The organism is Actinoplanes sp. TFC3 (assembly GCF_001553785.1).
In the GTDB taxonomy this organism is placed as follows: Bacteria; Actinomycetota; Actinomycetes; order Mycobacteriales; family Micromonosporaceae; genus Actinoplanes.
Genome location: NZ_LOJP01000001.1, coordinates 4,181,737 through 4,232,201, shown reverse-complemented (window position 1 = coordinate 4,232,201; position 50,465 = coordinate 4,181,737). Strand labels below are relative to the sequence as shown.

Sequence of the window (50,465 nt, the reverse complement as noted above, 5' to 3'; positions counted from 1 at the left end):
CCCCCGCCCTGCCGAGGCTGTCCCTCGCGCTGCCGAGGCTGCTTATCGCGCTGCCCATCGCGCCCGCCCTGGGAACCGCCGCCGCCGGAAGAGCCGCCGCCCCGCTGGGAACCGCCGCCACGCTGCGACCCCCCACCGCGGGAATCGTCACGAGCACCCCCACCCCGAGGCTCATCCGTCAGCCGCATGGTCAACGAGATCCGCTTGCGCGCCTCGTCCACCTCGACAACCCGGACCTTCACCACGTCCCCCGACTTGACCACTTCCCGGGGGTCGCTCACGTACTTGTTGGACAGCGCCGACACGTGCACCAGCCCGTCCTGGTGCACGCCAACGTCCACGAACGCCCCGAAGGCGGCCACGTTCGTGACCACGCCTTCGAGGACCATGCCCGGCTGGAGGTCGGCGATCTTTTCAACGCCCTCGGCGAAGGTGGCTGTGGTGAATGCCGGGCGCGGGTCGCGGCCTGGCTTCTCGAGCTCTTTGAGGATGTCAGTGATGGTGGGCAGGCCGACGGCGTCGGTGACGAACTGTTCGGGGCGCAGGGCGCGCAGGATCGGGCCGTTGCCCATTGCGGTTTTGAGGTCGGTTCCGGCTGTGGACAGGATGGTCCTGACCACCGGGTACGACTCGGGGTGCACGCTGGAGGCATCCAAGGGGTCATCGCCGTCGGGGATGCGCAGGAAGCCGGCACACTGCTCGAACGCCTTGGGGCCGAGGCGGGCCACCTTCTTGATCGCCGAGCGGCTCTTGAACGGGCCGTTGGCGTCGCGGTGCAGGACGATATTCTCCGCCAGGCCCGCGCCGATGCCGGACACCCGGGTCAGCAGGGGAGCGGACGCGGTGTTGACGTCGACGCCAACCGCGTTCACACAGTCCTCGACCACGGCGTCCAGCGACTTGGAGAGTTTGATCTCGGACAGGTCGTGCTGGTACTGCCCCACGCCGATCGAGCGAGGGTCGATCTTCACCAGCTCGGCCAGGGGGTCCTGCAGGCGCCGGGCGATGGACACCGCGCCGCGCAGGGACACGTCCATGCCGGGCAGCTCCTGCGAGGCGTACGCGGAGGCCGAGTAAACCGACGCGCCGGCTTCGGAGACCATGACCTTGGTGAGGTTGAGTTCGGGGTGCCGCTTGATCAGGTCGGCGGCGAGCTTGTCGGTCTCGCGCGAGGCGGTGCCGTTGCCGATCGCGATGAGGTCCACGTTGTGCTGCTGGGCCAGCTGCGCCAGCGTGTGGATCGAGGCGTCCCACTTGTTCTGCGGCACGTGCGGGTAGATGGTCGAGGTGGCCACGCATTTGCCGGTCGAGTCGACGACGGCAACCTTGACCCCCGTACGGAATCCGGGGTCCAGACCCATGGTGGTGCGCGTGCCGGCGGGCGCGGCAAGCAGCAGGTCGCGCAGGTTGGCCGCGAACACCCGCACGGCTTCCTCCTCGGCGGCCTGCCACAGCCGGACCCGCAGGTCGGCGCCCAGATGGATCAGAATGCGGGTGCGCCACGCCCAGCGTACGGTGTCGGCCAGCCAGCGGTCACCCGCGCGGCCCTGGTCGGTGATGCCGTTGCGACCGGCGATCGCGGCTTCGAACGACGGGGCGTCCGCTTCGTCGGCGGTCGGCTCCATCGTGAGGTCGAGGACCTCTTCCTTCTCGCCGCGGAACATGGCGAGGATGCGGTGCGAGGGCAACTTCGTGTACGGCTCGGCGAAGTCGAAGTAGTCGGCGAACTTGGCGCCGTCGGATTCCTTGCCCTCGCGGACCTTGGCGACCAGCCGGCCCCTGGTCCACATGCGTTCCCGCAAGGTCCCGATCAGGTCGGCGTCCTCAGCGAAGCGTTCGATGAGGATCGCGCGAGCACCGTCGAGGGCCGCTGCCGCATCGGCGACACCCTTCTCGGCGTCGGCAAAAGCGGCTGCTTCGGTACGGGGGTCGCGCGCCGGGTCACCGAGCAACAGATCGGCCAGCGGCTCAAGGCCGGCCTCGCGGGCGATCTGCGCGCGGGTGCGGCGCTTGGGCTTGAACGGCAGGTAGATGTCCTCGAGGCGGGCCTTGGACTCCGCGGCCATGATCTGTGCTTCGAGCGCCTCGTCGAGTTTGCCCTGGGTGCGGATGCTCTCGAGCACCGCCGTGCGGCGCTCCTCCAGCTCCCGCAGGTAGCCGAGCCGCTCCTCCAGGACGCGTAGCTGCTGGTCGTCGAGGGTGCCGGTGACCTCCTTGCGGTAGCGGGCGATGAACGGCACGGTCGCCCCGCCGTCGAGCAACTCGACCGCAGCGCTCACCTGGCCTTCACGGACCCCGAGTTCCTGGGCAATGCGCTGATGGATGGCTGTCGTCACGGCCCCGATTCTGCCCGTGGCCTCCGCCCCTTGTCTCGCCGCCCCGCGCCCGAGGCGAAGATGATCACCCGCCAGGGCGGGCCAGGGAGGTCGTTTGCACGGCTTGAAGAGCTGCTTCGGTACGAGAAGAAGCCCCCGTTTTACGCAGCAGATTGGACACGTGCACCGTCACCGTTCGCACCGAAATGCCCAGTACTTTGGCGATCTGCTTGTTGGGCATGCCCTCGGCGAGGCAGCCGAGCACCTCGCGTTCCCGGGCGGTCAACTCGGCCGGGGCGCGCACCGCCTGCGCCAGGCCGTCGAGCCCACCGGCGACCGCGAGTACCTCGGTCAGCCGATACGGATTGCCACCCGTGTGACGCCAGGTCGCATCGGCGAGAGCGCTTTGTCCGTACACGTGAAGCAGTATTTGTCCTGTCTGTGCGGCGGTGAGGGCGTTGAGGTGGCAGCGCGCGGCTCCCGCGACCCCCGCGAGACGTTCGAGGGTGCGCACGGTGAGCTGGGGATTGACCGCTTCGTCGGGTGGGCGCGAGGTCACCAGCAGCAGCGCGGGCATCTCGGCCCCGGCGAGTTCGGCGATCAGGTTCAGGCTGGCGGGGTCGAGAGCATGGAGATCCTCCACCATGAGTACGCTCGGACGGCCGCCTGCGAGGGCGCGAACCGTGGTCACGGCCAGGCGCAGCAGTGCGTCCGGCGTGTAACGCTCCCGGGGGACATCGGGATCCTGGGCGAGCCACGCGAGCGCCTGGGGCGGCACCGGGAGCTGCGGACGCGGACCGCACCCGGCCAGCACCGCGGCAAGCCAGTCATAAGGAGCCGGAGAATGCAGCCTCGCCGAGCCGGACAGCGTCACCTCGGGGGCCGTGGCCTGCACTGCGGCCGCGGCGAGCCGGCTCTTCCCGGTCCCCGGCAGCCCGGTGATCACCGCTGGCACACACCGGCCGAGGGCCTGCGCCCGCTCCCAGGCGTGGCGCAACTCCTGCAGGGCGTCCTCACGACCGACCATCGGCACCGGCATCACGCCCCCAGACTACGTAGTAGGTACTACAGACACGGCTCGCGGCCTTTGGCAGGCTGGTGACATGAGCTTGGTGCTACGTGCGGTTGCCGCCTCCGACCAGGGACTGGTCCGCTCCAACAACGAGGACGCGGTCTTCGTGGGCAGCAGGCTGCTGGTCGTTGCCGACGGCATGGGCGGGCTGCCCGCCGGCGAGCTGGCCAGCGAGATCCTGGTGACCGCGGTGGCCGTGGTCGATGACATGCCGGACACCGGCGAGCCGCTGCAGGACCTGATCGCGGCGCTGGGCACTGCCAACGAGCGCATCGAGGCCGCGGTCAAGGACGACGACGCGCGCGACGGCATGGGCACGACCGTGACGTCGCTGATGCTGGCCGGGGACCGCGCTGCCGCCCTGAACGTGGGGGACTCGCGCTGCTATCTGGTGCGTGACGGCGTGCTGACCCAGATCACCCGCGACGACACGTACGTCCAGGCGCTCGTCGATCAGGGCGTGCTGAGCCCGGACGACGCGCGCCGGCATCCCCAGCGGGCGTTGGTGACCCAGGCCGTGCAGGGCGGACCCTTCCGGCCCGCGGGGCGGATGGTGCCGGTCAAGGCGGGGGACCGTTTCCTGCTGTGCAGCGACGGGTTGAGCGACTACGTGGAGGACGAGGTGATCGCGGCGACGCTGCGGTCGTACCCGGATCGCCAGGTTTGTGCCGCTGAACTGATCGCCCGCACGCTGGAAGCCGGAGCGCCGGACAATGTCACGGTGATCGTGGCGGACGTCGAGGACGAGTAGTGGTCCTGCAGACCGACCGCCTGGTGCTGCGCCGCTTCCGCACCGAGGATGTGGCGGCGCTGGCGGCGTACCGGTCGGATCCCGGCGTGGCCCGCTACCAGTCGTGGTCGTCGCCCTACTCGCTGGACAAGGCCCGGTATTCGGTGCAGACCATGATCGCCGCGGACCCCGGCATGCCCGGCTGGTTCCAGTGGGCGGTCGAGCACGCGGCCTCGCGCACGCTGATCGGCGACGTCGGCGTGAACCTGGCCGACAACCTCAAACAGGCCGAGATCGGGTACACGCTGGCGCCCGGGCAGCAGGGGCACGGCTACGCCACCGAGGCGGTGCGGGCGGTACTCAACCACCTGTTCACGATCCAGGGCCTGCACAAGGTGTCGGCCGAATGCGACGCCCGCAACGTACGGTCGGCGCGACTGCTCGAACGCGTCGGCTTCACCCGTGAAGGGTTGCGGCGCGAGCACACCTGGATCAAACACGAATGGACGGACGACCTGCTGTACGGACTGCTCGCCGCGGAGTGGCTGAGCCGCTCATAGCGTCGGCTCATTCTCCCGTCAAGCTTGCGGCGCCCCGATGTTGACCATCCATTCCACGGTGCCGGAAGGCGAGGACCATCCGTCCTCCGTGATAGAGCGAAGAGAGGCCGGAGCGTGTACCACCCCGGCCCCTCCCGCGAGCTGAATCAGCTCTCGTAGCGCAACCAAACAGCGCCCAGCGGCGGCACCCGCAACGACGCCGAGGCGTTCAACCCGTGCCACGGCAGGTCCTCGGCGTGCACCTCACCAAGGTTGCCCACGCCCGAGCCGCCATAGATGGTGCTGTCGGTGTTGACGACCTCCCGCCAGACCCCGGCCCGGGGCAGCCCGATGCGGTAGTTCTCGTGGGGGACCGCCGCGAAGTTGACGATGCAGGCGAAGGCGTCGCCGTTGGGGGCGAAGCGCAGGAACGAGAACGCGTTGTGCTGGGAGTCCTCCGAGGTGATCCAGCGGAAGCCGCTGGCCTCGGTGTCCTGGGTCCAGATGGCCGGCGTTTCGCGGTAGACGCGGTTCAGGTCCTTGACCAGGGTGTGCAGGCCGCCGCCTTCCTGCTCGTTGGCCAGCAGGTCCCAGTTGAGCCCGCGGGACTCGCTCCACTCCTGCTCGTCGCCCATTTCGGCGCCCATGAACAGCAGTTGCTTGCCGGTGAAGGCCCACATGAAGCCGAGCAGGGCCCGGGTGCTGGCCAGCTTCTGCCAGCGGTCGCCGGGCATCTTGCCGGTCAGCGAGCCCTTGCCGTGCACCACTTCGTCGTGACTGATCGGCAGGATGTAGTTCTCGCTCCAGGCGTACACCGTGGCGAAGGTCATCTGGTGGTGATGCCACTGGCGGTAGATGGACTCCTTCTCCATGTAGGAGAGGGTGTCGTTCATCCAGCCCATGTTCCACTTGAAGCCGAAGCCGAGCCCGCCGAGGTGGGTGGGCCGGGTGACGCCGGGCCACGCGGTGGATTCCTCGGCGATGGTCACCACGCCCGGGTTGGTGCGGTAGACGGTGGCGTTCATCTCCTGCAGGAAGCTGATCGCCTCGAGGTTCTCGCGGCCGCCGTACTGGTTGGGTGCCCACTCGCCTTCCTTGCGCGAGTAGTCCAGGTAGAGCATCGAGGCCACGGCGTCCACCCGCAGGCCGTCGGCGTGGAACTCCTCGCACCAGTACAGCGCGTTGGCGACCAGGAAGTTGCGAACCTCTTTACGACCGAAATCGAAGACGTACGTACCCCAGTCGGGCTGCTCGCCGCGGCGCCAGTCGCCGTGCTCGTACAGCGGGGTGCCGTCGAAGCGGGCGAGGGCCCATTCGTCCTTGGGGAAGTGGGCGGGCACCCAGTCCAGGATCACGCCGATCCCGGCCTGGTGCAGCTTGTCGACCAGGTAGCGGAACTCGTCGGGCGAGCCGAAGCGCGAGGTGGGGGCGAAGTAGCCGGTGACCTGATAGCCCCAGGAGCCGCCGAACGGGTGCTCCATCACCGGCATCAGCTCGACGTGGGTGAAGCCGGTTTCGAGGACGTACCCGACCAGTTGTTCGGCAAGCTCGGTGTAGGACAGCCCGGGACGCCACGAGCCGAGGTGCACCTCGTACGCGCTCATCAGCTCCTGGTGCCAGGCCTTGGTGGCGCGCTGGGCGAGCCAGTCGCCGTCCTGCCACTCGTACGACGACTCGTACACCACCGACGCGGTGGCCGGCGGCACCTCGGTGTGCTGGGCCAGCGGGTCGGCCTTCTCCCGCCACACGCCGTCGCGGCCGAGGATCTTGAACTTGTACTTGGCGCCGGCCGCCGCGCCGGGTACGTACAGCTCCCAGACGCCGCTGCTGCCCAGCGAGCGCATGGGCCAGCCGTCGAATGGCCCCCAGCCGGTGAAGTCGCCGAGGATCTGCACGCCGCGGGCACCGGGCGCCCACACCGCGAACGCCACGCCGTTGCCGCGCGGGTGCGCCCCGAGCACCGTCCACAGCTTCTCGTGCCGGCCCTCACCGATCAGGTGCAGGTCCAGCTCGCCCAGCGTGGGCAGGTGCCGGTACGGGTCGTCGCACACGGTGCCGTCGACGTCCACGCGGTAGTCGAGCACGGTGCCGGGCAGCTCCACGGCGAAGATGCCGTCGGGGTGGACCTGCTCCATCTCGGTGCGCTCGTCGCCCACGACGACCGCCGCCGTCTTGGCACCCTTGCGCATGGTGCGGATGACGGTGCGGTCCTTGCCGGTCGGGTGCGCGCCCAGCAGCCCGTGCGGGTCGTGGGTGTCACCGGAGATGACGGCGGTGAGTGCGCGCTGGTCCCCGGCCGCGGATGGCGTGGACTCGGTCTGTCCGATCATCGGTTGTTCCTCCGGGGTTGCGTCTGTTGACTAGCCGACCAGCCGCGCGATGGAGCGCAGCGGGATGCGCAGCCAGCCGGGGCGGTGCCGGGCTTCGTACGCGGCCTCGTAAACCGCCTTGTCCAGTTCGTACGCGGCCAGCAACGCACCCTGCTCGCGCGGGTCGACGCCGGACGCGGCCGCATAGCCGTCGCAGAACGCGGCACGGTTGCGGTCCACCCATTCGCGGGCGCGGGCCGACAGGTGCTCGTCGTCGTCCTGGTCGACCACCAGCTGGTAGGCCGCGTACTCGTAGCTGCGCAGCACACCGGCCACGTCGCGCAGCGGGGAGTCCGGCAGCCGGCGCTCCTCCAGGGGCTGGCCGGGCTCGCCTTCGAAGTCGATGAGCAGCCACGCCTCGGGGGTGCGCAGCACCTGACCCAGGTGCAGGTCACCGTGCACCCGCTGGACGGTCACCTGCTCGCCGGTCAGCTTGCGGAAGCGCTGCTCGATGGTGGGCACCGCGTCGTGCAACTCCGGCACGGTCGCCGCCGCCGAGGTCAGCCGGGCCACCACCGCGTCGACCGGGAACGGCGACGGGCCGCTGCCCAGTTCCTCGGCCAGGCTCTTGTGCACCGAGGCCACGGCCTCGCCGAGCCGGTAGGACTCGCCGGCGAAGTCCCCGCCCACCTCGTCGGCGCGCAGTTCGGCGTCGGCGAACAGGTCGCGGGCGCTGGCGGTGGCCATCGCCCAGCCCTCGGCGGAGTTGGCCGCGTACGCGGTGACCATGCCCAGCGGGCACGGGCCGGTCTCGGTGGAGATCTCGAACGAGCCGAGCAGCCGGGCCACGTGCGGGTTGCCGGCGCGCCCGAGCGCCCGGTTGAGCTCGATGTCGGGGTTGATCCCGCAGTCGACGCGGCGGAAGACCTTGAGGATGGCCTCCTGCTCGAAGATCACGCTGGTGTTGCTCTGCTCGGAGTCGAACACCCGTGGCGCGGTGTTGATCGGCAGCTCGACGTCCGGTTCCTTGGTGAACACCACGTCACCCGCGGTGGCCGAGGTGTCGAGCAGGCGCAGCAGGTCCCGGGCCTTCTCGACGTCGTACAGCGCGTCGTAGCCGGTGCGGTCGTTGTCCGTGCCGATGGTGGCCACGGTGCTGTACTCCGAGATCGGCCCATCGTTCCAGGCGACCAGGATCTGGTAGCGCTCGGAGCTGCCATCGGTGTAGACCGCGTCGACCAGCACCAGGTCGAGGTCGTCGCGCAGCTGCGTGCACGTGGCGGGCGTGGCCGACTCCAGGGTGCGGCTCTTGCCCGCGTACCAGCGTTGCTGGGGGAGCCATTCAGCGTACGGCAGCGTCATTGCTTCTCCTCGGACCCGCAGAGCTGGAACCAGTAGAACCCATGGCCGGGCAGGGTCAGCAGGTACGGCAGCTGGCCGATGCGCGGGAAGTTCACGTGGCCGGTCAGTTCGACCGGGGTGTAGCCGTTCCAGTGCTGCAGGTTCAGCTCGATGGGCTGGGGGAAGCGCGAGAGGTTGTTGACGCAGAGCACCACGTCGTCCCCGTCCTCGCGCAGGTACGCGAGCACCGACGGGTTGGACCCGCCCAGCTCGCGGAACGTGCCGGTGGCGAACGCGTCGTGGCGGCGCCGGACGGCCAGCATCGTGCGGGTCCAGTTGAGCAGCGAGGTGGAGCTGTCGCGCTGGGCCTCGACGTTCACGGACTGGTAGCCGTAGATCGGGTCCTGGTTGGCCGGAAGGTAGAGCCGTCCGGGATGGGCGGTGGAGAAGCCCGCGTTGCGGTCGGGCGTCCACTGCATCGGGGTGCGTACCCCGTCGCGGTCACCGAGCCAGATGTTGTCGCCCATGCCGATCTCGTCGCCGTAGTAGAGCACCGGCGAACCGGGCAGCGACAGCAGCAGCGCGGTGAACAGCTCGATCTGGTTGCGGTCGTTCTCCAGCAGCGGGGCCAGCCGGCGGCGGATGCCGACGTTGGCCTTCATCCGCGGGTCCTTGGCGTACTCGGAGTACATGTAGTCGCGCTCTTCGTCGGTCACCATCTCAAGCGTGAGCTCGTCGTGGTTGCGCAGGAAGATGCCCCACTGCGCCATGTCCGGGATCGCCGGGGTCTGGGCCAGGATCTCGGAGATGGGGAAGCGCGACTCGCGCCGCACCGCCATGAAGATGCGCGGCATGAGCGGGAAGTGGAACGCCATGTGACACTCGTCGCCGCCGGAGTCGGCGTCACCGAAGTACTCGACCACGTCGGCGGGCCACTGGTTGGCCTCGGCGAGCAGCACCCGGCCGGGGAACTCGTCGTCGATGACCTTGCGGCAGTGCTTGAGGAACTCGTGCGTCTCGGGCAGGTTCTCGCAGTTGGTGCCCTCGCGCTCGAACAGGTACGGCACCGCGTCGAGCCGGAAGCCGTCGATGCCCAGGCCCAGCCAGAAGCGCAGGACGTCGATCATCGCCTCTTGCACGGCCGGGTTGTCGTAGTTCAGGTCCGGCTGGTGGCTGAAGAACCGGTGCCAGTAGAACTGCCGGCGCACCGGGTCGAACGTCCAGTTCGACTCCTCGGTGTCGACGAAGATGACCCGCGCGTCGGAATACAGCTCCGAGGAGTCGCTCCACACGTAGTAGTCGCCGTACGGGCCATCGGGATCGCGCCGCGACTCCTGGAACCACGAGTGCGAGTCCGACGTGTGGTTCATGACCAGGTCGGTAATGACCCGGATACCGCGCTTGTGGGCCGCGTCGAGCAGCGCCACGAAGTCGTCCACCGTGCCGAACTCCGGCAGCACCCGGTAGAAGTCGCGGATGTCGTACCCACCGTCGCGCAGCGGCGAATCGTAGAACGGCGGCAGCCAGAGGCAGTCCACGCCGAGCCACTGCAGGTAGTCGAGCCGCTCGATCAGCCCGCGCAGATCGCCGGAGCCATCGGAACTCGAGTCGTAGAACGCGCGCACCAGCACTTCGTAGAAGACGGCGCGCTTGAACCACGTACGGTCGGCCGGCAGCGTGCGAGCGTGCCCGAAGTCATCGACATTCGGGTGCTCGACCACGCCGTCCTCGACGTGGCTGCCCTCCGCGGGATCGTGCTCGACACTTGCGTCGAGTTCGCTGTTCAGGTCCATCAGACGTTCACCTACCCCACCCCGCAGGAACTGAATCGCGTACACGCCCAGGGGCATCCCCTAGTTGCGCGGACGCACCACGAAGATGTGCGCCGGCTCGACATACGGGTCGATCCGGACGGCGTTGTGCTGACCCCACTCGTACGTCGCCCCGGTGATCTGGTCGACCACCTCGAAGCGCTCGTGCCAGTCCATCCCCAGGAGCGGCATGTCGAGGGTGGTGTTGCCCCATTGCACATTCTGCGAGTCGAACGAGCAGATCACGATGACGGTGTTGCCCGTCTCCGGATCGCGCTTCGACCAGCACAGCAGCTCGCCGTTGTCGATCTCGTGGAACTCGGTGTTGCGCAGCCAGTGCAGCGCAGGATTCTCCCGCCGGGTCCGGTTGAGGCGGGAGATGTACGGCGCCAGCGACCGGCCGGTCCGCTCCGCTGCGGCCCAGTCGCGCGGCTTGAGCTCGAACTTCTCGTTGTCGATGTATTCTTCCGCACCGGGACGGGCCACGTGTTCAAAAAGCTCGAGTCCCGCATACATGCCCCAGGACGGCGAAAGCATGCTTGCCAGCACGGTGCGGATCTTGAACATCGGCGGGCCGCCGTGCTGCAGCGACTCGTGCAGGATGTCGGGGGTGTTGGGCCAGAAGTTCGGGCGCATCCAGTCGATCGAGGCCTTGAGCTGCTCGACGTACTCGCGCATCTCCCACGCCGTGGTACGCCAGGTGAAGTACGTGTAGGACTGCGTGAACCCGACGCGACCCAGGCCGTTCATCATCGCCGGGCGGGTGAACGCCTCGGCCAGGAACAGCACCTCGGGGTCGACCGCCTTGACCTTGGCGATGCACCACTGCCAGAAGTGCAGCGCCTTGGTGTGCGGGTTGTCCACCCGGAAGATCTTCACGCCCTGCTCGACCCAGTGCAGCACGATGCGCAGCACTTCCTCGCGCAGACCGTGGTAGTCGTTGTCCCAGTTGATCGGGTAGATGTCCTGGTACTTCTTGGGCGGGTTCTCCGCGTAGGCGATGGTGCCGTCGGCGCGGGTGGTGAACCACTCGGGGTGCTGCCTGACCCACGGGTGATCCGGCGCGGCCTGCAGCGCGAGGTCCATCGCGATCTCGAGGCCGTGCTCGTTCGCGGTCCGGATGAACGACCGGAAGTCCTCAAGGGTGCCCAGCTCGGGGTGGACGGCGTCGTGGCCGCCTTCCTCGGCGCCGATGGCCCATGGCGAGCCGACGTCGCAGGGGCGGGGGGTGAGGGTGTTGTTGCGGCCCTTGCGGTTGATCCGGCCGATGGGGTGGATCGGCGGCAGGTAGAGCACGTCGAAGCCCATCGCGGCCACGGCCGGGATGCGCTGCGCGGCGGTGGCGAAGGTGCCGTGCTTGATCGGCGTGGCTTCGGGGCCGATCTCGGCGCCCTCGGAGCGCGGGAAGAACTCGTACCAGGACGAGTAGAGCGCACGCTGCCGGTCGACCCAGATCGCGTACGAGCGGGTGGTGGTCTCCAGTTGGCGCACCGGGTGCTGCCAGAGCAGCTCCTGCAAGTCGAGTGCGGCGGCGACGCGGGTGAACAGCGAACGGTTCTCATCGCGCAGCGACGCGGCGGCCTCGCGCACGTGCTCCTCGTGCTCGCTGGGCACGACCTTGGCGGCCAGGTCCAGCACGTCGGCGCCCTCGGCCAGGTCGTTGGCCAGGTCCTCGACGCCCTGACCGGCGGCGATCTTCTTCGTGACCGCGTTGCGCCAGGTCTGGTACGGGTCGTCGAACGCCTCGATGGTGAACGTCCAGCGGCCCACCCGGTCCGGCTTGATCACGCCGTGCCACTGGTCCAGGCCGGGTTCGCCCGGTTCGAGGCGGGTGAACGGCTCGGCCTCACCCCCGGGTCCCTGCCATACCACGTTCACGCCGAGCGCGTGGTGACCTTCGCGGTAGGACACCGCTGAGATCGGCACGAGCTCGCCGACGACCGCTTTCGCGGGGTAACGGCCGCAAGAAACGGACGGCGTCACGTCTTCGATGGGGAAGCGACCGGTCATGATCTCCACCGTAGTGAGGAGGCGGGGGTAAGACGGGCAGAAAGCAGCAGCCGTCCACAGTCATTTTTCTCCGCATTGGAGCGACTGAAACGGCCCAGCACCCGGTGCCTGACAACCTACCGGAGAGCGTTGGCGCTCACCCGTCCAGGCGCGCCCTCGCGCCACCGAGAAAACCGGTCAGGTCCGCGCCGTGCCACACCTTGGCCGGATCGGGGTCACGCGCCAGCGCCGCGGCAATCTTCGCAACGGGTAGCTCACCTACTTGCGCGGCGGCCGCGAGAACCACATTGCCGGCCTTGCGCCCGCGCAGCAGTGCAGGTGCCGCGAGCAGGGCAACGTCGCCGAAAGCGGAGCGCAGCGTGGCCGCCTGGATGCGCGAGTAGGAAAGCGGTGGGACATCGGTCAGATTCATCGCCAGCATCCCGCCGGGACGCAGCAGCCGAGCCGCCGCTGACGCGAATGTCGTTCCCGCCACACTTGCCGGCATGGCCGCGCCTTGAAACACGTCAGCAACGATTGCGTCATAACTGCACGGCTCGGCATTGTCCGTGAATTCGCGCGCATCGCCGACTCGCGCAGCAATGTCATCGGGCCACGGCAAATGCTTCGCCACCACCGCCAGCAACAGCGGGTCCAGCTCGATCACCGTCTGTGACGACCCGGGTCGCGTCGCGGCGACCCACCGGGGAAGCGTCAGGCCACCGCCACCCAGATGCAAGACCTTCAGCGGTACGTCCGCAGCTCGCGAGAACCGCAGCACAGCGGCGATCCGGCGCACGTACTCGAAGCCCAGATACCCGGGATCGCCCAGATCGACGTACGACTGAGGCACCCCGTCGACATACACCGTCCAGCCCTGAGCGCGCCCGGGGTCCGGTTCCAGCGAGACCGTTCCCGAGGCGATGCGGGCGAACACCGTTGCCCGTCGGTTGCCCTGCGTTGCCATCCGGGGCAGGCTACTCAACCCCGCACCGCGCCCGCCGAGAGGTAGCGTGACGCCGCCCCAGCAGGGAACGCGCACGTCTGCTCGGGGGAGCCTCATGGCCGGTCCGTCCACCGCTCTGTCACCGGTCATCGCGGCCAGCACCCACTGGCTGGTGCGCGCCTACCCGTCCACCGGCACCGACCCGGCCGCCGCCACCCTCAACGAGTTGCAGGCCCGCCAGGCGATCAGCGTGGCCGCCTGGTTGCGCTATCCCACCCCCGTCGACGCCGAGCTGGTCGCGATGGCCGGCCCCGGCGGTTCGGCCCAGCTCGACTGGCGCATGGGCAGCGAACCGGACGACGACCTGGCCGACGGCGAGGGCTGGCGGACCTGGGTCGACGAGGTTGTGGTCAGCTGGGCCGCCTGCCTGCTGGCCGACCCGCTGCTCGCCGCGCGCGCGGTCGACGCGGTGGCCGCGGTGGCCCCGGTCAAGCCGGCGCAGGGCACCCGCCCCCGCCGCGTCACCGACCTGCCGGGCGAGTTCCGCCGGCTGACCACCCCGGAACCGCGCGACAGTGCCGCCGCGGTGCTGCTGCGCCACCCCGACCTGCTCGAACCGGTGGCCGGCCTGCACCGCGACGACCTGCTCTACCTGCTGCCCTGAGCTCTTGCCTGCTGCCCTGAGCCGTTACTCGTCGTCGGCCAGGCGGGCGGGGAAGCCGCCGGTGGCGATCGGCCCCCAGGATTCGATCGTCACGCGGATCAGCGACTTGCCCTGCTCGCGCATCGCCTGACGGTATTCGTCCCAGTTCGGATGCTCGCCGGAGATGACCCGGAAGTACTCGACCAGCGGCTCGAGGGCCTCGGGCAGGTCCAGCACCTCGGCCACGCCGTCGACCTGCACCCATGCGCCGCCGAACTCCTGCGACAACACGCAGACGCTGACCCGCGGGTCGCGCCGGATGTTGGCCACCTTGGCCCGCTCGGGGTAGGTCGAGATGACGATGCGGCCCTGCCCGTCGACTCCACAGGTGTTCGGTGACGACTGGGGACGCCCGTCGCGGCGGCTGGTCATCAGGATCGCGTGGTGCCGTGGACGTACAAAATCCAGCAGTTCCTCGCGGTCGACCTTTTTGTTCGTGGCAATGGACCGGGGCACGGGTCAGCTCCCTTGCGCGGCGGCGTCGACCTGGATCGCGCCCGGGTGACCGTGGGCCTGCTCGGCGGTGACCGCGGCGCCGATGATGCCCGCGTTGTTGAGCAGCGTGGCCACCGTGATCGGCGTCTTCACGTCGAGCAGCGGCACCCACTTCTCGGCCTTCTTGCTCACCCCGCCGCCGATGATGAACAGCCGCGGCGACAGCAGCATCTCCACGTGGCGCAGGTAGTCCTGCACCCGCCCGGCCCATTTCTCCCAGCTCAGGTCGTGTTCCTCGCGAGCCCGGTCGGAGGCGCGCAGCTCGGCGTCCTTGCCGTCCAGCTCGACGTGGCCGAACTCGGTGTTCGGGATCAAGGTGCCGTCGAGGAACAGCGCGCTGCCGATGCCGGTGCCGAAGGTCAGCATCATGACGAGGCCACGCTGATCGTGGTTGCCGAACGCGATCTCCGCCACACCCGCCGCGACGGCGTCGTTGAGCACCGACACCGGCTTGCCCAGGCGCTCGGTGAACAGTTGGGCCGCGGGCGCGTCGAGCCACGACTTGTCCACGTTCGCAGCGGTCTTGGTGACCCCGTCGATCACCACGCCGGGGAACGTCACGCCGACCCGGTCGTAGCCGTCGAAGGTGGCGGCCACCTGGGCGACCGCCTTCACCACGCTGCTCACGTCGGACGGCTGGGGCGTCGGCACGCGGAAGCGCTCGGCGAGCAACTCGCCGTTCGCCGTGTCCACCGGTGCTCCCTTGACCCCGGAACCACCGATGTCAATGCCGAGGATGGCCATGCTCCGTCTCCTTTCGCATGCCCTCCTGGCCCTCGCCTGCGAGGTCCTGCCCCATGGCGGCGTCGTGCCGCCCGGTGCGGTCGGTCATGCAGTTACTCCGTCTCGAACCGTGTTGCGAACTTGTTTACCCCAGCACATGCACCATCGAATCGCGTCAGCCGGGTCCCACCTGACAGCAGGGTTGCCCCGTGGGGGAGAGCATTGCATACTTGCGTTAGAGCATCTAACACAAAGGAGCGGTGCTATGGAGACGCTGATCGAGATTGTTCTGCCCGGGATTGCCGAGCCTGAGGAGCTGCAGGTACGTCGCCGCGCCATCCCCGCGCCGGGGGCCGGACAAGCGCTGGTGCGGGTGGAGGCAACCGGGGTGTCATTCGCTGAGCAGCAGATGCGTCGCGGTCGCTACTACGACCAGCCGCCGTACCCGTTCGTGCCCGGCTACGACCTGGTTGGCACGGTCACCGCCACCGGAGCGGGCACCGACGCCGCGCTGGCCGGCCGCCGGGTCGCCGCGCTGACCAAGGTCGGCGGGTGGCGCACGCACACCGTGCTGGACGCCGCCGACTTGGTGCCGGTCCCCGACGGGGTGTCCGCGGTGCAGGCCGAGACCGTGGTGGTCAACGGCATCACCGCCTGGCAGATGCTGCACCGCCTGGCCCGGGTGCGTGCCGGGCAAACCGTGCTGGTGCTGGGCGCCAACGGCGGTGTCGGCTCGATCCTGGTGCAGCTGGCCCAGCTGGCCGGGGCGAAGGTCATCGGCACCGCCTCGCAGCGCCATCACGACACCCTGCGCGCGGCCGGCGTCACCCCTGTCGACTATCGCGCGGACGTTCCGGCGCAGGTGCGGGCCCTCGCCCCGGACGGGGTGGACGCGGTGTTCGACCACGTCGGCGGCCCGGCGATCGTGGACTCGTGGAAACTGGTGCGCCGCGGCGGGACACTGGTGTCGTACGGCTCGGCCTCCACCCGCGACGCCACCGGCAACAGCCAGCTACCGATCCTCAAGATGCTCGCTCGCGTGTACGCGTGGAACTTGCTGCCCAACGGGCGGCACGCGTACTTCTTCAACCTGTGGGGCGGGCTGCGGCGCAAGGATCGCTTCCGCGCCCGGATCAGCACCGACCTGAGTACGGTGCTTGAGAAGATGGCGGCGGGGCAGGTGAGCGCCACGGTGGCCGCCGAACTGCCGCTGACCAGTGCCGCCGAGGCGATGCGGCTGGCCGAGTCGCGGACCGTGGCCGGCAAGGTGGTGCTCACGCCATAGCGGGTCTGGCTCCGGGCGCCGTAGTGGATTTCGCTTCAGGTTCGCCGGATCCGGCCGATGGGGGCGGTCTCCAGACCGAGAAGGAGGGCCCGATGCTCCCGGTAGGCCTCGCCGCTGCGCTGACCGCTGCCGGTCCGGGGCGTCATGGCGGGTGGCCGGATCAGGGGGGCACGAACAAGCTGCCGGGCATCCTCAAGGGCATCGGCGGCACCAAGCTCGACAAGGACGAGGCCTGGCCGGCGGGCGGCTGGACCGGAGAGCCATGGCAGTAACCAAGGTGGCCCTGCTGACCGGCGGGATGGTGGCAACCTCCGCGGTCGTGGCCTTGTCCTTCGCCGCCGACGGTGTCACCGCGCCCGCATTACCCGGCGGGGTGTGGTGGCTTGCCGGTCTCGCGATGCTGTTCTACTTCACCGAGGGCTTCGTCGTGCACCTGCGGGTACGCCGCGGCGCGCACGGCGTCAACGTCTCCGAGCTGCCGATGGTGTTCGGGTTGCTCGCCTTCCACCCGGTACTGGTCATCGTGGTCCGCACGATCAGCGGCGCGGCCGGCATGTTCGTGCAACGCGGCCAGCGGGGCATGAAGCTGGCGTTCAACGTCGGGTTGCTGGCCGTGCAGGCCGCCATCGGCGTGCTCGTCTTCCACCTCATCGCCCCGGGCGCGCTCGGCACCTCCGACAGCTTCGTCGGCCTGCGCGCCTGGATCGCCGCGTACCTCGCCATGGGCGCGGCCGACGTGACGGCGGCCGTGCTGGTCACCGCGGTCATCGCGATGCATGACGACCCGGGGGAGTGGCGGCGGCTGCCGTCGGCGCTGCGCAGCTCGTGGATGGTGGTGGCCACCACAACGGTCGCGCTCGTCGGTTTTCAGGCCGCCATGCAGGCGCGCTGGGCGCTGGCGCTGGTCGTCATCGTCGCGGCCGTCCTGGTGCTCTGCTATCGCGCGTACGCTGCCCTGAACAACGGCACGTCCGAGGTCGAGCAACTGTACGGATTCACCCGTGCGCTCGACGGTGCCCGGGGCATCGACGACCTGGTGGCCGTGGTACTGGACCGCACCCGCGACGCGCTGCGCGCCGGGGTGGCCGAGCTGGTCGTCCCCGCCGGCGACGGTGACGTCCGCTTCCGCCACACCCGGCTGGCCGGTCCCGGTGGTGTCGAGGTGGTGCTCGGCGATGCGGTGGAGGACGTGTGGCTGCATCCGGCGCTGATGGGCGAGCCGGTGCTGCGCCCACCCGGTCCGTACGGCGATGCCATGGCCGTACCGGTGCAGTTCGGTGAGGTGCCCGGCGCGCTCGTGGTCACCGACAGCCTGGCCGACGCCGGCCGGTTCACCCCCGCCGGCCTGCGGCTGTTCGAAGCTCTGGCCAACCACGCCGGCGCCGCGCTGGGCCGGGCCATGCTGGTCGACCGGCTGCGCCGCGAGGCCGCCGAGAAGCAGCACCTGGCTTCGCACGACACGCTGTCCGGGCTGCCCAACCGCCGGCACTTCCACGAGTTGGTCGACGCCGCGCTGACCGGCTCGCCGCAGCTGAGCGTGCTGGTGCTCGACCTGGTCCGGTTCAAGGAGATCAACGACGCGCTCGGCCATGAGACCGGCGACGGGCTGCTGCGCCAGGTCGGCGAGCTGCTGCACGAGCACGTCGGCGACCGCGGCCGGGTGGCCCGGCTGGGCGGCGACGAGTTCGCGGTGCTGCTGCCCGGTGCGGGCACTCTGGATGCGGCGCTGTCCGCGGCCGCCGAGATCGCCGCGGTGGTCGAGCGTTCCACACACATCGGCGCCCCGCGGGCCAGCATCGGCTTGGCCGTCTCACCGCGCCACGGCACCGACGCCCAGACCCTGGTCCGCCACGCCGACGTGGCCATGTACGCCGCCAAGCAGCACGGCGGCCCCCGGCTGTACGACACCGGCCTGGACGCGCACACCCCGCAACGCCTCGCCCTGGTAGCCGACCTGCGCGAAGCCCTCGAACAACGGGCGCTCGTGGTGGCTTACCAGCCCAAAGCCGACCCCCGCACCGGCCGGGTCGTCGGCGTCGAGGCGCTCGCCCGCTGGCCGCACCCGCTGCGTGGCCCGGTTCCGCCCGACGAGTTCATCCCGCTCGCCGAGCACAGCGGCCTGATCCGCCCGTTGACCCTGCACATCCTCGAGACCGCGCTGCGCCAACGGGCCGACTGGGCCGCCGCCGGGCACGACCTGCACGTCGCGGTGAACCTGTCACCCAACAGCCTGCTCGACGCGGACCTGCCCGAGGTGGTGGCGCGTCTGCTGCAGGAAACCGGCAATCCCGCGTACGCCCTCACGCTCGAAATCACCGAAAGCACGATCCTGGCCGACCCCGCGGGCAGCATGGCCACCCTGGAACGGCTGCACGCGCTGGGCGTGCAACTATCGATCGACGACTTCGGCACCGGATACTCGTCGCTCGGGCGCCTGCGCGAACTCCCGATCCACGAGGTGAAGATCGACAAGTCGTTCGTGCGCCGGCTGGCCGTCGACCAGCGTGACCAGGCCGTGGTCCGCTCCGCCGTGCAACTCGGTCACGCCCTGGACCTGCGGGTGGTCGCCGAGGGTGTCGAGGACGCGGATTCGTACGCGTATCTTGCCGCCGAAGGCTGTGATCTTGTCCAGGGATTCCTGTTGTCCCGGCCGCTGGCGTCCAAGGAGTTGACGGAGTGGCTGGCGTTGCGTCTGGATCCCTCTTTTGGCTAGTCAGGGCCGTCTTCCGGCTAGTCAGGGGTGCTGCTGGGCGGTTAGCGTGGAGGTACGTGAACGGTCGCCGCTTGTGGGCACGGCTCTCTGCCCGCTGATGGAGGACCACCTCTCATGACCCTGAGCACCTCTGACAAGGCCACCGCGGCGCTGGCCGACTTGGCCGCCGTACCCGCGGGAGATCGCCGCAAGGCCAGACTGCGCGACCGGGCTATCGAGGCCTGGCTGCCGCTGGCCCGCCATCTCGCTCACCGCTACTCCGGCCGCGGCGAACCCACCGACGACCTGGTGCAGACCGCCACCGTCGGCCTGATCAAAGCCGTCGACAAGTTCGACCCCGAACGCGGCGTCGACTTCGCCGGCTACGCCATCCCCACCATCATCGGTGAGATCAAGCGCCACTTCCGCGACCGCACCTGGTCGGTCCGCGTGCCGCGCCGGCTGCAGGAGCTGCGCCTGGCCATCACCGAGGCCAACGCCACCCTCACCCACAGCCTCGGCCGCTCCCCGCAGGTGGCCGACATCGCCGTCCACCTCGGCGTCACCGAGGAAGACGTCCTGGAAGGCCTCGAAGGCGCCCGCGCCTACAACGCCACCAGCCTGTCCACGGCGGTCAGCGCCGACGGCAGCACCGAACTCGGCGACACCCTCGGCGGCGAGGACTACGAATTCGAACTCGCCGAAACCCGCGTGGCTCTGGTCCCGGCCCTGGCGTTGCTGGACGAGCGTGAGCAGAAGATCCTGACGCTGCGCTTCTACGGCAACCTGACCCAGTCGCAGATCGCCGAGCAGGTGGGGATCTCGCAGATGCACGTCAGCCGGCTGCTGAGCCGGGCGCTGGAGAAGATGCGCGGGGTGCTCGCTGATTTCTGAGGTTTGCGGCTGGCGGTTGTGGGAGGCTTCGTGGCTCGGTCTTCGTGGCTCACCACGACTGTGCGTGACACGCCGACCGGTCAGGCGGGCGCCCCCGCCGCAGCCGACGAGCGTGTGGGAGGCGTGGTTGGCGCAGGGGGAGATCCCTCGTCCTGTGCGGTGACCACAACGCCGAGCGGCGACGCCTCTGCGAGGGCCCGGAGACGTGCCTCGCTCTGCCGCAACTCCGCCCTCACCCGCGCCTGCTCGACCTCGGCCCAGGTGCGCCCTGCGACCTCCTCGGCCAGGGCGACCTCCTCCGCGGTCCACGCCCGCGGCGCCTGCTGCTGGACGGAAAGCGCGACCACGCCACGGCCGTCGCGTTGAAGCGGAAAGAAGAGCTGCGCTCCGATCCCGAGGCCGGCGAGCGCCTCCCGCACTGCGGCGAGACCCGGGTGGGTCTGGGTGTCGGCGGCCACGAGCCGCTCGCCGTCGCGAATGGACCGTACGAACGGCCCCCAGTCGTCGATTTTCCCCCGCCCGGGCAGGTGTGCCAGGGCGCGTCCGGCGTGGACCGCAGTCTGGAGCATCTCGGCGTTCGCCGGGTCGGCCTCCACGAACCCGACACGATCCGCCCCCAGCTGTTTGACGAGCATCCGGCACGCGGTGCGCTGGATCTCGAGCGGATCGTCGAGCGCGCGCAACGCGTCCGAGAGGCCAATCCGGAACGCGTTCAGCTCTGCTGCGTGCCGACGGGCGCGTGCCACCTCGAGCTGGCCGGCCACGCGTGCCACGAGCGCGCGGGCCGAGAACGGCTTGACGATGTAGTCGTCCGCGCCGGCCAGCAGGCCCTCAATCGCCGACTCCTCGCCGGCCCGCGCGGTTACCAGCACGACGGGGACCGCGCTCAGCTTCGGGTCGCCGCGCAGCTCGCGCAACAGCGCGAAGCCGTCCAGGCCCGGCATCATCACGTCGGCGAGGACGAGATCCGGCGGGTCGCAGCGCGCGAGCGCGAGGGCTTGTGCTCCGTCCGCTGCCGTCTCCACGTCCCAGTGCGGCGCCAGCACACGCGCCAGGTATTCCCGCATGTCCTGGCTGTCGTCGACGAGCAGGATCCGCGCAGCCGGCGCATACCCACCGAGCTCGTGCCGGACCGCGCCGTCGGCAGCGAACAGCTCCTCCTCGGGCGCATCACCCCACCGCGAGGCCTCATCTGCCATCGCAGCAGCGACCTTCAAACGAGCCGGGCTCTGCGGCGCGTCCGCCAGCCGCTGCGGCCGCCGGCCCATGGGAACCCACACCGTGAACGCGGTCCCCTCGCCCACGGTGCTGGCGACCCGGACCCGGCCGTGATGGCGGCGCACGAGCTCGTCGACGAGGGCGAGCCCAATCCCCGCCCCCTCCTGCGTGCGCGCACGAGTGCCGCGCGCCCGGTGGAACCGCTTGAAGACGTGCGGGAGATCCTCCGCCGGAATGCCGACCCCGGAGTCGCGGACGACGAGCTCGGCGTGCTTGGGCAACCCGCGCAAGGTCACCACAACCCCGCCCTCGAACGTGAACTTGAGCGCATTGGAGACCAGATTGGAGACGATCTTCTCCCACATATCCGCGTCGACCCACACCTGGTCGGCCAGCTCCTCAACCTCGACCCGCAAGGTCAGGCCGGCCCGGGACGCCGCGCTGTCGAACTGTGCTGCGATCTCGCGCGTCCGCTCCGCCAAGTCAACGAGAGCGAACCGGGCACGCAGCCGCCCGGCTTCGATCTGGGAGAAATCGAGCATGGTCCCGACCAGCCGCATCAGCCGCTGCGCGTTGCGAGCGACCATCTCCAACTCCGCCTTCGTCTCGCCGGACAGGCCCGCGTCGTCGTGCAGCAGCTCCTCCAACGGCCCCAGCATCAGCGTCAACGGCGTACGGAACTCGTGCGACACGTTGGAGAAGAACTCAGTCTTGGCCCGGTCGAGCTCGGCCAGCCGTTCGAGCCGCTGCCGTTCGCGGTGCCGTGCGTGCGATTCGGCGACCTTCCCCGACACAGTTTCACCGACGGCTGTCAGGAACTCGCGGTAGCGGTCGTCGAGCAGCAGTCGCGGGCTCATGCCGAGGATGAGGACGCCGACGGCCTTGTCCTCGGCCTCATCGCGTAACGGGTGGAGCACCGCCGCCTCGGGTGGCAGCCGCTCGGGACCCACGAGGTGACCCCGCAAGCGCACCTCAAGGTCCTCCACCAGCACCTGTTCCTTGGCGCCGAGGACCTGCCGCAGCGGCCACAGGGCACTTGGAGCCAGCGCGACGACGCGGGGCGCTACCGCGCTGTCGGCCGAGACCCCGACGGCCTGGACGAGCGTGGCGCGGGTACCGGCGACGTCGGCGAGGTAGGCGGCGGCGAACGGGATGTCGGCGGCTTGGTCGATCACGTCCAGCGCCGCGATGAGCGCCTCCTGGCGCCCGGACGCCGCGGGCGCCGCAGCCAGCCGGTTCAGGGCCTGCAGCCGACGACGTCCCAGGACCTCCCCGGTGCGCTCGCTCCACACGCTGGCGACACCGCCGACCGTCCCGTCCACATCCCGGATCGGGGCGTGCACGAAATCGAACCAGCGTTCCCGCACCTTCGCACCACTCACGAGGGGAACGAGCATCTCGGTGAAATGCAGGGTCCGCCCCTCGCGCACGGCTCGCGACAACAGGCCGAGCAGATCCCCGAGGTCAGGGAAGGCCTCCCGGGCCGGCAGTCCCAGGATCATCGGGTGCCTGCCGCCGTGCGTCGGCGCAGCCGCCTCGTTGTGGAAGTGGAAAAGGTCCTTCCCCCAGAAGACCGTGTACGGCGTGGGGTAGGCCGCGGCAAGGCGAATCGCACTGCGCAGCACGGGTGACCATTTGCGCACCGGCCCCAGCGGGTGCCGGGACCAGTCGATTTCCTGCGCGGCGGCGGGGACCTCGCCGTCATCACCGAACGTTGCCCGGATTGCGCCGACCTCGTCGGGCGCCCGCGGTAACGGCGTCCCGCCCACGAAGTCGGCCACGACCGCACCGATGTGCTGCAACGGCAGGACCAGATCGACCCCGGCCTCGACCGCCGCGCGGGGCATCGACGGCTGTTCGGCGCTGTCCTCGCTCTGCGCGATCACACACCCGCCGGCTGCGCGAACAGCGGCCACCCCCGCGGCGCCGTCGCGTCCCATCCCGGTCAGAACCACCGCGAGCGAGGCGGCGCCGAAGCTGTCGCCGACCGACGTCAGCAGCGCGTCGAGCGGCCGATCGGCAACTACGCTCTCGACCAAGCGCAGCGCACACGTACGGTCGGGCAGCACCTCGAGCACTGACCGCGGCGGGCACACCGTCACCGTTCCCGGCTCGACCCGGCCCCCCTCGCGCGCCCACCCGACGGGAAGCACGATCCGCCGCGCGAGGATCTCGATCAGCGCACTTCCCTGCCCCCCGAGGTGCTGCGTCACGACGATCGCGGCGGGAAAGTCCCGCGGCAGGACGCGCAGAACAGCTGACACCGCCTCCAAGCCCCCCGCCGACGTCACCAACGCCACGATCTCGACGCCGCGCGCCTCCGCATCCTGCCCGGCGCTCCCCGGCGACATCGGCGGCTCCGCCATAACTCTTAAAATACCGCGCACCGCGGTCGATGACACCGCTTGATTCCGGCCCCGCTCCCGCGAGGGAGCACCAATCCCCAAGAACCGTGGACAAGGAGATGACCAGGTAGACGTGCGCGGGTTGGCGGACCTGAGTCTGCGACCGCAACACACCCGGGTCGCCGGAGGGCTCCGCGACGAGCTGGCTTCCCGGGCGCTTTTCACGTCGCCGGGATGACCTCTGGGTCAATGCCAGGAGGAGGGTGCGGGTGGAGATGGGAAGCTCTGGCGGGGAGCGGGTGTCGTAAGTGTGATCCAGCGACAAACGACAGGGTGGCGCGCCCCGGACTCGGGAACACGCCACCCGTATGGAGATCTGGCTGGCTCAGCCGGCTCCGCTGGCTCGCCAGTTCAAGCGGGTCAGGAGGGCTCGGGCTTCGTCGGCTACGTCGGATTCGGCGATTACTGCATACTGGCCGGCTTGCAGGGAGCTTCGGGAGGTGAAATCGCGGCGGCCGCCGGTCGTGGCGTGGGCTATGGCGCCGAAGACTGCGCCCCAGATGGCGCCGATCAGCAGGCCCAGGAAGATGACGTTGAACCAGTTGGAATTGCTGAACAGGCCGAAGAACAGGCCGATGAACAGACCGAACCAGGCGCCGCTGGCTGCACCGGCGCCGGCTGCGCGGGCTACGGTGAGGCGGCCGAGGACGTTCTCGACCAGGCGCAGGTCGGTGCCGATGATCGCGGTTCGCTCGACGGGGAACTTGTTGTCGGACAGATAGTCGACAGCCTGCTGGGCGAGTGCATAGTCGGGATAGCTGCCGACCGTGACGGTGGCCTGGGAAAGGCCGCCGGCAACGCCTGGCGAGCCCGCCGCGCCCAGCGAAGCGCCCGAGCCGAGCGAAGCGCCGGCGCCGTCAGCAGCAACAGCAGCGTCCGAGCCGAGCGCAGCGTCCGAGCCGAGCGACCCATCGGACCCAACCGGCGAGCCAGGAACAGCGCCGGCCCCCGGCACAGCAGGAACGCCGGCCGGGCCCGGAGGGATGTTGTCGGGAGTAGTCATGACTGCCTCCTGAGGGGAACCAGAAGCTTGCTGAGGGGAACAATAAGCTTCTGAAGGGAACTACGAGGACTGCAGCGGCGACGGGCGGTCGCCTGCTGCCAGACGTACCCAGATTGCGAAGGTTCCAGCGACGACGGTGGTGACTGCCGCGATGCCGGTGGCGAACGACACCCGGCCACCGGTCAGCTCGGGGGACAGACGGTCACCCAGGGTGATCACTGCCAGGCCGGCCGCGGCTACCACCAGGCTCAGGGTGCCGCCGATCGCGAACAGCAGCATCACGTAGCGGTTGGGTCGCGCGGTCACGCCGGTGATCCGGACCCGGCCCAGCCGCACGATCGTCGAGGCCAGCGCGCCCCAGGCCAGCACCACCAGCAGCGCCGCCATGGTGTCGCTGGGGCGGTGCCATTCGGCCCAGACGGTGGCCACGGCGATGATCGTGGTGTAGGCCGCGCCGATCACGGCCACCGTGCCCCGGACCGCGAACGGCAGGGTCAGGATCAGGGCAAAGGCAACGGAGGCGGCCGCTGTGGTGTGCCCGCTGGGGAAGGAGTTGGGCATCGAGGTGCCATCAAGATCGGGGCGCACCAGGTACGTCTTGAGCACCCGGGTCGTGGCATTGGCCCCCAGCACCAGCACGGCAGCCGCGATGGCCAGGTCGGCCCGGCGGCGCACGAAACCGATGGCAGCGGCGGCCACGCAGACCGCGATCAAGCTGACCAGGGTGGTGCCGTTGAGAGCGCGCTGCATCACCTCGACGGCGCGCGGGTGGTCGACGTCGGCACCGCGCATGGCGTCGGTGTCGATGCGCTGGCCCAAGCCGGTGCGCACGCACAGGTAGTACAGCGCAGCCACCCCGGCCGCCGCGAGCAGGGCGACGCATGCGTGCGCGAACACGTGACTGAACCCGCGGCCGCGCTCGGCGGGGGCCGTGTCGCGGGGGTGGGAGGCCAGGGCCGTCATCGGCGGATTCTCCATTCGGCGTCGCGTCGGGCGGCTCAGCATTGCCCATACCGTCCTGTTTTCATGCGTGGTGCCACGGGCAACCGGACTGCACCCGCCAGCGTTCCCGGCCGGCAACGCCGTGAGCGGACCTTCGAACGAAGCCGAGGCAAGCAGGCCTGGGCCGCGATCGAGGGGATCTCAATGTTGCACACCGCCCGACGACTGCTCACCGGGCCGCTGCTCGTCGCCGCGCTCGGCGCCGGGCTGACCGTGGCACCTCAGGCCGCCAACGCGGCGAGCACCGGGGTGCCCGCGACCATCAAGGTGTCCGGCACGCTGAAGGTACGCTCCCAGGCCTCGTTGCAGGGAGCCGCCGTCGCCACGCTGCGTAACGGCCAGCAGATCACGGTGGCCTGTCAGGTTACCGGGCAGAAGGTCCGCGGCTCGGTGCGCACCACCACCGCCTGGGACCGGCTCAGTACCGGGCGCTACGTCTCCCATGCCTACGTCACGGCCAAGAAGGCCATCCCGGTGTGCGCGGCGGCCTCGCCGGTTGCCGTGCCGACCAAGTCCAAGCCGGTGACCAAGCCCGCGACCCCGGCCGCCAAGAAGTTCGTGGTCGGTACGGTCAAGAGCTTCGAGGGCAAGGTCAACCTGCGCTCGGCGCCGTCGACCTCCTCGGCCGTGCTCGCGTCGGTGGTCACCGGGCGCACGATCAACCTGGTCTGCGCGGTCACCGGGCAGAGCGTCACCGGCACGGTCCGTACCACCACGCAGTGGGACAAGACCTCGGTCGGCACCTACATCTCGCACGCCTACATGTACTCGGGCAAGCTGTCGGCCTGTACCGGCGCGGTCACCCCGGCCCCGGCGGTCACGCTGACCCCGGAGCAGTTCATCAAGGCCTCGGTGCCCGGTGCGCAGCGCGGCTGGCGTGAGTACGGCGTCCCGGCCTCGGTCACGATGGCGCAGGCGATCCTCGAGTCGGGCTGGGGCCGCAGCGGTCTGGCCGCGGTCGACAAGAACTACTTCGGTATCAAGTGCCAGAACGGCGCGTACGGCAAGCTGGCCAACGGCTGCCACACCTACGTCACCGACGAGTGCACCAAGGCCGGCAAGTGCTTCACCACCACCGGGGTGTTCCGCACGTACGCCACCCAGGCCCACTCCTTCCGCGACCACGGCAGCTTCCTGCGCGTGAACCCGCGCTACGCCGGTGCGTTCACCTACACCAAGGACGCCAACAAGTTCATCTGGAACGTCTGGAAGGCCGGCTACGCCACCGACCCGAACTACTACACCAAAGTCACCGGCATCATGGCCTCCTGGAACCTCTACCAGTACGACACGTGGCAGTAAGGCAAGCGCAGCTCAAGTAACTGAGCCCCCGTCGGCGGAACCGGGCCGGCGGGGGCGTTTTGCGTCTTATGCTCGCGGTGGTGAGGAGCAAAGACGGCGTGAGCGCGTGGCAGGGACGCTTCGTCGGTCCGCTGCTCGCCGCCAACGTGCTCGTCATCGGGCTCACCGCCACGCTGCTCGCGGTCGGGGCGCTGCGCGAGGACCAGCGCGCCGACGCCGCCCGGGTGATGGACCAGCGCACGGCCGTGGCCCGCAACGCCGTCACCACGGAAACCGGCAGGTACCGCGATCTGATGCAGGCCGTGGCCGCCGGCATCGGCACCAATCCCGGCTTCGACGCCGACGACTTCGCCGCCGCCACCGCTCCGCTGCAGACCGCCGGGCTCCCCGGGGCGACCGCGGTGGCCCTTGTCGTGGCCACCGCACGATCCGACGTGGCCCCGGCTCAGGCTTTCTGGCGCAAGCGTGGGGCGCCAGGGCTGGTCCTCTCGCCGAGCACTGTGGCCGGGGAGCACTACTTCTCGATCTTCCAGCGCACCCTGAACAACGGTCATCCCATCTCCGCGGGGCTGGATGTGTCCTCGGCGCCGGAGGGTTCGCAGGCCCTGCGCGAGTCCCGGTACACCGGCAAGCAGGCGGTGTCGGACGCGTATGTGCTTCTGCGGGACCGGGGTCTGCCGCCCGCCGAGCAGCAGCTGTCGTTCCTGTTCGTCACGCCGGTGATGGCCGACCGCTTCGAGGGGTGGCTCGCGCTGGGCCTGCACGGCCGCGACTTTCTCGATGGCGTACTCGACCAGGCCGGCCAAGGGACGCTCGACGGTGAGCTGTTCGCCACCACGGCCGGTCGTTCGGTGCCCATCGCCTCGTACGACGCACCGGGGCGGCGCGACTTGACCCGCACGTCCACCATCCAGGTCGCCGACCGGCAGTGGACGCTGGTGACCAGCGCCGACTCGCACCGCCTGCCCGGCGCGCGGACCAGCACCCCGGCGACCGTGCTGCTCGGCGGCATCGTGGTGACCGTCATGCTGGCCCTGCTGGTCTGGATCCTGGCCACCGGGCGCTCCCGGGCGCGCTCGCAGGTGCTGGTCGCCACCGCGGAGCTGCGCGTGGCCGAGGCGGAGAGCCGGCGCCAGGCGGGCCTGCTGCGCGCGGTCATGACCAGCATCGGCGACGGCGTCGGGGTGGTCGACGAGAACGGGCGGTTCCTGCTGCACAACCCGGCGGCCCAGGGGCTGCTGGGGGTCGACGACGACGTGGACGGACCGGGGGACTGGCAGCAGCACTACGGGCTGTTCCGAGCCGACGGGCGCACCCCGTTCCCGATGGACGAGCTGCCGCTGGTGCGGGCGCTGCGCGGCGAGCCCTCCGACGGCGTGGAGATCCTCATCCGCAACGAGCAGCGCCTGGACGGCATCCTGGTCAGCGTCGACGGGCGGCCGCTGGATCCCAGCGCGGGCCAGCACGGCGCGGTGGCGGTCTTCCACGACATCACCGAGCTGCGCCGCTACGAGACCGACCTGGCGGTGTTCGCCGGGGTGGTGGCGCACGACCTCAAGGCGCCGCTGGCGGTCATCCGCGGGCACTGCGAGACCGCAGCCGACGAACTGACCGAGGCCCCGGAAAGCCCGGAGGTGTTCGAGGCCCGGACGGCCATGGATCGCATCGCCAACGCGGTGGACCGGATGGCCGCCCTGATCGACACGCTGCTGGCCTACACGACCTCGCGGGACGCGCCGCTCAAGCTGGAGGCCGTCGCGCTGGCGCCCCTGGTGGCCGACGTCATCGGGAACCGCACCGAGGCCCTGCGGCCCGGCAGTGCCCGGCCCGACTTCTATCTGGGGCGCCTGCCCGAGGTCAAAGCCGACCCGGCGATGCTGCGGCACGTGCTGGACAATCTGATCGGCAACGCACTCAAGTACGTACCCCGTGGCGAAACTCCCCGGGTGGACGTCACAGCGGTGGCGGCCGCACCCGGCTGGACCCGCATCGAGGTCGCCGATCGTGGCATCGGCATCCCGGAAGCCGACAAGCCCGACATCTTCGAAACCTTCCACCGCGCGGCCGCCGCCGCCGGATACGCCGGCAGCGGCCTGGGCCTGGCGATCTGCCGGCGCATCGTGGAACGCCACGGCGGCAGCATCGGCGTGAGCGACAACCCCGGCGGCGGCACCCGCTTCCACTTCACGCTGCCGCTCGCCGGTGCCGGCCTGCACAAGGCGCTTGCCGAACGCACCGCCGTGCGCGACACCGCGCTGCGCAACGCCACGATCACGCCGGCCGCGGTGGCAGCAGCGACGCCACGCACGCCAGCAACTGGGCGGGCAGGAACGGCTTGAGCAGCGTCGCGCTAGCGCCCACCTCGGTCGCGCGCGCGTCGCCGGGCAGCATCGAACCGCTGGCCAGCACGACCGGGATGTGCCGCAGGCCCTCGTCGGCGCGGATCGCCCGGCACAGGTCCAGGCCGGTCATCTTGGGCATGTCGACGTCGGTGACCACGATGTCCGGGCGATGCTTGCGGACCGCCGCCAGGGCCTGCTCGCCGTCGGTGGTGGTGACAACCTGATGACCGGCTCGTTCCAGCGAACGGCGGAGCACGAACAAAATATCCTCGTGGTCCTCGGCGACGACGATCAAAGCTGCTCCGTAGGCTCATGGTGAAGTCGTATCGCAGCTATAAAGACCCACCTCATGGTGGAGACACGGGCGATCGCGGAGTTTTATGGAAGCCATGACAATCTCCTCCCAGCGTGTCGGTCCCGGCATGCCGCTGCTCGGCTTCGGCACGTGGCAACTGCGCGGCCAGGCGGCCTATGACGCGGTACGGGCAGCGCTCGACGCCGGATACCGCCACCTCGACACCGCCACCATGTACGGCAACGAGGACGAGGTGGGCCGCGCGATCGCCGACAGCGGCCTCGCCCGCGACGAGATCTTCGTCACCACCAAGATCCAGGCGGAGCGGGCCGGCCAGGAACGCGCCACCCTCGAGGCCAGCCGCAAGGCCCTGGGCCTCGAGGCCATCGACCTGTGGCTGATCCACTGGCCGCCGAGCCGGGACGCCTCCGTGCCGATGTGGCGCGAGCTGCTCGCCGCCCGCGGGAAAGGCCAGGTCAAGGCGGTCGGCGTCAGCAATTACGACCTCGCCGGGCTCGACGAGCTGATCCGGGCGACCGGGGAGAAACCAGCGGTCAATCAAATTCGTTTCGGACCCACGCTGTACGACCCCAAACTCGTCGCCGCCCACCGCGACCGCGGCATCGTCGTCGAGGGCTACTCCCCGTTCAAGACCACGAACCTCAAGGACAAGGTGCTGACCGGGATCGCCGCCGCGCACGACGTGGACACCGCCCGGGTGGTGCTGCGCTGGCATCTGCAGCACGAGATCGTGGTCATCCCCAAGAGCGCCGACCCGCAGCGCATCGCCCGCAACGCCCAGCTCGACGGCTTCGAGTTGAGCGCCGACGAGATGGCCCGGATCGACGCGCTCGGCCCCGCCTGACCGCCGCCCCCTGTTCCAAGGGGCAGCGCGGCGATAATCACCGGGCGCGCCGGGCCGCTCCCGCCTATTGTTGACGCGCCATGTCTGTAACGCCCTCCTCGGATCTTTCCGAGCTCCGCCGCAAGATGTCCGACCTCCTGCCTGCCGATGAGCGCCGGTTGCGCCGCCGCCTGGAGGGCACCCGCAAGATCCGCGACGACGCCGCGCGCTCGGCCGTGCTCGCCGAGATAAGCGCCGATGTCGACCGCGCGGCGGCGCGCCGCGCGTGGCGGATCGCCGCCGCGCCCGCGATCACGTACCCCGATCTGCCGGTCAGCGCCCGCAAGGACGACATCCTCGCGGCGATCCGCGATCACCAGGTCGTGATCGTGGCGGGCGAGACCGGCTCGGGCAAGACCACCCAGCTACCCAAGATCTGCCTGGAACTGGGCCGCGGGGTGGACGCGCAGATCGGGCACACCCAGCCCCGGCGCATCGCCGCGCGCACGGTCGCCGAGCGCATCGCCGAGGAACTGGGCACCGACCTGGGTGCCACAGTGGGCTACAAGGTCCGCTTCACCGACCAGGTGTCGGAGCAGACCATGGTCAAAGTGATGACCGACGGCATCCTGCTGGCCGAGATCCAGCACGACCGCCAGTTGCGCCGCTACGACACGCTGATCATCGACGAGGCCCACGAGCGCAGCCTCAACATCGACTTCATCCTCGGCTACCTGCGCCAGCTTCTGCCGCAACGCCCCGACCTCAAGCTGATCATCACGTCGGCGACCATCGAGACGCAGCGCTTCGCCGAGCATTTCGCCGCCGCCGACGGCACCCCCGCCCCGGTCATCGAGGTGTCCGGGCGCACGTACCCGGTCGAGGTCCGCTACCGGCCGCTCATCGAGGAGACCGAGGAGGAGCGCGAGGAGCCGGTCGACCTGGTGGACGGGATCTCCGCCGCGGTCGACGAGCTGGGGCGCGAGTCCAGCGGCGACATCCTGGTGTTCCTCAGCGGTGAACGCGAGATCCGTGACACCGCCGACGCCCTGAACAAGCGGGACCTGCGGAACACCGAAATCGTTGCGCTGTACGGCCGGCTGTCGGCGGCCGAGCAGCACAAGGTCTTCGAGCGGCACACCGGGCGCCGGGTCGTGCTGGCCACCAACGTCGCCGAGACCTCGTTGACCGTGCCGGGCATCCGCTACGTGATCGATCCCGGCACCGCCCGGATCTCGCGGTACAGCAGCCGGCTCAAGGTGCAGCGGCTGCCCATCGAAGCCGTGTCCCAGGCCAGCGCCAACCAGCGCAAGGGCCGCTGCGGACGTACCTCAGACGGTATTTGCCTTCGCCTGTATTCCGAGGAAGATTTCCAGGGGCGCCCGGAATTCACCGAACCCGAGATTCTGCGCACGAACCTCGCGTCGGTCATTCTTCAGATGACCAACCTCGGGCTCGGCGACCTGGCCAAGTTCCCGTTCATCGACCCGCCGGACAAGCGCAACATCACCGACGGCATCAAACTGCTTGAGGAACTCGGGGCGCTGGACAAGCAGAAGCTGACCCCGATGGGACGGCGGCTCGCGCAATTGCCGGTCGACCCCCGGCTGGCCCGCATGGTGGTCGAGGGCGGCGTGCAGGAATGCGTGGCCGAGGTCATGGTGATCACGGCCGCGTTGTCCATCCAGGATCCGCGCGAGCGCCCGGCTGACAAACAGCAGCAGGCCGACGAGAAGCACGCCCGGTTCACCGACAAGGAATCGGACTTCTTCTCGTACCTGAATCTGTGGCGTTATCTGCGGGAGAAGCAGCGCGAGCTGTCCGGTAACCAGTTCCGCCGGCTCTGCCGCAGTGAGTTCTTGAATTATCTGCGCGTGCGCGAATGGCAGGATCTGTATGCGCAACTGCGTCAGGTCGCGACGCGCCAACTCGATCTGACGGTGTCCGAGGACGACGAAAGTGTGCCGGAGGCCCAGCGCTTGCACACCGCGCTGCTCTCCGGTCTGCTGAGCCACATCGGACTGAAGGACACCGACAAGCGCGAGTACCTCGGCGCCCGGGGAGCCAAGTTCGCCATTTTCCCCGGCTCGGCATTGTTCAAGAAGCAACCCCGCTGGGTGATGTCGGCCGAGCTGGTCGAAACCTCGCGGCTCTGGGGCAGGGTGAACGCGCGCATCGAGCCGGAATGGGCCGAGAAATTGGCGCCGCACCTGGTCAAGCGCAGCTACAGCGAACCGCACTGGGAGAAAAAGCAAGGCGCCGTCATGGCGTACGAAAAAGTGACCCTGTACGGGTTGCCCATCGTGCCCCGGCGAAAAATCGGCTACGCCCGCGTCGACCCGGTCGTCTCCCGCGAATTGTTCATCCGGCACGCGCTGGTCGAAGGCGACTGGGACACCCACCACGCTTTCTACGCCGACAATGCGAAACTGCTCGTCCGCATCGAAGAAGTCGAGAACCGGGCCCGCCGCCGCGACATTCTGGTCGACGACGAAACCGTTTTCCAGCTGTACGACGCGCGAATCCCGGCCGACGTGGTGTCCGCCCGCCACTTCGACGCGTGGTGGAAAAAAGCGCGCCGCGACGACCCGCAACTGCTCACCTTCACCCGCGAGATGCTGGTCAACTCCGGCCGCGACGGGGTCGACCCGGGCGCCTACCCGGATGCCTGGCTGGCCGACGGCGTACGGCTGGCGTTGAGCTACCAGTTCGAGCCTGGCACCAAGGCCGACGGCGTCACCGTGCAGGTGCCGTTGCCGCTGCTCAACAAGCTCGACGCGACCGACTTCGGCTGGAACGTGCCGGGTCTGCGCAAGGAGATCATCGTCGGGCTCATCCGGGCCCTGCCCAAGCACCTGCGCACCAGCTTCGTGCCGGTGCCGGACTGGGCCGACGCGGTACTTTCGCGCATCGCGGCCCGCCGCGGCGACCTCAGCGACGCGGTCGGCGCCGAGCTGCGCCGGCTGACCGGTACGGTCGTCCCGCGCGACGCCTGGCGACCCGGCCAGGTGCCGGAGCATCTGCGGATGAACTTCCGGGTGGTCAACGACCGCAACGAGGTGGTCGGCGAGGGCCGCGACCTGGACGTGCTGCGGGCCAGCCTGGCGCCCAAGGTGCAGGCGACCATCTCCGCGGCGGCCGGTGACATCGAGCGGCGCGGGATCACCACAAATGATTTCGGTACGGTGCCGCGCTCGGTCAAACAGGTGCGCGGCGGCTACGAGGTGGCGGTCTATCCGGCGCTGGCCGACGAGAAGGACAGTGTGGCCGTACGGGTCTTCGAGACCGAGGCCGAACAGCGCTTGGCGATGCGCGCGGGCACCCGGCGGTTGCTGCTGCTCACGTTGCCCCCGGCGGCCCGCTATCTGCAGGGACGGCTGGACAATCGCGCCAAACTCGAACTTTCGCGCGGCAACCCGTACCGGTCGATCGCCGATCTGCTCGATGATTGCGCCGGCGCCGCCGTGGACCGGCTCGTGCAGGACGCGGGCGGACCGGCCTGGACGAGTGAGGAGTTCGCCAAGCTGCTCGACGAGGTGCGCGCCGACCTGGTGGATGCCACTGCTGCGGTCGTCACCCAGGTGCAGGCGGTGCTGGCCACGGCGTACGAGGTGGGCCAGCGCCTCAGTACGACCCGCGAGCCGGCCCTGCTCCCGGCCCTGACCGACATCCGCGCCCAGCTCAAGGCGCTGGTCTACCCCGGTTTCGTCACCGTCACCGGCTGGCGCCAGTTGCACCACCTGCCGCGCTACCTCAAGGGCATCGCGTACCGGCTGGACCGGCTCGGCAGTACGCTGGCCCGCGACCGTCAGCTGATGGCCCAGCTGCACGAGATCGAGCAGGAATACCGCGAGCTGCGCGCCGAGCTGCCGGTGGGCGGTCCGGCCGACGAGGGCCTGCGCGAGATCCGCTGGATGATCGAGGAGCTGCGGATCAACTTCTTCGCGCAGTCACTGGGAACGGCATACCCGGTCTCGGACAAACGCATCTTCAAAGCGATGGACCAGCTACCCGGCTGAGAAGTTGTCTGCGGTTCTGCCATTGACTTGTCCAAGATCATGCGAACGTGAGAGACGTGGGAAAGAATCCTGCGGCAGCCACAGCGGGCGAACGGCCGCGCTCAGCCCGGCAATGGTGGTTGTGGCACCTCGTGTTCTTCATCGCGGCGATGGCGGCGATCCCGTTCCTGCCCGCCGGGCCGCAGGGCGCCGTGCAGTTGCTCGGCTCCTTGCTGATCGTGGTGATCCTGCTGTTCGGAGTCCGGCTGCACCGGCCCCGGTTCGCGCTGGGCTGGCGGATGCTGGCCTTCGCCGCGGGGTACACCGTGGTCAGCAACGTGGCCTGGCGGGTGCTGCAGCAGACCCACGTGATCGGCACCTCGGCCTCGGTCGACCTGCTCTACTACACGATCTATCCGGCGCTGGGCGCGGCGCTCGCGGTGCTGCCCGTGCAGGGCCGCAAAGAATTGCGCTTCGCGGGGTACGTCGAAGCCGGCATCATCACCAGCGGCGCGCTGGTCGTGTGGTGGACCGTGCTGGTCGACCCGTACGTCTCGGAAGCCAAGCTGGCCCCCGGGGAATTCCATGTCGTCGCGTTCCCCATGCTCGACATGGTCATCTTCGCCCTGGCGTTGCGGCTGCTCCTGCTCGGCGGCGGCAGGTCTCTCTCCTGGCTGATGCTCATGGTCAGCATGGGCGCGTTGCTCACCGGCGACACGGCGTTCCTCATCGCGCTGCTGGGTGATCACGGCCCGCCGCTGGTGAGCCTCGAGTGCTGGATGCTCGCCAGCGCCCTGATCGGCACGGCGGCTCTGCACCCGTCGATGGCCGGCGCGCCCCCGGTCCAGGACGCCGACGAGGCGCGCGACATCGGCACGTCGTGGATCTACATCGGTACGGTCGTGGCGACCCCGATCATGTCCGGCATCTTCCTGCTGACCGAGCGCACCCGGCTCGGCGTCGGCGACATCATCGTCCCGGTCGGCGCCACCGCCTTGACCGCCGCCCTGGTGGTCGCGCGGATGCGCCAGCTCAACATGGTGACCCGCCGGCACGCGACCGCCCTGCAGAACTCGCTGAGCATGGAAGCGGAGCTGCGAGAGGAGCTGCGCCACCGCGCCCAGCACGACAGCCTCACCGGGCTGCCCAACCGGGAGCTGCTCTACGAACGCCTCACCTCCGCGCTGGCCGGGGAGCGGGCCGGGGCGCTGATCATTGCCGACCTGGACGCGTTCAAGGAGGTCAACGACCGCTTCGGACACGCCGTCGGGGACGAGCTGCTGCTGGTGGCATGCCGGCGGCTGGCCGAGGCCGTGCCCGGCGGCAGCATGCTTGCGCGGCTGGACAGCGACGAGTTCGCAGTGCTGGCCGAGGGGCTCGATCCCGCCGCGTGCACCAAGCTGGGCGAGCGCATCCTGTCGGCCATGCGGATGCCGTTCGAAGTGCAGGCGCACCAGCTGTTCGCCACGGTGAGCATCGGGCTGCGCGAGCTCGACAGCGGCCTGCTGACCGGGGACGTGCTCCGCGATGCCTACATGGCGTTGCACGAGGCCAAAGCGGCCGGGCGCGACCAGATGACGCAGTTCCAGCATTCTCTGAGCGAGAAGAAGACCGAAGCCGCCCGTACGGTGGAGCGCCTGCGCGGGGCCATCGAGCGCGACGAGCTGATCGTGCACTTCCAGCCGCTGATCCGCCTCGCCGACGAGCGCATGACCGGGGTGGAGGCCCTGATCCGCTGGCAGCCGCAGGGCGAGGCGATGGTGCCGCCGGACCGGTTCATCCCGGCCACCGAGGACAGCGGCCTGATCGTGCCGATCGGGGCGTGGGTGCTGCGCCGGGCCTGCGAGGTGGTCGCCGGGTGGCACCGCGCTCAGCACGCCGCCGTGGTCTCGGTGAACGTGTCGCCGCGTCAGCTACGCGAACTCGACTTCGCCGCCCAGGTGCTCTCCGTGCTCAGCGACACCGGCCTGTCCCCGGCCTCGCTCATCCTGGAGATCACCGAGGGCGTGCTGGTCGCCTCGGGCATGGTCACCGAGCAGGCCATCCGCCACCTGGTGACGCTGCGGGCTCGCGGGGTCCGGGTGGCCGTCGACGACTTCGGCACCGGCTACTCCTCGCTGGCGTACCTGCGCGACCTGCCCATCGACCTCGTCAAAATCGACAAGTCGTTCATGCCCGTGCCCGGTGAGGGCGACCAGGCGGCGCGCACCATGGTCAAGGCGATCATCGACCTGGCGGCCGGGCTCAACCTGGGCACCATCGCCGAGGGCGTCGAAACGGCCGAGCAGGTGGCGCTGCTGCGCGAACTCGGGTGCGACCGCGCGCAGGGCTTCTACTTCGCCCGCCCGCTGCCCGCCGAGCAGGCGTCCTCGCTGCTCACAAACGCCTCATGGGGCTCACGCGTGAGCTGACAGGTGCGCTGCGGGCAGCGCTCGGGTGCCGTTCGGTTACCCCGCTGCCAACGGGGGTCACGAGGCCATAAGTTCCTCTCATGACCAACGACTTCCGCGCCTTCGCCCCGGTTTCCGCCCTCACCGTTGCCGACCCGGCCACCGCGTACCTGGACGAGATGATGGCGCGGGTCGGCGTGGACGGCCTGGCTGCCGCGCTGGGTGACGCCGGGCTGCTCGCGCAGGTCGACCAGCACGCTGCTGCCGTGCGGGATGCCCTGCACAGCGCCGGCCGCGAGATGGGCGCCGAGGGTCTGGCCGCGTACGCCAAATCGATCGTCGCCGGCGCGGCCCGCATGCGCCGCTCGATCCCCGAGCCCGGTCACGCCCCGCTGACCGGCACCGCGTGGCTCGCCGCCGACTGGCACTGCATGCGCCTCGTCGCCGTCTGCCTGATCGCGGAAACGGCCGGACTGCTCTGAAAGCCCGTCCAGTCCCCGAAACCAACCGAATCGGTCAAACTACGGGCCCGAAATACTGACAACTCGCGTTTGCCTCTCTTACGCAACAAAACGTACTTTCACCCCATGCGATTCACCGCTCTGCTCGGCACAGTCCTCGCCGCGGTCACCCTGACCCCGGCCCCGGCGGGCGCCGCCCCGGCCCAGCCCGCCGCCACAGCGCCGGTCACCGTGGCGCGCTACACCTTCGACACCGGCACCGTCGGCGGCGGCAAGGTCTCCGACCGCTCCGGCCGCGGTTCCGCCCTCTCGGTCCGCCGCGTCGACGGCGGCAACATGCACTTCAACGGCACCACGGCGGACAAGTACGCCGCCTTCCCCGCGACCTGCGCGCCCAAGGCCGCAACCTGCGCCCGCTCGCTGCTCGAAGGCACCGACGACCCGCAACTGGACCCCGGCACCCGGCTGTTCCGCTGGGGCGCCACCGTCCGCGTGACAAAGGCGCAGGTCGTGGGCTCCTCCAACGTCATGCAGAAGGGTGTCTACGACACCGAGAGCCAGTGGAAGATGCAGATCGGCGCCAACCAGGCCAAAGCCCAGTGCGTCGTGATCGGCCAAGGCTCGGCCAAGCCGGACATCTACCTGGTCCGCTCCACCGTCGGCGTGGCCGACAACAAGTGGCACGACGTCATGTGCCAGCGCTCGGGCAGCTTCCTCACCGTGTACGTGGACGGCAAGGACAGCGGCCACATCACCATCCCGGCCACCCTGTCCATCGGCAACGCCAAGCCCCTGCGCATCGGCGGCCCCAACTTCAACACCACCAGCGACATGTTCCACGGCCTGCTCGACGACGTGTACGCGCGCCTCGGCTGAGGCTCTGGCCCGGGCCCTCGTAATGCTCCCGGCCCGCCGTCCGTAACGGCCCACATCGGCGGAGCTGGGACAGCAGCGGGCCGGGACCTCGGCAAGGGTCCCGGCTCGCTGCGCTGCTTGCGCTGGCTGCACTGCTTGGCCAGCGGCTCCACGGCTTGATGCGCGGTCGGATGGGATCAGCTGCGGCGGAACGCGTAGGAGCGGCCGCCGCCGCGGGTTGCACGGCCGGCCTTTTCGCGGCTCGCCCGGTCGCGGGACGCTTGGCGGCGGTCGTGCGCGCCGTGGTGGGTTGCCGGGACGGCCTTGGCGTCATCGACGGCGCCGGGCACTGCCGGCGGTACCGCGGCGATCAGGTTCTCGGCCGCGAGCGTGTCATGGTCGAGATGAACGGAAAACTCGGGCATGAAGCGGCCTCCGTTAAGCCGCCAACCCAGCATCCAAGAACCCCCTGGCCGCCGGGTAGTCCCGTAGCTGGTCCCGGACCAGCCGCAACCCCGTCTGCAGGGCCACCGCCGGCACCCCTCGAGCCTCCAGCACCGCCTGCGTCCAGCTCACAAAGTCGGTAAAAATTACCTGGTCACCGACGTACAACGCAGCCGCCAGGAAGTCGACGATGTGGCCCAGGTCCTCGGCGGTGGCGTCGGTCTGGCGTTGGTCGTACTCGGCCATGCCGGGGTAGGCGGCGTGGAGTTTGTCCAGGCCGGTTCGCACCAGGGTGGCGCGGTTGCGGACCACATAGGTGTATTCCTCGTCCCCGAGCGCCCCCGAAGAACCGAGGGAGGCTTTGTACGGGTCGGTCAGGGGTGGGGGCCAGTTCTCGGCCAGCCGCATCACCGCCGCGTCGGCGTGGGGTTCCCAGGCGTCGGCACCCAGTTTGCGGGCCCAGCGGCCGTCGGGGCCGAAGCCTCGGCCGCCGGCAATGACGGGTACGCCGACCGAGCGGCAGGCGGTGATCGCGGCGTGAGCCCGGGGGAGACGGGTGGGAATCATGCAGCTCAGCGCCACCGCGTCCGGGCCGGTCTGGTGCAGGTGGGTCACCAGGTGGGGGCCGGGCACGTTGGCGCCCAGGAAGTCGACCCGCCAGCCGTCCAGGCGGAGTACCTCGCCTAGGATGCGGCCCGGCAGGGCATGCCATTCACCGTCGGCGCAGGCCACAGTGATACGGCCGCGGGTCGGGCGCGTGTTGTTGCGGGCGGCCACTGCGGCCAGGGCTCGTTCGCTGATGGCTGTGGCGGCGTGTTCCCGGGCCACCGACCAGGCGTTTGTGGCCCACAGTTCCCCGACGCGGGCTTGGGTGGGGGCGATCAGATCAACCATGACCCGCTGCGCCGGTACGCCCGCATCCAGTAAGGCGTTCACCATCTCGACAGCCCCGTACTCGTCGCCGTCGCCGACCAGGGACAGGAACCGGTCGCCGGCCTCGGGGCCGGTTGCCGTCAGGGGGGACGTGCTGGTGGCTGTCATCAGCGGTTACGGTTCCTCCGGTCGCCCCGCCGGGCTTCGATGGCAAACGGGGACAGCGGCGTGGCACCGGTGTCCATCAGGCTGAGCCGGGTGCGGGCCGGGGCGCGCACCGCGAGCATGGCGATGTCGTCGCGTACGCCGCCGTGCACCCAGTCCGACACGAGCTGGCGGACGCGTTCCACCGCCGCATCGCCGGGCATGCCCCGGCACCCGGCCAGGGCGTCGCGCAGCCGGGTCTCACCGTATTGTTCCTGCCCGCTGGGCCCGCCGCGGGCCTCGGTGAGCCCGTCGCTGTAGAACAGGCAGGTCTCGCCGGGGGCCAGCTCGATGGTCGCGGGCTGCACGGTGATCTGCGGGACCACACCGATCAGGGTGCCCTTGACCGGCGCGGCTTCCACCGTCCCGTCGTTGCGCAGGATCAGCGGCACCGGGTGGCCGCCGGTGGCCAGGGTGAGCCGGACCCGGCCGTGTTCGATGCGGCTGAGCGCGCCGATCACCAGGGTGGCGAAGCGGTGCTGGCGGGTGGCGCCGAGCAGGGCCTGGTTGAGCACGGTCAGCATGACCGCCGGGTCGTCCTCGAGCAGCCGCAACGCCCGCAGGGTCTGGCGGATCTTGCCGGTGAGCACCGCCGCTTCCGGTCCCTTGCCGCACACGTCACCCAGCACGATCACCGTGTCGGAGCTGCGAGCGGTAGGCTCGAACACGTCGTAGAAGTCGCCGCCGATGCGCAGCTCGTCGCGGGCGGCCTGGTAGGAGCCGATCAGCTCGATCCCGTCGGGTTGGGGCAGCTCCGGGGGCAGCAGGTCGGCCTGCAGGATCGCCGTGGTGTCGACCTGATCGCGGTAGAGCGCGGCGGCGGAGAGGGCGGCGCCGGCCCGCGCGGCGAAGATGCGGGCGAGCATCTCGTCCTCGGGGGTGAACGCCGGTGCGGGTCCCCGGCGGGCCAGGATCAGCGCGCCGGCCGGCTCGGCGTTGCCGGGCAGCGGGATCGCCAGCAGGGCGCCGACCGGTCCGAAGTCCTCGGGCAGCAGCCAGGCCGGGGCCTGCGAGGGGTCGAGCCAGCGGCTGGGGATCGGCGGGAAACCGGCGAGGGCCTCCTCCAGGCCGGGCACCTCGCCGAGCAGCCGCTCGCGCAGCATGCCCTCCTCCAGCGTTTCGCCGGCAACCAGGCGGATCCACTCGCTCTGCCGGCGTCGTGCGGGCAGGAAGACCATCGCGGCGTCGGCCAGGTGTGACACCGCTAGTTCGGCGGTGGTACGCAGGCAGCGCCGCTGGTTGAGCGAAGCCGACAGCCGCCGCCCGGCCTCAGCCAGGAACGTGGTGCGAGCACGCTCGGCGTGGAACTGGGCGGCGCGGCGTACCTCTTCGGTGCTGTCTCGCAGATACCAGGCGTAGTGGCCGGCGTCGAGCGGGCGGCGCCGGCCCTCGAGGTGGCGCTCGCCGTGCTCGGCGGAGAACGTCTCGGCGCCTCCAGCGGTCGCCTCGGCCAACGCGGTGAAGGCGCAGTCGCGGGTGCCGGCGCCCGGTTCGAGGTCCGGGACCAGCTCGGCTGCCGCCGCGTTGACCAACACGATCGTGTCCCCGTCGGCGGCGCACAGGATGATCGCCTCACTTGAGGCGTCCAGCGCCGCGCGCAGCAGAGCCGGGGTGGGAGAGCCGGTTGAGCGCACGCCGGCCTGAACGGGTAAACGGCTCATCAACGGTCCTCCCTTCTTCCGGTACAGATCCTGACCAGCCTACGCCTCCTGACCGTCCGCGCCTCCCGGCTCAGCGCCGCGCCGCACAGTTCACAGCGAGGCGTCCACGACGATGGGCGCATGATCCGAGGGACCTTTGCCCTTACGGGCCTCCCGGTCAACCACTGCGTCGGTGACCGCGGCAGCCACATCGGCGGTGGCGTACACCAGGTCGATACGCATGCCCAGGTTCTTGTGGAACATGCCGGCACGGTAGTCCCAGTAGGTGAACGGATGGTCGCCTTTCATGGGACGCGGGACGACGTCGGTGAGACCCAGGCCACGCAGCGCGGCCAGGGCGTCACGTTCCGGCGGGGTGACGTGGGTGGAGTTGACGAACACGCCCGGGTCCCAGACGTCGTCATCGGTGGGGGCGACGTTGAAGTCGCCGGTCAGCACGGCCGGGCCCTTCTGCCCGGCCAGGGCGGCGCGCAAGGCCGCGAACCACTGCAGCTTGTACGCGTAGTGCGGGTCGTCCGGGGTGCGCCCGTTGGGCACGTAGATGGAGGTGAAGCGGACCCCGCCGCAGGTGGCGCTGATCGCTCGGGCCTCGGGGCCGGGGTAGCCGGGCTCGCCGTCGAAGCCGCGTTGCACCTCCTGCAGGCCGACCTTGGACAGCAGGGCGACCCCGTTCCAGCGACCCTGGCCGTACGCAGCGGTCTCGTACCCGAGCGCAGCGACCTCGTCGGCCGGGAAGCCATCGGCGGCGACCTTGGTTTCCTGCAGGCACAGCACGTCGGGGGCGGTCTGCTCCAGCCACTCCAGCAGCCGGGGGAGCCGGGCCTTTACCGAGTTCACGTTCCAGGTGGCGAAGCGCATGACCCCAGCCTGCCGCATCCGGGCCGGATCAGCCGGGCGGCACCCCGGTAAGGGGACAGGGGTCAGGCGGTGGGGCGGCGCTGCGGGGTGCGGCGCTCGGCGCTGGCCGGCGCGGCGTTGGAGCGCACGGCGGAGATCAGCGCCGCGGTGAGGCCGGACACGAGCACGAGCAGGACGGCGACGAGCCAGATCGTCGCGCCTCCGGTCCCGATCAAAGTCGCCACAGATGTCGCCTCCCGGTCCTGGTCCGAACGTCCCTGTCATCGGCAGAGGGAGCCCGCGATGAAGGATCTGGAAGCGAATGATGCCGGACTTGCGGGGTGGTGCGGAAGGGGTTGGCGGGACCTTTATCACGAAGAGGTAAAGATGATGCGGCTGAGCTGCAGCGATGCTTCAGAGCAGCTCAAGAATTACCGGCTGTGAGCGGGGCCGGGCCGCTGACGTGCCGGTGCACGGCCCAGTGCAGCACGAAGTCACCTGCTGCGACGCCCGGACCCCACAGCCAGCCCTGACCCTGGGTGACGCCCACGCCGGCCAGCGCGTCGCGTTGCACCCGGGTTTCCACCCCCTCGGCGACGATGCTCAGGCCCAGCGCCCGGCTCATCGCCACGACCGCCCGTACGATCTCCTCGTCTTCGCCGTGATCGCCGAGCCCGGACACGAACGAGCGGTCCACCTTCACCCCGGTGACCGGGAAGCGGCGCAGATAGCCCAGCGCGGAGAAGCCGGTGCCGAAGTCGTCGACGAGTAGCCGCAACCCCAGCTCGCGTAGTTCGAAGAGCACCTTGGCGGCCACCCCGCCGCCGTCGACCATCACCGACTCGGTCATCTCCAGCGCCACCGCCGACGACGGCAGCCCGTACTGCAGCAGCTCCGCCGAGATGATCAGCGGCAGGGCGGGCTCCACAAGCTGGCGCGGGGACACGTTCACCGACATGTAGAACGACTCGTCGACAGTGCCGCCGGCTCGCCACTCGGCCAGTTGGCGCAGGGCCTCGTTGCGCACCCAGGTGCCCAGCGCGCCGATCAACCCGCAATCCTCGGCGACCGGGATGAAGGTCATCGGTGGGATCGGCCCGCGGGTCGGATGCGTCCAGCGGGCCAGGGCCTCGGCGCCGGCCGGCCGGCCGGTGCCGAGATGCACGATGGGCTGGTAGACGACGTGCAACTGCCCCTCGGCCAGGGCGGTGCGCAGGGCGCCTTCCAGCTCGATGCGTTCGCGGACCCGGTCATGCATGGAGGTGTCGAAGATCGTCGCGCGTCCCGGACCCTCGGCCTTCGACCGGTACATCGCGGTGTCGGCATCGCGCAGCAGCGCCTCGGCCGTGGCCGCCGGATCACCCCCACCCGCGGCATGGGCAAGACCAAGAGAAGCACTGATGACAACCTCTGTTTCCCGTACGGGCAGAGCAGACCCGAAACAGCCCTGCATCCCCTCCACGAGTCGCAACGCGCCGCTCTCCTCACCCACGTGGGCCACCACGAACTCGTCGCCACCCACCCGGGCCAGCACCGTGCCCGCCGGCAGGGCAGCCCGCAGCCGCGCCCCCACCGCGATCACCAGTTGGTCACCGGCGTCGTGCCCCCACGAGTCGTTCACCCACTTGAACCCGTCGAGGTCCAGGAATGTCACCCAGATCCGCTCCGGGCAGTCCGCGCTCGTGGTGGCAACCAGGCGCTCCACCTCGGCCGTGATCGCGCGCCGGTTGGGCAGCCCGGTCAACGGGTCATGCCGGGCCTGGTGCTCCGAGCGCAGCTGCGCCTCGACCTGCGCCTGCACCGCAGACACGGCCCGCAGCAGCAGCAACGCCACGATGATGACCCCGCCGGCCCCGATCACCAGGCGGGTGCCCAGGCCGGCGCCCACGGTCACCAGCAGCACGAACGGGGTGATGACGGCGGGCACGAGCAGCAGCATCCGGCGCCACGACCAGGCCTGCACCGGGTGCCGGTCGGCATGCCCCAGCTCGACCACCGACGGGTGCAGCGCGGCCACCCCGAGCAGCGTGAACGTCAACAGGAACGGGGCGTCCAGCAGCGGCGAGCCGTACGAGCGCCCGGCCAGCCCGATCACGCTGTACGCCAGGTCCCCGCAGATCAGCAAGCCGATGCAGGCCACCAGCAACCGCAGGCTCACCGGCCACGTGCGCGCGGTGAAGCTCAGGTTGATCCCCAGCGCGAGCAGCACCACGTCGAACAGCGGGTACAGCCCGGACAGCACCGACTCGGCGACCGGCTGCCCGGAGATCGCCATGCCCGGCATCGCCAGCAGCAGCGCGCTGGCCAGGGCCCCGGCCATGCACACGATCAGCCCGTCGAGCACCGCGTGCCGCTCGATGCTGCCCCGCGCGCGCAGCAGCAGGGCGAAGAAGATGCCCAGGAAGACGTACGCTGGGACGATCACCGCGTCGGCGATCAGCGGCTGGGTGATGACCATCGGGCGGACCAGCACCCCGGCCAGGAAGAACAGCCCGGTGGCGGCCATGAACGGCCAGGCCGACCGCGGCTCGGCGTGGTAGTGCCGCGGCACGGTGAAGCAGGCGACGATGGTGCCCGCGCCGACGACCAGAAAGCACAGCGCGTTGACAACCGGCGACACGTCCAGGACATAGAGCGCCGTCGCCAGGACGCCGGCCGCTCCGAACGCCTGCCAGGCCCGCGGTCCGAGGACCGGAGGAGCAGTGTTTCGCACCCCGTATCGCCCCCTGGCACCCTGTTAGCTGATCAATGCTGCCGCCGATGGCACCGTACCGTCCGCCGGGCCGTCCCCGGCAGGGGTTCCATGGACAAACGCTGAGCTTCCGTGAACAAAGACGGTCGGGCAGGCGCAGCGGCAGAGCAACTCCGCGGCGACCGCCCCCAGCAAGGTGTTGCTGTCGGTGCCGCGCGGGCCCACCATCATGACTCTGGCGCGCCGGGAAGCCCGCACGAGCACCAGGGCGGGATCGCCGATGAGCAGCTGCGGACGTACCGGGATGCAATCCTGCAGTGCCCCCACCGTCTGCTCCAGCAGGCGCCGCCCGGCCTGCGCCCCCGCGGCGTCGCCCACCACGTGCGCGACCTCGAGCTTGACCTGCCGGCGCCGGGCCTCGGCGGCGGCCAGCCGCACCGCCATGAGCGAGCACGGCGAGCCGTCCACCGCCGCCAGCACCGGACCGGCCGGCGGGCGCACCCCGCGCGCGATCGCCACCGGGCAGCGCGCATGCGCGACCACCTGGACCAGCACGGCCTCCGGGGGCAGATGCGGACCGGCCGCCAGCCCGTCGTCGCCGAGCACGAGCAGCTGCGCGGACCGGCTCTGGCGCACCAGCTCGCGCACCGGCTGGCCGTCGGTCACGCGTCCCTCGACCCGCACGCCCGGCACCGTGCGCAGCGCCGTCGCGACCGCCTCCTGCACAATCTGCCCGGCATCGTGTCGCGCGGCGGCATAATCAGGGGGATCATCGAGGTAGCGCGTGCCCGGCCAGGCGAAGGCGTGCAGGATCCGCAAGGCAACCCCGCGAGCCACCGCTTCCCGGGCGCCCAGCCGCGTGGCGGCCAGGCCCGCGGCTGTTCCGTTGACGGCCACGACGACAGGAGCAGGTTCGGCTATCTGCATCGGTTCAACACCTCCGCACCGCGACAACGCGGTCTACAGACCATTATCTATGGTGTGACGGTCCGCACCTATTCGTGATCAATCCCTCAGCGATCGAGGCGGCTGATGACCCGTTCAGCTTGAGGGTTTACGGTGAACAGCAGGTTTTTGGCGACATCTGCCGGTGAAGTGAGGGAAATAATGACGGATGTCAAGCTCGACCACCCCGGTGGCCAATTGTCCCTGCCGGTGCGCCCGGCCGTCGAGGGGCCCGGGGGTATCGAGATCGGCGCCCTCCTGAAGGAGACCGGTTACGTCACCCTCGACCAGGGCTTCGTGAACACGGCTTCCTGCGCGTCGGCGATCACGTATATCGACGGTGACGCGGGGATCCTGCGCTACCGGGGCTTTCCGATCGAACAGCTCGCGGGCAAGGCCTCCTTCCTGGAGGTCTCCTACCTGCTGATCCATGACGCGCTGCCGACCCCGGCCCAGCTGGGCGAGTTCGCGGACAAGATCCGGGTGCACACCCTGCTGCAGGAGGAGATGCGCTCCTTCTTCTCCGGGTTCCCGCGCGACGCCCACCCGATGGCGGTCCTGTCCTCGGCGGTCACCGCGCTGTCGACGTTCTACCAGGACGCACTCGACCCGGCCGATCCCGAGCAGGTCGAGATCTCCGGCATCCGGCTGATGGCGAAGCTTCCGACCATCGCGGCTTACGCGTACAAGAAGTCCATCGGGCACCCGCTGCCCTACCCGGACAACTCGCTGGACTACGTGCACAACTTCCTGCGCATGACGTTCGGCCTGCCGACGGTCAACTACGAGGTCGACCCGAAAATCGCCGAAATCCTCGACATGCTGTTCGTGCTGCACGCCGATCACGAGCAGAACTGCTCCACCTCCACGGTGCGGCTGGTCGGCTCGGCCGGGGCCAACCTCTACTCCTCGGTGGCGTCGGGCATCAACGCGCTGTCCGGCCCGCTGCACGGCGGCGCCAACTCGGCGGTGCTCGAGATGCTCGAGCAGATCCGCGCCGACGGTGGTGACGTCCAGTCCTTCGTGCGCCGCGTCAAGGCGAAGGAGAAGGGCGTCAAGCTGATGGGCTTCGGCCACCGGGTCTACAAGAACTATGACCCGCGCGCCGCCATCGTCAAGAAGGCCGCCCAGGACGTGCTGTCCACCATGGACAAGCCCGACCCGCTGCTTGACTTGGCCTTCCAGCTCGAGGAGATCGCGCTCGCGGACGACTACTTCGTCTCCCGCAAGCTCTACCCGAACGTCGACTTCTACACCGGCCTGATCTACAAGGCGCTGGGGTTCCCGACGAAGATGTTCACCGTGCTGTTCGCGCTGGGCCGCCTGCCCGGCTGGATCGCGCAGTGGAGCGAGCAGGCGTCCGACCCGGCCACCAAGATCGGCCGCCCGCGCCAGCTCTACACCGGTGAGGCCGAGCGCCAGTTCGTGCCGATCTCGCAGCGCTGAGGTTCATCACGCGCTGACGGTCTTTCCGCTGCCCGGGTTCTCGAGCCATGTGAGGATCCGGGCAGCTCCGTCTTCGGCGGCCAACTGCCGGGCGATCTCACCAGCACGCTGCTTCAGCGTCACGGCCGTGACGATGGCCTGTGCGAGCCGGTCGGCGGTGAGCTGCGGCAGGGGCAGCGGCGGCGGGCTCACCCCGAGGGCGTGCAGGCGGCGGGCCCAGAACGGCTGATCTGCCAATACAGGTACGGCTACAGCAGGCACTCCGGCTCGCAAAGCCGCCCCGGTTGTCCCCGCGCCGGCGTGGTGGACCACTGCGGACGTACCGGGAAAAAGCCAATCGTGAGGCAGCGGGCCGACGCCCAGGATGTCCGGATGGTCCCCGACGTGCAGCCCCGACCACCCGGCCTGCACGATCGCGCGCACCCCGGCCCGGCGGATCGCCTCAAGCACCGCAGTGGCCAGCCGTTCGCCCTGCCCGGGGGCCATGCTGCCGAACCCGATGAACACCGGCGGCGGCCCGGCCCGCAGAAAGCCCGTCACCTCGGCCGGTGGTTCCCAGGCCTGCGGGCGCGCCGGCCACCAGTAGCCGGTCACCTCGTGCGACGCCGGCCAGTCCCGGGGGCGCGGCACCACGATCTCGCTGAAGCCGTGAAACGTCGGATACCGGTGCCGCTGCTCGCGTTCCAGAAGCCTGGTGCTTTTGCGCGGCAACCCCAGCCGCTCGCGCAGCTCGCGGATCGGACCCCGGTACAGCGGCCGCGCGGTGGCCTCGGTGACCTCGCCCATCCACCGGTTGACCGCCGGCACGCGGGTGTCGCGGCCCCCGGTCAGCACCGGCCCGAACGCGCCGGTGGGGAAGACCGGTTGCAGGAACACGCCGGCGTACGCGATGCCGGCCGCCTCCGCCACCGAGTAGCCCAGCGGCGCGACCACCGTGGACAGCAGCATCACCTGTGCCCGGCTCTCGCGCACCGCCGCGGCAATCCCGTCGCCCAGCTCCGCTACGAGCGGGCGCGCAATTTTCAGCAAGCGCAACAACGCGCGCGGGCCCGTACCCGATTCCGGTCCGGCTTGTCCCCGCGCCTGCGGCAGGATCTCGCGCAGATCTCCCGGCAGCGGCAGAAAAGGCAGCTCAACGATGTCGCGGAACTGCTCGTGGGTGGCGATCGTGACCGTGTGGCCCGCCTCGGCGAGCCGGGCGCCCAGCCCGGTGTAAGGCGCGACATCGCCCAGCGACCCCGACGTCACGATCAGCACCCGCATGACTCCATCATCTCCCGGGCATGTTCGGGTCAATCGTCAGCTCCGGGGAGGCACGCCATGGACGTCGTCATCGGCATCGACACGGGCACCACCGCCACCAAGGGCGTGGCCGCCGGCATCGACGGCGAGGTGCGGGTCAGCACCAGCGTGCACTACCCGCTGTCGGTGCCCGGCCCGGGCCGCGCCGAGCTGGACGCCTCCCGGCTGCGCGACGCGGCGATCGAGGCCCTGGTCACCGTGGCCCAGGCGGTCCGCGAACGCGGCGACCGGGTGGTGGCGGTGAGCCTGTCGGCGTTCCTGCACGGGCTGGCCCCGCTCGGCGCCGACGGAACCCCGCGCGGCCCGCTGATCACCTGGGCCGACAATCGTGCCTCGGCGCAGTCGCGGCGGATCGCGGAGACCGGGCGGGCCAGGGTGCTGCAGGCCCGGACCGGCACCCCGGTGCACCCGATGGCGCCCCTGGCCAAGCTGGCCTGGTGGCGCGACGAGGACCCGGCGACGCTGCGCGACACCCCGCGCTGGGGCGGCGTCAAGGAGGTCGTGCTCGGCGGGCTGGCGGGGGAGGGCTTCGTGCTCGACCTGTCGGTTGCCTCGGGCACCGGCATGTACGACATCCACGAGCGGCGCTGGGACCCCGAGGCGCTGGACATCGCCGGGGTCCGGCCGGACCAGCTCGCCGAGGTGGTGCCGACCACGACGGCGTTGAAGCTGCACCCCGACGTGGCCTCGGCAGCCGGGTTGCCCCCGGGCACCCCGCTGATCATCGGCGCGGCCGACGGACCCCTGGCCAACCTGGGCGTCGGAGCCACCCCGGCCGGGGTCGCGGCCGTCTCGCTGGGCACCAGCGGTGCATTGCGCATGCTCGTCGACCACCCGGTGGCCGACCAGGCCGGGCGGCTGTTCTGCTATGCGCTCACCGAGAACCGGTGGGCGCTGGGCGGCGCGATCAACAATGCCGGCTCGGTGGTGCGCTGGGCCGGGCAGACCATGGCCGAGGGCTTCGACCGCCCGGCCGCCGAGGGCGAAGACGCGGACGTACGGGACGCGGCGCTGCTGGTGGAAGCGGCGCAAGCCCCGCCGGGAAGCGACGGGTTGTTGTGCCTGCCATACCTGCTCGGGGAGCGGGCGCCCTGGTGGCGTGGCGGCATGCGCGGAGCCTACCTGGGGTTGCGCCGCGAGCACGGGCGCGCCCACCTGGTCCGGGCGGCGGTCGAAGGTGTGTGCCAGCAACTCGCGCTGGTCCGTGACACCTTCGCGGCTGAGAACATTGCGATGACCGAGGTACGGGCAACCGGCGGCGCTGTCAACTCCGGACTCTGGGTCGGCGTGCTCGCGGCGGCGCTGGACCTGCCGGTCGCGATCGCGGACACCCCGGAAGGCACCGGGCTGGGGGCGTGCCTGCTCGGGCTGCACGCCATCGGCGACCTGCCCGACCTGGACGAGGCCGCGGCGCTGATCGACATCACCGGCCACACCCGGCCCGACCCGCACGACGCCGGGCTGTACCGGCGGCTGCGCCCGCTGATCGAGAAGTCGGCTGAGGCGGTCACCGACGTGCTGACCGAGCTGGACTCGCTGGCGCCCTCGCCGCTGCCCAGCACGGAGAAGGCGGTCGGGGCCGGGCCCGCTTGATCTCCTCGCTCGCTGTCTCTTCGCTCGTGCTGTCTTTTCGCCTGCGCGATCTTCTTGCCTGCGCGGGCGCGGCCTGCGTGAGCCTTGACACGGGGGCTCGCGTTGACGGCGCCCGCGCGGGTGAGAAAGAGTGACGGCGAGCGGTAGCGGAGGAACCCGGTGCAAGTCCGGGACGGTCCCGCCACTGTGACCGGGCGCTGCGCTACGCCGGCGGGGCCTGGGAGTCAGGAGACTCCGGCCGCTCGCACCCTCTCCCACACGCGGGCGTGGACACCCGCGGAAAGGACCTTCTGCGTGACGCCGTACCCGTTCTCCGCCGTCGTCGGCCTCGATGACCTGCGCCTCGCCCTGCTGCTGACGGCGGTGTCCCCGGCCGTCGGGGGCGTGCTCGTGCGAGGTGAGAAAGGCACGGCCAAGAGCACCGTCGTACGAGCCCTGGCCGCCCTGCTGCCCGAGGTCGACGTGGTGCGCGGCTGCCGCTTCGCCTGCGACCCGGCCGACCCCGACCC

At 70.1% G+C, this 50,465-nt stretch carries 38 protein-coding genes, 1 pseudogene and 1 riboswitch; of the genes and pseudogenes, 18 read left to right on the top strand and 21 right to left on the bottom strand.

Going from position 1 to position 50,465, the window contains the following annotated elements; all coding sequences use genetic code 11:
- Together TFC3_RS19095 and TFC3_RS19090 are read right to left on the bottom strand one after the other, a co-directional pair.
- A partial coding sequence (locus TFC3_RS19095; RefSeq protein ID WP_067507059.1) for a Tex family protein occupies positions 1 to 2,336 on the bottom strand: 2,336 nt, incomplete at its 3' end.
- 64 nt (positions 2,337 to 2,400) lie between these two features.
- Positions 2,401 to 3,354 carry a LuxR family transcriptional regulator gene (locus tag TFC3_RS19090; protein ID WP_236718420.1) on the bottom strand — a complete coding sequence of 318 codons (954 nt, stop codon included), beginning with the start codon at positions 3,352 to 3,354 and terminating at the stop codon, positions 2,401 to 2,403.
- Positions 3,355 to 3,418: 64 nt separating this feature from the next.
- Here TFC3_RS19090 and TFC3_RS19085 point away from each other — a divergent pair, with 64 nt between their 5' ends.
- Positions 3,419 to 4,138, top strand: a complete 720-nt coding sequence (locus tag TFC3_RS19085) for a PP2C family serine/threonine-protein phosphatase (protein WP_067501660.1) — start codon at positions 3,419 to 3,421, stop codon at positions 4,136 to 4,138.
- Complete coding sequence (locus TFC3_RS19080) at positions 4,138 to 4,677, top strand: GNAT family N-acetyltransferase (protein ID WP_067501657.1); 540 nt, start codon at positions 4,138 to 4,140, stop codon at positions 4,675 to 4,677. The genes TFC3_RS19085 and TFC3_RS19080 overlap by 1 nt, the downstream gene beginning before the upstream one ends.
- A gap of 146 nt (positions 4,678 to 4,823) precedes the next feature.
- On the opposite strand, the gene glgB is transcribed toward TFC3_RS19080, so the two are convergent.
- The 5 genes from glgB to TFC3_RS19055 all read right to left on the bottom strand — a co-directional run bounded on the left by glgB (position 4,824) and on the right by TFC3_RS19055 (position 13,073).
- Positions 4,824 to 6,986, bottom strand: a complete 2,163-nt coding sequence (gene glgB / locus TFC3_RS19075) for a 1,4-alpha-glucan branching protein GlgB (protein WP_067501654.1) — start codon at positions 6,984 to 6,986, stop codon at positions 4,824 to 4,826.
- 30 nt (positions 6,987 to 7,016) lie between these two features.
- Positions 7,017 to 8,327 (bottom strand): maltokinase, encoded by a 1,311-nt coding sequence (locus TFC3_RS19070; protein WP_067501650.1) that lies wholly within the window; start codon positions 8,325 to 8,327, stop codon positions 7,017 to 7,019.
- Positions 8,324 to 10,099, bottom strand: coding sequence for a maltose alpha-D-glucosyltransferase (gene treS / locus TFC3_RS19065; RefSeq protein WP_067501647.1), 1,776 nt, complete (start codon positions 10,097 to 10,099; stop codon positions 8,324 to 8,326). Before treS ends, TFC3_RS19070 begins: the two co-directional genes overlap by 4 nt.
- A 60-nt stretch (positions 10,100 to 10,159) precedes the next feature.
- Positions 10,160 to 12,127: an alpha-1,4-glucan--maltose-1-phosphate maltosyltransferase gene (locus TFC3_RS19060; protein ID WP_067507056.1), complete on the bottom strand. Its 1,968-nt coding sequence runs from the start codon at positions 12,125 to 12,127 to the stop codon at positions 10,160 to 10,162.
- A gap of 136 nt (positions 12,128 to 12,263) precedes the next feature.
- Positions 12,264 to 13,073: a spermidine synthase gene (locus tag TFC3_RS19055; protein WP_067501644.1), complete on the bottom strand. Its 810-nt coding sequence runs from the start codon at positions 13,071 to 13,073 to the stop codon at positions 12,264 to 12,266.
- A gap of 94 nt (positions 13,074 to 13,167) precedes the next feature.
- Between TFC3_RS19055 and TFC3_RS19050 the strand changes: the two genes are divergently transcribed.
- Positions 13,168 to 13,716 carry a hypothetical protein gene (locus tag TFC3_RS19050; RefSeq protein ID WP_067501641.1) on the top strand — a complete coding sequence of 183 codons (549 nt, stop codon included), beginning with the start codon at positions 13,168 to 13,170 and terminating at the stop codon, positions 13,714 to 13,716.
- A gap of 24 nt (positions 13,717 to 13,740) precedes the next feature.
- On the opposite strand, the gene TFC3_RS19045 is transcribed toward TFC3_RS19050, so the two are convergent.
- Entirely contained in the window at positions 13,741 to 14,211 is a 471-nt protein-coding gene (locus TFC3_RS19045; RefSeq protein WP_067501638.1) for a PPOX class F420-dependent oxidoreductase, read from the bottom strand.
- 3 nt (positions 14,212 to 14,214) lie between these two features.
- On the bottom strand, positions 14,215 to 14,994 hold the full coding sequence (gene ppgK, locus TFC3_RS19040) for a polyphosphate--glucose phosphotransferase (protein WP_067501635.1): 780 nt from the start codon (positions 14,992 to 14,994) through the stop codon (positions 14,215 to 14,217).
- A gap of 244 nt (positions 14,995 to 15,238) precedes the next feature.
- On the opposite strand from ppgK, the gene TFC3_RS19035 reads away from it, so the two are divergent.
- The 4 genes from TFC3_RS19035 to TFC3_RS19020 all read left to right on the top strand — a co-directional run bounded on the left by TFC3_RS19035 (position 15,239) and on the right by TFC3_RS19020 (position 19,844).
- Entirely contained in the window at positions 15,239 to 16,258 is a 1,020-nt protein-coding gene (locus TFC3_RS19035; protein WP_067501631.1) for a medium chain dehydrogenase/reductase family protein, read from the top strand.
- Between the two features lie 92 nt (positions 16,259 to 16,350).
- A complete protein-coding gene (locus TFC3_RS19030) occupies positions 16,351 to 16,530 on the top strand; it encodes a hypothetical protein (RefSeq protein WP_153040298.1) in 180 nt (59 codons plus the stop codon).
- Positions 16,521 to 18,971 carry a bifunctional diguanylate cyclase/phosphodiesterase gene (locus TFC3_RS19025; protein ID WP_067501625.1) on the top strand — a complete coding sequence of 817 codons (2,451 nt, stop codon included), beginning with the start codon at positions 16,521 to 16,523 and terminating at the stop codon, positions 18,969 to 18,971. Before TFC3_RS19030 ends, TFC3_RS19025 begins: the two co-directional genes overlap by 10 nt.
- A 114-nt stretch (positions 18,972 to 19,085) precedes the next feature.
- A complete protein-coding gene (locus TFC3_RS19020) occupies positions 19,086 to 19,844 on the top strand; it encodes an RNA polymerase sigma factor SigF (RefSeq protein ID WP_067501622.1) in 759 nt (252 codons plus the stop codon).
- Positions 19,845 to 19,924: 80 nt separating this feature from the next.
- On the opposite strand, the gene TFC3_RS19015 is transcribed toward TFC3_RS19020, so the two are convergent.
- The 3 genes from TFC3_RS19015 to TFC3_RS19005 form a co-directional block, all read right to left on the bottom strand.
- A complete protein-coding gene (locus tag TFC3_RS19015) occupies positions 19,925 to 23,464 on the bottom strand; it encodes a chemotaxis protein CheB (protein WP_153040297.1) in 3,540 nt (1,179 codons plus the stop codon).
- A 328-nt stretch (positions 23,465 to 23,792) separates the two neighbouring features.
- A complete protein-coding gene (locus tag TFC3_RS19010) occupies positions 23,793 to 24,470 on the bottom strand; it encodes a general stress protein (RefSeq protein ID WP_153040296.1) in 678 nt (225 codons plus the stop codon).
- A 60-nt stretch (positions 24,471 to 24,530) separates the two neighbouring features.
- Entirely contained in the window at positions 24,531 to 25,433 is a 903-nt protein-coding gene (locus TFC3_RS19005) for a phosphatase PAP2 family protein (RefSeq protein WP_067507053.1), read from the bottom strand.
- A gap of 183 nt (positions 25,434 to 25,616) precedes the next feature.
- On the opposite strand from TFC3_RS19005, the gene gsmA reads away from it, so the two are divergent.
- Both gsmA and TFC3_RS18995 read left to right on the top strand, forming a co-directional pair.
- On the top strand, positions 25,617 to 26,774 hold the full coding sequence (gsmA, locus tag TFC3_RS19000; RefSeq protein ID WP_067501616.1) for a sporangiospore maturation cell wall hydrolase GsmA: 1,158 nt from the start codon (positions 25,617 to 25,619) through the stop codon (positions 26,772 to 26,774).
- Between the two features lie 80 nt (positions 26,775 to 26,854).
- Complete coding sequence (locus TFC3_RS18995; protein ID WP_236718200.1) at positions 26,855 to 29,113, top strand: ATP-binding protein; 2,259 nt, start codon at positions 26,855 to 26,857, stop codon at positions 29,111 to 29,113.
- Here the strand turns inward: TFC3_RS18995 and TFC3_RS18990 are convergent.
- Positions 29,046 to 29,411, bottom strand: coding sequence for a response regulator (locus tag TFC3_RS18990; RefSeq protein ID WP_067501611.1), 366 nt, complete (start codon positions 29,409 to 29,411; stop codon positions 29,046 to 29,048). The genes TFC3_RS18995 and TFC3_RS18990 overlap by 68 nt on opposite strands.
- Positions 29,412 to 29,505: 94 nt before the next feature.
- Between TFC3_RS18990 and TFC3_RS18985 the strand changes: the two genes are divergently transcribed.
- The 5 genes from TFC3_RS18985 (at position 29,506) to TFC3_RS18965 (ending at position 37,980) form a co-directional block, all read left to right on the top strand.
- Positions 29,506 to 30,276, top strand: coding sequence for an aldo/keto reductase (locus TFC3_RS18985; RefSeq protein WP_236718199.1), 771 nt, complete (start codon positions 29,506 to 29,508; stop codon positions 30,274 to 30,276).
- Between the two features lie 80 nt (positions 30,277 to 30,356).
- On the top strand, positions 30,357 to 34,274 hold the full coding sequence (gene hrpA, locus TFC3_RS18980; protein ID WP_067501604.1) for an ATP-dependent RNA helicase HrpA: 3,918 nt from the start codon (positions 30,357 to 30,359) through the stop codon (positions 34,272 to 34,274).
- A 47-nt stretch (positions 34,275 to 34,321) separates the two neighbouring features.
- Positions 34,322 to 36,664, top strand: coding sequence for a bifunctional diguanylate cyclase/phosphodiesterase (locus TFC3_RS18975; RefSeq protein WP_153040295.1), 2,343 nt, complete (start codon positions 34,322 to 34,324; stop codon positions 36,662 to 36,664).
- A gap of 80 nt (positions 36,665 to 36,744) precedes the next feature.
- Complete coding sequence (locus TFC3_RS18970; protein WP_067501598.1) at positions 36,745 to 37,125, top strand: DUF6401 family natural product biosynthesis protein; 381 nt, start codon at positions 36,745 to 36,747, stop codon at positions 37,123 to 37,125.
- A gap of 105 nt (positions 37,126 to 37,230) precedes the next feature.
- Positions 37,231 to 37,980 carry a LamG-like jellyroll fold domain-containing protein gene (locus tag TFC3_RS18965; RefSeq protein ID WP_067501594.1) on the top strand — a complete coding sequence of 250 codons (750 nt, stop codon included), beginning with the start codon at positions 37,231 to 37,233 and terminating at the stop codon, positions 37,978 to 37,980.
- A gap of 176 nt (positions 37,981 to 38,156) precedes the next feature.
- Here TFC3_RS18965 and TFC3_RS18960 read toward each other — a convergent pair whose 3' ends face one another.
- From TFC3_RS18960 to TFC3_RS38115, 5 genes are all read right to left on the bottom strand, one after another.
- Positions 38,157 to 38,384, bottom strand: coding sequence for a hypothetical protein (locus tag TFC3_RS18960; protein WP_067501591.1), 228 nt, complete (start codon positions 38,382 to 38,384; stop codon positions 38,157 to 38,159).
- A 13-nt stretch (positions 38,385 to 38,397) separates the two neighbouring features.
- Complete coding sequence (locus TFC3_RS18955) at positions 38,398 to 39,444, bottom strand: B12-binding domain-containing protein (protein ID WP_067501588.1); 1,047 nt, start codon at positions 39,442 to 39,444, stop codon at positions 38,398 to 38,400.
- Entirely contained in the window at positions 39,444 to 41,141 is a 1,698-nt protein-coding gene (locus TFC3_RS18950) for a PP2C family protein-serine/threonine phosphatase (protein ID WP_067501584.1), read from the bottom strand. Before TFC3_RS18950 ends, TFC3_RS18955 begins: the two co-directional genes overlap by 1 nt.
- 90 nt (positions 41,142 to 41,231) lie before the next feature.
- A complete protein-coding gene (locus TFC3_RS18945) occupies positions 41,232 to 41,999 on the bottom strand; it encodes an exodeoxyribonuclease III (protein ID WP_067507050.1) in 768 nt (255 codons plus the stop codon).
- A 62-nt stretch (positions 42,000 to 42,061) separates the two neighbouring features.
- Positions 42,062 to 42,223, bottom strand: coding sequence for a hypothetical protein (locus tag TFC3_RS38115; RefSeq protein WP_161952632.1), 162 nt, complete (start codon positions 42,221 to 42,223; stop codon positions 42,062 to 42,064).
- A gap of 58 nt (positions 42,224 to 42,281) precedes the next feature.
- Here TFC3_RS38115 and TFC3_RS38110 point away from each other — a divergent pair, with 58 nt between their 5' ends.
- A complete protein-coding gene (locus TFC3_RS38110; protein ID WP_161952631.1) occupies positions 42,282 to 42,422 on the top strand; it encodes a hypothetical protein in 141 nt (46 codons plus the stop codon).
- Here TFC3_RS38110 and TFC3_RS18940 read toward each other — a convergent pair.
- Positions 42,403 to 44,691 carry a bifunctional diguanylate cyclase/phosphodiesterase gene (locus TFC3_RS18940; RefSeq protein ID WP_067501581.1) on the bottom strand — a complete coding sequence of 763 codons (2,289 nt, stop codon included), beginning with the start codon at positions 44,689 to 44,691 and terminating at the stop codon, positions 42,403 to 42,405. The genes TFC3_RS38110 and TFC3_RS18940 overlap by 20 nt on opposite strands.
- A 24-nt stretch (positions 44,692 to 44,715) precedes the next feature.
- Positions 44,716 to 45,597, bottom strand: a complete 882-nt coding sequence (locus tag TFC3_RS18935; RefSeq protein ID WP_082772157.1) for a universal stress protein — start codon at positions 45,595 to 45,597, stop codon at positions 44,716 to 44,718.
- 180 nt (positions 45,598 to 45,777) lie between these two features.
- Between TFC3_RS18935 and TFC3_RS18930 the strand changes: the two genes are divergently transcribed.
- The gene (locus TFC3_RS18930; protein ID WP_067501575.1) at positions 45,778 to 47,061 is read left to right on the top strand and encodes a citrate synthase; all 1,284 of its coding nucleotides are present in this window, start codon (positions 45,778 to 45,780) and stop codon (positions 47,059 to 47,061) included.
- Between the two features lie 6 nt (positions 47,062 to 47,067).
- On the opposite strand, the gene TFC3_RS18925 is transcribed toward TFC3_RS18930, so the two are convergent.
- Positions 47,068 to 48,324 carry a glycosyltransferase gene (locus tag TFC3_RS18925; RefSeq protein WP_067501572.1) on the bottom strand — a complete coding sequence of 419 codons (1,257 nt, stop codon included), beginning with the start codon at positions 48,322 to 48,324 and terminating at the stop codon, positions 47,068 to 47,070.
- A 57-nt stretch (positions 48,325 to 48,381) separates the two neighbouring features.
- Here TFC3_RS18925 and TFC3_RS18920 point away from each other — a divergent pair, with 57 nt between their 5' ends.
- Positions 48,382 to 49,956 carry a gluconokinase gene (locus tag TFC3_RS18920; RefSeq protein ID WP_067501568.1) on the top strand — a complete coding sequence of 525 codons (1,575 nt, stop codon included), beginning with the start codon at positions 48,382 to 48,384 and terminating at the stop codon, positions 49,954 to 49,956.
- Between the two features lie 149 nt (positions 49,957 to 50,105).
- Positions 50,106 to 50,191: riboswitch (cobalamin riboswitch) on the top strand.
- Positions 50,192 to 50,250: 59 nt separating this feature from the next.
- Positions 50,251 to 50,465: pseudogene (locus TFC3_RS18915) on the top strand (protoporphyrin IX magnesium chelatase); the annotation flags it as partial.

What these genes read in the sequence shown, in the direction of transcription:
- TFC3_RS19090 (WP_236718420.1), bottom strand. Translation starts at nt 3,354, where the DNA reads ATGCCGGTGCCGATGGTCGGTCGTGAGGACGCCCTGCAGGAGTTGCGC.
- TFC3_RS19085 (WP_067501660.1), top strand. Translation starts at nt 3,419, where the DNA reads ATGAGCTTGGTGCTACGTGCGGTTGCCGCCTCCGACCAGGGACTGGTC.
- glgB (WP_067501654.1), bottom strand. Translation starts at nt 6,986, where the DNA reads ATGATCGGACAGACCGAGTCCACGCCATCCGCGGCCGGGGACCAGCGC.
- TFC3_RS19070 (WP_067501650.1), bottom strand. Translation starts at nt 8,327, where the DNA reads ATGACGCTGCCGTACGCTGAATGGCTCCCCCAGCAACGCTGGTACGCG.
- treS (WP_067501647.1), bottom strand. Translation starts at nt 10,099, where the DNA reads ATGGACCTGAACAGCGAACTCGACGCAAGTGTCGAGCACGATCCCGCG.
- TFC3_RS19060 (WP_067507056.1), bottom strand. Translation starts at nt 12,127, where the DNA reads ATGACCGGTCGCTTCCCCATCGAAGACGTGACGCCGTCCGTTTCTTGC.
- TFC3_RS19055 (WP_067501644.1), bottom strand. Translation starts at nt 13,073, where the DNA reads ATGGCAACGCAGGGCAACCGACGGGCAACGGTGTTCGCCCGCATCGCC.
- TFC3_RS19050 (WP_067501641.1), top strand. Translation starts at nt 13,168, where the DNA reads ATGGCCGGTCCGTCCACCGCTCTGTCACCGGTCATCGCGGCCAGCACC.
- ppgK (WP_067501635.1), bottom strand. Translation starts at nt 14,994, where the DNA reads ATGGCCATCCTCGGCATTGACATCGGTGGTTCCGGGGTCAAGGGAGCA.
- TFC3_RS19035 (WP_067501631.1), top strand. Translation starts at nt 15,239, where the DNA reads ATGGAGACGCTGATCGAGATTGTTCTGCCCGGGATTGCCGAGCCTGAG.
- TFC3_RS19030 (WP_153040298.1), top strand. Translation starts at nt 16,351, where the DNA reads ATGCTCCCGGTAGGCCTCGCCGCTGCGCTGACCGCTGCCGGTCCGGGG.
- TFC3_RS19025 (WP_067501625.1), top strand. Translation starts at nt 16,521, where the DNA reads ATGGCAGTAACCAAGGTGGCCCTGCTGACCGGCGGGATGGTGGCAACC.
- TFC3_RS19020 (WP_067501622.1), top strand. Translation starts at nt 19,086, where the DNA reads ATGACCCTGAGCACCTCTGACAAGGCCACCGCGGCGCTGGCCGACTTG.
- TFC3_RS19010 (WP_153040296.1), bottom strand. Translation starts at nt 24,470, where the DNA reads ATGACTACTCCCGACAACATCCCTCCGGGCCCGGCCGGCGTTCCTGCT.
- TFC3_RS19005 (WP_067507053.1), bottom strand. Translation starts at nt 25,433, where the DNA reads ATGACGGCCCTGGCCTCCCACCCCCGCGACACGGCCCCCGCCGAGCGC.
- gsmA (WP_067501616.1), top strand. Translation starts at nt 25,617, where the DNA reads ATGTTGCACACCGCCCGACGACTGCTCACCGGGCCGCTGCTCGTCGCC.
- TFC3_RS18985 (WP_236718199.1), top strand. Translation starts at nt 29,506, where the DNA reads ATGACAATCTCCTCCCAGCGTGTCGGTCCCGGCATGCCGCTGCTCGGC.
- hrpA (WP_067501604.1), top strand. Translation starts at nt 30,357, where the DNA reads ATGTCTGTAACGCCCTCCTCGGATCTTTCCGAGCTCCGCCGCAAGATG.
- TFC3_RS18970 (WP_067501598.1), top strand. Translation starts at nt 36,745, where the DNA reads ATGACCAACGACTTCCGCGCCTTCGCCCCGGTTTCCGCCCTCACCGTT.
- TFC3_RS18965 (WP_067501594.1), top strand. Translation starts at nt 37,231, where the DNA reads ATGCGATTCACCGCTCTGCTCGGCACAGTCCTCGCCGCGGTCACCCTG.
- TFC3_RS18960 (WP_067501591.1), bottom strand. Translation starts at nt 38,384, where the DNA reads ATGCCCGAGTTTTCCGTTCATCTCGACCATGACACGCTCGCGGCCGAG.
- TFC3_RS18955 (WP_067501588.1), bottom strand. Translation starts at nt 39,444, where the DNA reads ATGACAGCCACCAGCACGTCCCCCCTGACGGCAACCGGCCCCGAGGCC.
- TFC3_RS18950 (WP_067501584.1), bottom strand. Translation starts at nt 41,141, where the DNA reads ATGAGCCGTTTACCCGTTCAGGCCGGCGTGCGCTCAACCGGCTCTCCC.
- TFC3_RS18945 (WP_067507050.1), bottom strand. Translation starts at nt 41,999, where the DNA reads ATGCGCTTCGCCACCTGGAACGTGAACTCGGTAAAGGCCCGGCTCCCC.
- TFC3_RS38110 (WP_161952631.1), top strand. Translation starts at nt 42,282, where the DNA reads ATGAAGGATCTGGAAGCGAATGATGCCGGACTTGCGGGGTGGTGCGGA.
- TFC3_RS18935 (WP_082772157.1), bottom strand. Translation starts at nt 45,597, where the DNA reads ATGCAGATAGCCGAACCTGCTCCTGTCGTCGTGGCCGTCAACGGAACA.
- TFC3_RS18930 (WP_067501575.1), top strand. Translation starts at nt 45,778, where the DNA reads ATGACGGATGTCAAGCTCGACCACCCCGGTGGCCAATTGTCCCTGCCG.
- TFC3_RS18925 (WP_067501572.1), bottom strand. Translation starts at nt 48,324, where the DNA reads ATGCGGGTGCTGATCGTGACGTCGGGGTCGCTGGGCGATGTCGCGCCT.
- TFC3_RS18920 (WP_067501568.1), top strand. Translation starts at nt 48,382, where the DNA reads ATGGACGTCGTCATCGGCATCGACACGGGCACCACCGCCACCAAGGGC.